The organism is uncultured Jatrophihabitans sp. (assembly GCF_964252635.1).
Lineage (GTDB): Bacteria > Actinomycetota > Actinomycetes > Mycobacteriales > Jatrophihabitantaceae > Jatrophihabitans.
In genome coordinates, this window is record NZ_CAXUNP010000016.1 from 32,864 (window position 1) to 89,519 (window position 56,656).

The 56,656-nt window shown below is 71.6% G+C and carries 51 protein-coding genes; 19 read left to right on the forward strand and 32 right to left on the reverse strand.

Features of this window, described 5'->3' with window-relative positions; all coding sequences use genetic code 11:
• Positions 1–1,759, reverse strand: a 1,759-nt coding sequence (locus ACFFCA_RS09595) for a protein kinase (protein ID WP_375484236.1), incomplete at its 3' end; no start/stop codon positions are given.
• A 111-nt stretch (positions 1,760–1,870) separates the two neighbouring features.
• On the opposite strand from ACFFCA_RS09595, the gene ACFFCA_RS09600 reads away from it, so the two are divergent.
• On the forward strand, positions 1,871–2,242 hold the full coding sequence (locus ACFFCA_RS09600; protein ID WP_375484135.1) for a hypothetical protein: 372 nt from the start codon (positions 1,871–1,873) through the stop codon (positions 2,240–2,242).
• 6 nt (positions 2,243–2,248) lie between these two features.
• On the opposite strand, the gene ACFFCA_RS09605 is transcribed toward ACFFCA_RS09600, so the two are convergent.
• The 3 genes from ACFFCA_RS09605 to ACFFCA_RS09615 are packed head-to-tail and all read right to left on the reverse strand — an operon-like array spanning position 2,249 to position 5,468.
• A complete protein-coding gene (locus ACFFCA_RS09605) occupies positions 2,249–3,688 on the reverse strand; it encodes an MFS transporter (protein WP_375484137.1) in 1,440 nt (479 codons plus the stop codon).
• Positions 3,689–3,738: 50 nt separating this feature from the next.
• Positions 3,739–5,022 (reverse strand): MFS transporter, encoded by a 1,284-nt coding sequence (locus ACFFCA_RS09610; RefSeq protein ID WP_375484139.1) that lies wholly within the window; start codon positions 5,020–5,022, stop codon positions 3,739–3,741.
• Positions 5,019–5,468, reverse strand: coding sequence for a MarR family winged helix-turn-helix transcriptional regulator (locus ACFFCA_RS09615; protein ID WP_375484141.1), 450 nt, complete (start codon positions 5,466–5,468; stop codon positions 5,019–5,021). Before ACFFCA_RS09615 ends, ACFFCA_RS09610 begins: the two co-directional genes overlap by 4 nt.
• A 229-nt stretch (positions 5,469–5,697) precedes the next feature.
• On the opposite strand from ACFFCA_RS09615, the gene ACFFCA_RS09620 reads away from it, so the two are divergent.
• Positions 5,698–7,749 (forward strand): thiamine pyrophosphate-dependent enzyme, encoded by a 2,052-nt coding sequence (locus ACFFCA_RS09620; protein ID WP_375484238.1) that lies wholly within the window; start codon positions 5,698–5,700, stop codon positions 7,747–7,749.
• Positions 7,750–7,812: 63 nt separating this feature from the next.
• Here ACFFCA_RS09620 and lat read toward each other — a convergent pair whose 3' ends face one another.
• The 5 genes from lat to ACFFCA_RS09645 are packed head-to-tail and all read right to left on the reverse strand — an operon-like array spanning position 7,813 to position 12,468.
• Entirely contained in the window at positions 7,813–9,141 is a 1,329-nt protein-coding gene (gene lat, locus ACFFCA_RS09625) for an L-lysine 6-transaminase (protein ID WP_375484143.1), read from the reverse strand.
• Between the two features lie 58 nt (positions 9,142–9,199).
• Entirely contained in the window at positions 9,200–9,706 is a 507-nt protein-coding gene (locus ACFFCA_RS09630; RefSeq protein ID WP_375484145.1) for an Lrp/AsnC family transcriptional regulator, read from the reverse strand.
• A 28-nt stretch (positions 9,707–9,734) separates the two neighbouring features.
• Positions 9,735–10,457 carry an SGNH/GDSL hydrolase family protein gene (locus ACFFCA_RS09635; RefSeq protein WP_375484147.1) on the reverse strand — a complete coding sequence of 241 codons (723 nt, stop codon included), beginning with the start codon at positions 10,455–10,457 and terminating at the stop codon, positions 9,735–9,737.
• Between the two features lie 26 nt (positions 10,458–10,483).
• A complete protein-coding gene (locus ACFFCA_RS09640; protein WP_375484149.1) occupies positions 10,484–11,620 on the reverse strand; it encodes an FHA domain-containing protein in 1,137 nt (378 codons plus the stop codon).
• Between the two features lie 35 nt (positions 11,621–11,655).
• Positions 11,656–12,468 (reverse strand): PP2C family protein-serine/threonine phosphatase, encoded by an 813-nt coding sequence (locus ACFFCA_RS09645; protein WP_375484151.1) that lies wholly within the window; start codon positions 12,466–12,468, stop codon positions 11,656–11,658.
• 141 nt (positions 12,469–12,609) lie between these two features.
• Between ACFFCA_RS09645 and ACFFCA_RS09650 the strand changes: the two genes are divergently transcribed.
• Entirely contained in the window at positions 12,610–13,863 is a 1,254-nt protein-coding gene (locus ACFFCA_RS09650; RefSeq protein ID WP_375484153.1) for a serine hydrolase domain-containing protein, read from the forward strand.
• A 122-nt stretch (positions 13,864–13,985) separates the two neighbouring features.
• Here ACFFCA_RS09650 and ACFFCA_RS09655 read toward each other — a convergent pair whose 3' ends face one another.
• From ACFFCA_RS09655 to ACFFCA_RS09690, 8 genes are all read right to left on the reverse strand, one after another.
• Positions 13,986–14,921, reverse strand: a complete 936-nt coding sequence (locus tag ACFFCA_RS09655; protein ID WP_375484155.1) for an alpha/beta fold hydrolase — start codon at positions 14,919–14,921, stop codon at positions 13,986–13,988.
• Positions 14,922–14,973: 52 nt separating this feature from the next.
• Complete coding sequence (galK, locus tag ACFFCA_RS09660; RefSeq protein WP_375484156.1) at positions 14,974–16,062, reverse strand: galactokinase; 1,089 nt, start codon at positions 16,060–16,062, stop codon at positions 14,974–14,976.
• Positions 16,059–17,186, reverse strand: coding sequence for a galactose-1-phosphate uridylyltransferase (gene galT, locus ACFFCA_RS09665; protein ID WP_375484158.1), 1,128 nt, complete (start codon positions 17,184–17,186; stop codon positions 16,059–16,061). Before galT ends, galK begins: the two co-directional genes overlap by 4 nt.
• Positions 17,183–18,208 (reverse strand): ABC transporter permease, encoded by a 1,026-nt coding sequence (locus ACFFCA_RS09670; protein WP_375484160.1) that lies wholly within the window; start codon positions 18,206–18,208, stop codon positions 17,183–17,185. The genes galT and ACFFCA_RS09670 overlap by 4 nt, the downstream gene beginning before the upstream one ends.
• Positions 18,205–19,182, reverse strand: a complete 978-nt coding sequence (locus ACFFCA_RS09675) for an ABC transporter permease (protein ID WP_375484162.1) — start codon at positions 19,180–19,182, stop codon at positions 18,205–18,207. Before ACFFCA_RS09675 ends, ACFFCA_RS09670 begins: the two co-directional genes overlap by 4 nt.
• Complete coding sequence (locus ACFFCA_RS09680) at positions 19,179–20,699, reverse strand: sugar ABC transporter ATP-binding protein (RefSeq protein ID WP_375484164.1); 1,521 nt, start codon at positions 20,697–20,699, stop codon at positions 19,179–19,181. The genes ACFFCA_RS09675 and ACFFCA_RS09680 overlap by 4 nt, the downstream gene beginning before the upstream one ends.
• A 71-nt stretch (positions 20,700–20,770) precedes the next feature.
• A complete protein-coding gene (locus ACFFCA_RS09685; protein ID WP_375484166.1) occupies positions 20,771–21,871 on the reverse strand; it encodes an ABC transporter substrate-binding protein in 1,101 nt (366 codons plus the stop codon).
• Between the two features lie 185 nt (positions 21,872–22,056).
• Positions 22,057–22,821, reverse strand: a complete 765-nt coding sequence (locus ACFFCA_RS09690) for a DeoR/GlpR family DNA-binding transcription regulator (protein WP_375484168.1) — start codon at positions 22,819–22,821, stop codon at positions 22,057–22,059.
• Positions 22,822–22,957: 136 nt separating this feature from the next.
• On the opposite strand from ACFFCA_RS09690, the gene ACFFCA_RS09695 reads away from it, so the two are divergent.
• The 4 genes from ACFFCA_RS09695 to ACFFCA_RS09710 all read left to right on the forward strand — a co-directional run bounded on the left by ACFFCA_RS09695 (position 22,958) and on the right by ACFFCA_RS09710 (position 25,482).
• Positions 22,958–23,407: a universal stress protein gene (locus ACFFCA_RS09695; protein ID WP_375484170.1), complete on the forward strand. Its 450-nt coding sequence runs from the start codon at positions 22,958–22,960 to the stop codon at positions 23,405–23,407.
• A 140-nt stretch (positions 23,408–23,547) separates the two neighbouring features.
• Complete coding sequence (locus ACFFCA_RS09700; protein ID WP_375484172.1) at positions 23,548–24,417, forward strand: serine/threonine-protein kinase; 870 nt, start codon at positions 23,548–23,550, stop codon at positions 24,415–24,417.
• 77 nt (positions 24,418–24,494) lie between these two features.
• Positions 24,495–25,037 (forward strand): cysteine dioxygenase family protein, encoded by a 543-nt coding sequence (locus tag ACFFCA_RS09705; RefSeq protein WP_375484174.1) that lies wholly within the window; start codon positions 24,495–24,497, stop codon positions 25,035–25,037.
• A gap of 22 nt (positions 25,038–25,059) precedes the next feature.
• Positions 25,060–25,482 (forward strand): rhodanese-like domain-containing protein, encoded by a 423-nt coding sequence (locus ACFFCA_RS09710; protein WP_375484176.1) that lies wholly within the window; start codon positions 25,060–25,062, stop codon positions 25,480–25,482.
• A 15-nt stretch (positions 25,483–25,497) separates the two neighbouring features.
• On the opposite strand, the gene ACFFCA_RS09715 is transcribed toward ACFFCA_RS09710, so the two are convergent.
• Together ACFFCA_RS09715 and ACFFCA_RS09720 are read right to left on the reverse strand one after the other, a co-directional pair.
• Positions 25,498–25,758, reverse strand: coding sequence for a hypothetical protein (locus tag ACFFCA_RS09715; protein WP_375484178.1), 261 nt, complete (start codon positions 25,756–25,758; stop codon positions 25,498–25,500).
• Positions 25,759–25,818: 60 nt separating this feature from the next.
• Positions 25,819–27,111, reverse strand: coding sequence for an acyl-CoA dehydrogenase family protein (locus tag ACFFCA_RS09720; protein ID WP_375484179.1), 1,293 nt, complete (start codon positions 27,109–27,111; stop codon positions 25,819–25,821).
• A gap of 76 nt (positions 27,112–27,187) precedes the next feature.
• Between ACFFCA_RS09720 and ACFFCA_RS09725 the strand changes: the two genes are divergently transcribed.
• Genes ACFFCA_RS09725 through ACFFCA_RS09735 form a run of 3 tightly spaced genes read left to right on the forward strand, consistent with a single transcriptional unit; the run spans position 27,188 to position 30,626 of the window.
• Entirely contained in the window at positions 27,188–28,942 is a 1,755-nt protein-coding gene (locus tag ACFFCA_RS09725) for a potassium channel family protein (RefSeq protein WP_375484181.1), read from the forward strand.
• Between the two features lie 29 nt (positions 28,943–28,971).
• Complete coding sequence (locus tag ACFFCA_RS09730) at positions 28,972–29,880, forward strand: NAD(P)H-binding protein (protein WP_375484183.1); 909 nt, start codon at positions 28,972–28,974, stop codon at positions 29,878–29,880.
• A gap of 14 nt (positions 29,881–29,894) precedes the next feature.
• Positions 29,895–30,626 (forward strand): CPBP family intramembrane glutamic endopeptidase, encoded by a 732-nt coding sequence (locus ACFFCA_RS09735; RefSeq protein ID WP_375484185.1) that lies wholly within the window; start codon positions 29,895–29,897, stop codon positions 30,624–30,626.
• 13 nt (positions 30,627–30,639) lie between these two features.
• Here ACFFCA_RS09735 and ACFFCA_RS09740 read toward each other — a convergent pair whose 3' ends face one another.
• Both ACFFCA_RS09740 and ACFFCA_RS09745 read right to left on the reverse strand, forming a co-directional pair.
• Positions 30,640–31,602, reverse strand: coding sequence for a YihY/virulence factor BrkB family protein (locus ACFFCA_RS09740; RefSeq protein ID WP_375484187.1), 963 nt, complete (start codon positions 31,600–31,602; stop codon positions 30,640–30,642).
• Positions 31,603–31,684: 82 nt separating this feature from the next.
• Positions 31,685–33,778: a RecQ family ATP-dependent DNA helicase gene (locus tag ACFFCA_RS09745; RefSeq protein WP_375484191.1), complete on the reverse strand. Its 2,094-nt coding sequence runs from the start codon at positions 33,776–33,778 to the stop codon at positions 31,685–31,687.
• Positions 33,779–34,010: 232 nt separating this feature from the next.
• Between ACFFCA_RS09745 and ACFFCA_RS09750 the strand changes: the two genes are divergently transcribed.
• Positions 34,011–34,214 (forward strand): cold-shock protein, encoded by a 204-nt coding sequence (locus ACFFCA_RS09750; protein WP_375484193.1) that lies wholly within the window; start codon positions 34,011–34,013, stop codon positions 34,212–34,214.
• Positions 34,215–34,528: 314 nt separating this feature from the next.
• On the opposite strand, the gene ACFFCA_RS09755 is transcribed toward ACFFCA_RS09750, so the two are convergent.
• The 3 genes from ACFFCA_RS09755 to ACFFCA_RS09765 are packed head-to-tail and all read right to left on the reverse strand — an operon-like array spanning position 34,529 to position 38,072.
• On the reverse strand, positions 34,529–34,870 hold the full coding sequence (locus ACFFCA_RS09755; protein ID WP_375484195.1) for a UBP-type zinc finger domain-containing protein: 342 nt from the start codon (positions 34,868–34,870) through the stop codon (positions 34,529–34,531).
• Positions 34,867–36,396, reverse strand: coding sequence for an ATP-binding protein (locus ACFFCA_RS09760; protein ID WP_375484197.1), 1,530 nt, complete (start codon positions 36,394–36,396; stop codon positions 34,867–34,869). The genes ACFFCA_RS09755 and ACFFCA_RS09760 overlap by 4 nt, the downstream gene beginning before the upstream one ends.
• A 5-nt stretch (positions 36,397–36,401) precedes the next feature.
• Positions 36,402–38,072, reverse strand: a complete 1,671-nt coding sequence (locus tag ACFFCA_RS09765) for an FAD-dependent oxidoreductase (RefSeq protein ID WP_375484199.1) — start codon at positions 38,070–38,072, stop codon at positions 36,402–36,404.
• A 75-nt stretch (positions 38,073–38,147) separates the two neighbouring features.
• Between ACFFCA_RS09765 and ACFFCA_RS09770 the strand changes: the two genes are divergently transcribed.
• On the forward strand, positions 38,148–39,599 hold the full coding sequence (locus ACFFCA_RS09770; RefSeq protein WP_375484201.1) for an MDR family MFS transporter: 1,452 nt from the start codon (positions 38,148–38,150) through the stop codon (positions 39,597–39,599).
• A 2-nt stretch (positions 39,600–39,601) separates the two neighbouring features.
• Here ACFFCA_RS09770 and ACFFCA_RS09775 read toward each other — a convergent pair whose 3' ends face one another.
• Positions 39,602–41,365 carry an ABC transporter ATP-binding protein gene (locus ACFFCA_RS09775; RefSeq protein ID WP_375484203.1) on the reverse strand — a complete coding sequence of 588 codons (1,764 nt, stop codon included), beginning with the start codon at positions 41,363–41,365 and terminating at the stop codon, positions 39,602–39,604.
• Between the two features lie 147 nt (positions 41,366–41,512).
• On the opposite strand from ACFFCA_RS09775, the gene ACFFCA_RS09780 reads away from it, so the two are divergent.
• Positions 41,513–41,956, forward strand: a complete 444-nt coding sequence (locus ACFFCA_RS09780; RefSeq protein ID WP_375484205.1) for a MarR family winged helix-turn-helix transcriptional regulator — start codon at positions 41,513–41,515, stop codon at positions 41,954–41,956.
• 89 nt (positions 41,957–42,045) lie between these two features.
• On the opposite strand, the gene ACFFCA_RS09785 is transcribed toward ACFFCA_RS09780, so the two are convergent.
• Positions 42,046–43,455 (reverse strand): uracil-xanthine permease family protein, encoded by a 1,410-nt coding sequence (locus ACFFCA_RS09785; protein ID WP_375484207.1) that lies wholly within the window; start codon positions 43,453–43,455, stop codon positions 42,046–42,048.
• Between the two features lie 65 nt (positions 43,456–43,520).
• Positions 43,521–43,952 (reverse strand): TIGR03618 family F420-dependent PPOX class oxidoreductase, encoded by a 432-nt coding sequence (locus tag ACFFCA_RS09790; RefSeq protein WP_375484209.1) that lies wholly within the window; start codon positions 43,950–43,952, stop codon positions 43,521–43,523.
• Between the two features lie 65 nt (positions 43,953–44,017).
• Here ACFFCA_RS09790 and ACFFCA_RS09795 point away from each other — a divergent pair, with 65 nt between their 5' ends.
• Genes ACFFCA_RS09795 through ACFFCA_RS09805 form a run of 3 tightly spaced genes read left to right on the forward strand, consistent with a single transcriptional unit; the run spans position 44,018 to position 46,975 of the window.
• A complete protein-coding gene (locus tag ACFFCA_RS09795; RefSeq protein WP_375484211.1) occupies positions 44,018–44,884 on the forward strand; it encodes an oxygenase MpaB family protein in 867 nt (288 codons plus the stop codon).
• A gap of 39 nt (positions 44,885–44,923) precedes the next feature.
• Positions 44,924–45,940 (forward strand): aldo/keto reductase family protein, encoded by a 1,017-nt coding sequence (locus tag ACFFCA_RS09800; RefSeq protein ID WP_375484213.1) that lies wholly within the window; start codon positions 44,924–44,926, stop codon positions 45,938–45,940.
• Positions 45,941–45,946: 6 nt separating this feature from the next.
• Positions 45,947–46,975 (forward strand): Atu2307/SP_0267 family LLM class monooxygenase, encoded by a 1,029-nt coding sequence (locus ACFFCA_RS09805; protein WP_375484215.1) that lies wholly within the window; start codon positions 45,947–45,949, stop codon positions 46,973–46,975.
• Positions 46,976–46,983: 8 nt separating this feature from the next.
• Here ACFFCA_RS09805 and eutC read toward each other — a convergent pair whose 3' ends face one another.
• From eutC to ACFFCA_RS09825, 4 genes are all read right to left on the reverse strand, one after another.
• Positions 46,984–47,733 (reverse strand): ethanolamine ammonia-lyase subunit EutC, encoded by a 750-nt coding sequence (gene eutC, locus ACFFCA_RS09810; protein WP_375484217.1) that lies wholly within the window; start codon positions 47,731–47,733, stop codon positions 46,984–46,986.
• A gap of 105 nt (positions 47,734–47,838) precedes the next feature.
• On the reverse strand, positions 47,839–49,239 hold the full coding sequence (locus ACFFCA_RS09815) for an ethanolamine ammonia-lyase subunit EutB (protein ID WP_375484218.1): 1,401 nt from the start codon (positions 49,237–49,239) through the stop codon (positions 47,839–47,841).
• A complete protein-coding gene (locus tag ACFFCA_RS09820; RefSeq protein WP_375484220.1) occupies positions 49,236–50,813 on the reverse strand; it encodes an amino acid permease in 1,578 nt (525 codons plus the stop codon). The genes ACFFCA_RS09815 and ACFFCA_RS09820 overlap by 4 nt, the downstream gene beginning before the upstream one ends.
• 112 nt (positions 50,814–50,925) lie before the next feature.
• Positions 50,926–52,377, reverse strand: a complete 1,452-nt coding sequence (locus ACFFCA_RS09825; protein ID WP_375484222.1) for a hypothetical protein — start codon at positions 52,375–52,377, stop codon at positions 50,926–50,928.
• A gap of 159 nt (positions 52,378–52,536) precedes the next feature.
• Between ACFFCA_RS09825 and ACFFCA_RS09830 the strand changes: the two genes are divergently transcribed.
• Together ACFFCA_RS09830 and ACFFCA_RS09835 are read left to right on the forward strand one after the other, a co-directional pair.
• Positions 52,537–53,631: a hypothetical protein gene (locus ACFFCA_RS09830; RefSeq protein WP_375484224.1), complete on the forward strand. Its 1,095-nt coding sequence runs from the start codon at positions 52,537–52,539 to the stop codon at positions 53,629–53,631.
• Positions 53,632–53,635: 4 nt separating this feature from the next.
• The gene (locus ACFFCA_RS09835) at positions 53,636–54,571 is read left to right on the forward strand and encodes an ADP-ribosylglycohydrolase family protein (RefSeq protein ID WP_375484226.1); all 936 of its coding nucleotides are present in this window, start codon (positions 53,636–53,638) and stop codon (positions 54,569–54,571) included.
• Positions 54,572–54,577: 6 nt separating this feature from the next.
• On the opposite strand, the gene ACFFCA_RS09840 is transcribed toward ACFFCA_RS09835, so the two are convergent.
• Positions 54,578–55,093, reverse strand: coding sequence for a MarR family winged helix-turn-helix transcriptional regulator (locus tag ACFFCA_RS09840; RefSeq protein ID WP_375484228.1), 516 nt, complete (start codon positions 55,091–55,093; stop codon positions 54,578–54,580).
• A 140-nt stretch (positions 55,094–55,233) separates the two neighbouring features.
• Here ACFFCA_RS09840 and ACFFCA_RS09845 point away from each other — a divergent pair, with 140 nt between their 5' ends.
• Positions 55,234–56,463: an MFS transporter gene (locus ACFFCA_RS09845; protein ID WP_375484230.1), complete on the forward strand. Its 1,230-nt coding sequence runs from the start codon at positions 55,234–55,236 to the stop codon at positions 56,461–56,463.
• Positions 56,464–56,656 lie beyond the last annotated feature (193 nt).

Here is a 56,656-nt window from a genome sequence, read left to right on the forward strand (position 1 = left end):
CGACGCGTTCGGCTTCGACGCGTTCGGCTTCGACGCGTTCGGCTTCGACGCGTTCCTGCTCGACACGCTCCGCCTCGACCCGCTCCGCCTCGACCCGCTCCGCCTCAAGACGCTCCGCCTCAAGACGCTCCGCCTCGACCCGCTCCGCCTCGACCCGCTCCGCCTCGACCCGCTCCGCCTCGACCCGCTCCGCCTCGACCCGTTCCGCCTCGACACGCTCCGCCTCGACACGCTCCGCCTCGACACGCTCCGCCTCGAGCCGGTCAGCTTGGGCGGCCGCGGGGGCAGCGAGCAACGCTTCGCGGTTGGCCAGCTTCACCTCCCGGGTGTCGGGGTTCGCCGGCCGCGGCACCTCGGCGTCGACCACGTCGGGCGGCGGTGGCGGCTCCCAGGCTGCGGCCGCCGCGACACCCGTCGACGTCGCCGGTTCCGCTGCGGCGACGGGCTCGACGAGGTCTGACGGGTCGCCGGAATCGGACGGCGGCTCGACGTGCGCCTGCACGAGGTGAACCTCGGACCATCCGTCGCTCTCGGTGGAGGCAGCGGCCTCGTCGACGGGCTCATCGACACCGGCCTCGTCGACGGGCTCGTCGACGACAGCGTCGTCGACGAACTCGTCGAACGGCGCGACCACGGGCCCGAGCTCGGCAGGGTCCGGAAGAACACGCTCGTTCGTCGGGCGGGGGTCCATCGCGGGCGCCGGCGGGTGCTCGACGGGGCGGCCCGACACGGTCGGCGTCGACCAGTCGTCTTCCGGCACGGCTTGGGCCGGCTCCGCGGGTGGGACGGGCGGAGCCGCGGACGCCGGTGCCGCGAAGTCGGGTGCGGCCTGCTGTCCGGCGTCGGGCAGGCGGGTGTAGGTGGGCAGGCCCGAGGTCCCCCCGCCGATGTCGCGGATCAGGAACTGGGTACGTGGCCACCCGTACTCGACCTCGACACCGGCGAGCCCCGCGGCGAACTCCGCCGCGGTCGGCGGTCGGCTGCCCTGGTCCTTCGACATCGCGTGCAGCAGCAGGTCCGACAACGACGGCGGCGCCTGGCTGTTCACCAGCGGCTGCACCGGGTCGCGCAGGATCCGGAGGATGACCGAGGCGGGCGACTCCCCCTCGTAGGCACGGAACGCGGCGCGACCGGCGATCAGCTGGTAGAGCGTGGACGCGAGCTCGTAGACGTCGGTGGCCGCGGACGTCGCGCCGCCCTCGAGCAGCTCCGGCGCCGCGTGCAACGTCGTGAAGTCGAACAGCCCGGCCGTCGTCTGGGTCGAGGACTGCAGCATCGCGACGCCGAAGTCGGCGAGCGCGGGTTCCCCGAACTCGGTGATCAGGATGTTCTGCGGCTTGACGTCGCGGTGCAGGATCTCGGCCCGGTGGGCGGTCTCCAGCGCGCCGGCGATCTTGATGCCGAGCGCCACGACCTCGGCGACCGGGAGCCCGGCGTCGGTGGGCATGCGGTCGGCGATGGAGCCGTGGCACAGCTCGAGTACGAGCACCGGTCGCTGATCGGCCGCCCGGAACGTGCGGTACAGCGTGACGATGTTGGGATGCGAGCTGACTGCTCCGAGCGCGACCGACTCGCGTTCGAAGGACTCCAGGGCCCGCGGCGAGGCGTCCCTGACGTTGAGCAGCTTGAGGGCCACCAGGCGGTTCGTGCCGATCTCACGGGCGCGGAAGACGGTGGCCAGGCTGCCCACGCCGATCTCGGCGATGTCGGTGAACCCGGGGAAGAACTCGTGCTGCGGGGCGGCCTTGGACCGACGCATCAGCGCCACGTGAACCTCCCGACTGAGCCGCTCCGGCGAGGGTATCAACGCAAGGTCGAACTCGACGGTTCCAGCGAGGCGCCGGCTCGCACGGCGTGAGACGCTGCCGGGGTGGACGTCCCCTATCCCCCGGCGCCCGCCCTCGCCGCGTTGCTGGCCGGCGCGGGTGTCACGCACTTCGCCGTGCCCGCGTTCTACGACGCGATGATCCCCGAGGTGCTGCCCGGGCCGCCGCGCGCCTGGACCTACGGCAGCGGGGTCGTCGAGCTCGCCGTGGGCGCGGCGGTGGTCCTGCCGCGGACGCGGCGTTCGGGCGCCCTCGCCGCGGCCGGCCTGTTCGCCGCGGTGCTGCCCGGCAACGTCAAGATGGCGCTCGACGCGCGGCGCAGCGACTCGACGGCCTACCGGGCCGGGACGATCCTGCGCCTGCCGTTGCAGGCTCCGCTGATCGCCTGGGCCCTGCACCTGCGCCACAGGGGCTGACGCGGATCAGTCCGCCGCGACGGGTTCGAGCCCCGGGTCGACGAGCTCGGCCGTGCGGCCGGCGCTGGCGTTCGCGCGGCGTCCGGTCGTCGCTGCACCCAGGACTAGCACGGCGAGTCCCATCGCCGCGATCAACCACCACGCGGGACGGGCGGCGGCCACGAAGCCGGTCGACAGCGACCCGCTCAGTCCGGCCGCGAGCACGGACCCGATGATCGCGACACCGAGTGCGGACCCGACCTGTCGACTCGTGGACGCCACCGCGGCGGCGGTGCCGGCCTGCTCACGCGGCATCCCCGAGACCGCCGTGTTGGTGATGGGCGCGTTCACCAGGCCGAAGCCGGCCGAGAACACGACGTAGCTGGCGATCAGCCGCAGGTAGGACTCGTCGGCGGACAGCGGCACCAGGGTCAGGGCACCCGCGCACAGCAGCACGCCGGCGAGCAGCAGCGGGACCCGCGGGCCCCGGGACCCGACGATGCGTCCGGACACCGGAGCCAGGACGAGCGTCATGACCGCGATCGGCAGCGTGCACAGCCCGGCGACGAGGGGCCGCAGGCCGCGCACCTCCTGCAGGTAGAGGGTGTTGAGGAACAGGAAGCCCGCGTACGCGCCGAACGAGCACACCGCGATCACCGTGGCGCCGCTGAACGGCACGCTGCGGAAGAAGCGCAGGTCCAGCAACGGGTCGGTGCGGCGCGGCTCGTACCGCAGCAGGGCGACCAGCGCCGCTGCCGCGACGACGGCGGCGGTCAGGGTCTCCGGCGAGGTCCATCCCGTCCGGGGCGATTCGATGATCGCGAACGTGAGCCCGGCCAGGACGGCGATGACCAGCAGTTGGCCGACGGGGTCGGGCCGACGGGCCCGCGGCGCCCGGGACTCGGGAACGAACAGGGCGGTCAGCACGAGGGCGGCGAGCCCGATGGGGATGTTGATCCAGAAGATGGCGCGCCAGTCGACGGCGTCGATGAGCGCACCGCCCACGACCGGCCCGACGCCGATGGACAGCCCGACCACCCCACCCCACACACCGATGGCCTGCGCGCGTTCCTTCGGGTCGGTGAAGACGTTCGTGATGATCGACATCGCGACCGGGTTGAGCATCGCGCCGCCCACGGCCTGCACGGCGCGGAACGCGATCAGCCAGCCGAGCGTCGGCGCCAGGCTGCACAGCAGCGACCCGAGGACGAAGACGGCGAGACCGATCTGGAACACGCGCCGCCGGCCGAGGCGATCGGCGGTCGACCCGGCCAGCATCAACAGGCTGGCCAGCACGACGGTGTAGGCGTCGATCGTCCACTGCAGGTCGGTCAACGACGCGTGCAGATCGGTGTGGATCGAGGACAGCGCGATGTTGACGATCGTGTTGTCCATGCCCACGATCAGCAGGCTCATGCAGCAGATGCCCAGGATGAGGAAGCGTCGGCGACGGGTCAGTTCGGGCACCGCACCCACGGTACTTAGCCTGGCTAACTACCGCAGGTGTCCTCGCTCACTCAGCTCTCGTTGCCGATGCCCGCCGACACCTCGGCCTCGTCCTCGCGCTCGACGCGGTCGAGCTCGTCGAGCTCGGGCTGGACCGACGCGCCGGCGTCGGCCCTGGCCAGCGCGCCGTGCACGGTCGACAGCAGCAGCCCGGCGGCGAGGACCGTGCCGGCCCCGAGCAGGAAGGGCACGGTGGCGTTGCCGTCGGAGGCCACCAGCTTCGAGGCGACGAAGGGCGCGAGCCCACCGCCGATGAAGCGCACGAAGCCGTAGGTCGCGGAGGCCACCGGCCGCTCGACCGGCGCGATGCTCATGACGGCGGTGGTCACCAGGGTGTTGTTGACGCCGATGAAGGTTCCCGCCACGATCACGGCCACGATGACGGTGGGCTTGGAGTCCCACCAGATGGCGATGACGGCGAGGTCGGCAGCCATGAGCACGAAGTTGCCGTACAGCGTCCGGGCCGTGCCGAAGCGGGCCTTGAGCCACGGCGCACCCCAGACCGCGAAGACGGCGACCAGGACACCCCAGGCGCAGAAGACGAGGCCGAGCTGCTGCGGCGAGATGGGCTGCATGAGGAACGGCGAGTACCCGAGAACGGTGAAGAAGCCCCAGTTGTAGAGCAGGCCGACGCCGCTGGTGGTGGCCAACGCCCGGTGCCGCAACGCCTTCAGCGGCTCGGTGATCGATTCCCTGCGTTGCGGCTTCGGCGTCTTCGGCAGCAGGAACACCGTGGCGACCAGCGCGATCGCCATCAGCACGGCGACCCCGAAGAACGGCCCGCGCCGGCTGATGGACCCGAGCTCGCCGCCGAGCAGCGGGCCCAGCGCGATGCCGACCCCCAGCGCGGTCTCGTAGAGGATGATCGCTCCGTTGAACCCACCGGTGGCGGAGCCGACGATGACGGCCAGCGAGGTCGCGATGAACAGCGCGTTGCCGAGCCCCCACCCGGCGCGGAAGTAGACGATGCCGTCGATCGAGTTGGCCGTTCCGGCGAGCGCTGCGAAGACCACGATGAGCATCAGGCCGGCGATCAGCGTCTTCTTGGCGCCGATGCGGCTCGACACCCAACCGGTCACGAGCATCATGACCGCGGTGACGACGAGGTAGCTGGTGAACAGCAGCTCGACCTGGCTGGGTGACGCGTGCAGCTTGGAGCTGAGCGCAGGCAGGATCGGGTCGACGAGGCCGATGCCCATGAAGGAGATGACGCACGCGAACGCCACCGCCCACACGGCCTTCGGCTGCTTGAACGGGCTGGAAGCGTGCTCCTCCGCGCCGTGGTGCACGGTCATGCGGATCCCTCCTGGCGGGGTTGCGGTCGGTGATCGATGAGGCGGTCCAGCGCGGGCAGCGCGGCCAGGATGAGCTCCTGGTCCGCGGCGGGCAGCTCGTCCAGCCGGTGGCGCAGCGCGTCGACACGCGCCTGCCGGCGCTTTGCGATGAGCGCCCGTCCGGCGGGGGTGATGCGCACCAGCGCGGCGCGGCCGTCGGTCGGGTCGGGCGTCCGCTCGGCGAGACCGGAGCCGGCCAGGCGGTTGACGAGCACGGTCACGCCGGGCTGCGTCATCCGCTCGAGCCGGGCCAGGTCGGACACTCGGATCGGGCCGTCGCGATCCAGCCGTCCGAGCGTGGCGACGGTCGAGCTGGACAGCTCGCCGGGCAACGCCTCGCGCAGCCAGCGCACCAACCCCTCCACCGTGAGCGCGAAGGCGCCGACGTCGAGCTGCCGCGTTCTCATAAACAAAGTATATAACTGCCGTATCTATTTGGCCAGACGCGTTCCGGACGGGGAGCGCCCCGGGCGGAGCACCGGCCCGCTCGGGCGGTACGGCAGGATCGCAGGCGTGTCCCCGGCTCCGGATTCCCCGCACGACGTCCTCGACCACGACACCCGCGAACAGCTCGCGGCCCTCGAGCCCGCGGGGCCGGAACCCGTCGACCCGGGCCTGCTCGACCTGTTCGACGCCATGGCCGCCAGCCGGCTGCTCGACATCCACGCCCGACGCATGCGCGCCACCGGCCGCGGCTACTACACGATCGGGTCGGCCGGCCACGAGTCCAACGCCTACGTCGCCGCCGCGCTGCGGCCGACCGATCCGGCCCTGCTGCATTACCGCTCGGGCGGGTTCTTCCTGGCCCGGTCCTTGCAGGCCGGCCGGTCGCTCGACGACGCGCTGCGGGCCGTGCTGCTGAGCATGCTGGCCAGCACGGACGATGCCGCGTCCGGCGGCCGGCACAAGGTGTGGGGCGACGCGTCGTTGGCCGTCATCCCGCAGACCTCGACCATCGCCTCGCACCTGCCCCGCGCCCTCGGCGTCGCCATGTCCGTGAGCCGCGCCAAGCGCCTCGGCGTCCCGGGCCGCTGGCCCACCGACGCCGTCACCGTCTGCTCCTTCGGCGACGCCAGCCTGAACCACTCCACGGCGGCCGGGGCCCTGAACGCCGCCGGCTACACCGCCGAGCAGGGGTTGCCGCTGCCGCTGCTGTTCGTCTGCGAGGACAACGGGATCGGCATCTCGGTGCCCACCCCCGCGGGGTGGGTCGCGCAGGCCGCACGGCGGCCGGGGATCACCTACCTCGCCGCCGAGGGCGACGACCCGGACGCGGCACGAGCCACTGCCCAGGAGGCCGCCGACCTCGCCCGTCGGCGGCGTCGCCCCGTCCTGCTGCACCTGCGCACCGTGCGCTACCTCAGCCACGCCGGCAGTGACGTCGAGACCGCGTACCGCGCGGCCGGCGAGCTGACGGCCGACCGGGCCCGTGACCCGCTGCTCGCGCTCGCCCGGCGCATCGGGGGGGCCGCCCCCGCCGAGCGCTACGCCCACATCGCCGGGCGCACGGCAGCCATCGCCGACCAGCTCGCCGACACCCCGACGCTGGCCGACGCCGCCTCGGTGATCGCGCCGCTCGCCCCGCGCCACCGGCGTGACATCGCCCGGGCCGCGACCACCCCCGCCGCGCCCGAGCGACGGGTCGAGGTCTTCGCCCACCGCCTCCCGGAGCAGGCCGGCCCGATGACGCTGGCGCAGAGCATCAACGCCGCACTCACCGACGCGCTCGCCGCCCGTCCGGAGACCCTGGTCTTCGGGGAGGACGTCGGCCGCAAGGGCGGCGTGTACGGGCTGACGCGCGGGCTCGCGGCGCGCTTCGGTGCCGCGCGCGTGTTCGACACCCTGCTCGACGAGCAGTCGATCCTGGGCTACGGCCTCGGGCTGGGCGTCAGCGGCATGCTGCCCATCCCCGAGATCCAGTACCTCGCCTACCTGCACAACGCCGAGGACCAGCTGCGGGGCGAGGCGGCGAGCCTGCGCTTCTTCTCCGACGGCGCGTTCCGCAACCCGATGGTCGTGCGGATCGCCGGGCTGGCCTATCAGAAGGGCTTCGGCGGGCACTTCCACAACGACAACGCCGTCGGCGTGCTCCGCGACATCCCCGGCCTGGTCGTCGCCGTGCCGTCACGACCCGAGGACGCCGCGCCCCTGCTGCGCACCTGCCTCGCGGCGGCGGCGGTGGACGGGCAGGTCAGCGTCTTCCTCGAACCCATCGCGCTGTACCACGAACGCGACCTGCACGAGCCGGGTGACCGCGGATGGCTGGGCGACTACTCGACCGACGAGCACGCGGGCATCGGTGAGGCGCGGGTGCACGGTGACGGGCGTGATCTCACCATCGTCACCTTCGGCAACGGCGTGCGGATGAGCCTGCGCGTCGCCCGCCGGCTCGAGGCCGACGGCATCGGCGTCCGCGTGCTCGACCTGCGCTGGATCTCGCCCCTGCCCGTCGACGACATCCTGCTCAACGCGGCCGCGACGCGGCGTGTGCTGGTCGTCGACGAGACGCGGCACGCCGGCGGGGTCGGCGAAGGCGTGCTGACGGCGCTCGTCGAGAAGCGGTTCCCCGGCCGGATGGCCCGGGTGGCCAGCCGCGACAGCTACGTGCCGTTGGGTGACGCCGCCGACCTGGTGCTGCTGGGCGAGGACGAGGTCGAGGCCGCCGCGCGCGAGCTCGTGACCCGCTGACGGGCCGAACCCGTTGCGCGGCGTGCGGAACGGCTCACACCGTCCCGCACGCCACTCCCCCGGTCAGTGACCCAGGCCGGACAGGACCCGTCCCAGGGCCGCCATGCCCGCGTCGACCTCGTCGATCGAGACCGTGAGGGCCGGGCGGACCCGGAGGCTGGTGGTGCCGCAGCCCAGCGCGAGCACGTGCTCGTCCTCGCGCAGGTGGGCGACGACCTGGTCGCGCAGCTCGGCGGTCGGCAGCGTGAACGCGCAGAGCAGGCCGCGGCCGCGGACATCGGTCATCACCGGGTGCGCCTCGGCGAGGGCGTCGAGCTCGTGCAGCAGGTGCGCGCCGAGGAAGGCCGCCCGGTCGATGAGCTTGTCGGCCTCGATGACCTCGAGGATGCGCCGGGCACGCACCATGTCGGTGAGGTTGCCGCCCCAGGTCGAGTTGATGCGCGAGGACACCGCGAACACGTTGTCCGGCACCTCGTCGACCCGGCCGCCGGCCATGACGCCGCAGACCTGGGCCTTCTTGCCGAACGCGACGACGTCAGGCTCGACGCCCATCTGCTGGAACGCCCACGCCGTGCCGGTCATGCCGACGCCGGTCTGCACCTCGTCGACGACGAACAGCGCGTCGAACTCGCGGCACAGGTCCTGCATGCGACGCAGGAACTGGGGCCGGAAGTGGTTGTCGCCGCCCTCGCCCTGGATGGGCTCGACGATGAAGCACGCGATGTCGTGCGGGTCGGCCTCAAACGCAGCACGCGCGGCGTCGACAGCTGCGTCCTCGGCGGCGGCCACGTCGTCGGTGCCGTTGATCGACGGCGACGGGATGCGCGGCCAGTCGAACTTCGGGAAGCGCGCGACCTTGTTGGGGTCGGTGTTGGTGAGGCTCATCGTGTAGCCGCTGCGGCCGTGGAACGCCTTCTCCAGGTGCAGGACCTTCGTGCCGAGCGCGGGGTCGATGCCGTGGGCCTCGTTCCAGCGCGACTTCCAGTCGAAGGCCACCTTCAAGGCGTTCTCGACGGCGAGCGCCCCGCCGTCGACGAAGAACAGGTGCGGCAGGCCGGGGTCGCCGAGCACCCGCGCGAACGCGTCGACGAAGCGCGCCATCGGCACGCTGTAGACGTCGGAGTTGCTGGGCTTGTTCATCGCGACGCGGGCCAGCTCGTCGCGGAACGCGTCGTCCTCGACGAGGGCCGGGTGGTTCATGCCCAGGGCCGAGGACGCGAAGAAGGTGAACAGGTCGAGGTAGCGCGTGCCGTCACGGGCGTCGACGAGGGTCGAGCCCGCAGAGGCGTCGAGGTCCAGGACGAGGTCGAAGCCGTCGGCGAGCATGTGCCGGGCGATGGTCTCGTGGACCTGCGCCGGCGAGACGGTCGCGGCGGTGTTCAGCGTGGTCATGGCGCGAGCTTAGCGAACTATTTCCGGCCACTTGCCACAACGGCGGGTGAATTTCCTGTCACGTCTCGGGAGGGACGGACCGATGCTCGAAAAAGGTCTGCAACACCACGGTGGTGCGGGTGGAGACGTTCGCCCGCTTGCGGATCTCTCGGATCAGCTGCTCGAGGGCGGTCGGGGTGGCGACCCGGACGAACAGCACGTACGCGTCGTCGCCAGCCACCGAGTGGCAGGCCTCGATCTCGGACAGCCCGGCCAGGGCTTCCGGCGCGTCGTCGGGCTGCGCCGGGTCCAGCGGCGTGATGGCGATCAGCGCCGCCAGCGGCAGCCCCAGCGCCTCGGGGTCGAGCAGCGCCGTGTAACCCCGGATGGCCCCGTCGGACTCCAGGCGACGTACCCGCGCCTGCACCGCGGACACGGACAGCCCGGTGAGCTCGGCGAGCGAGCGCAGGGTGCTGCGCCCGTCGTTGGACAGGGCGCGGGCCAGCCGGCGGTCGATCGAATCGGTGAGCACCCGCCGGACGGGAGGCGTGGGCGACACGTCGACCGGTCCGGGCGACTCCGGCACGGTGGTCCTCCTGATGGTCGGGCCGGTTTCAGGCCGCTCGGGCTGCGGACACCACGACATCACCGACGACGTCGGCGAGTGCGGCGTACCCCCGCTCGTTGGGATGGAAGTGGTCGGCGGCCAGCTTGCCACGCCAGGACGAGGTCCGCGGGTCACGCAGCTCCGCGACGACGAGCCCGCGTCCGGGCGCGATGCCCAGCAGCACCTCGTTGGCCCGGCGGGCCGCCGCGGACGGATTGGGCATCGTCGTCACGATCGCCCCTCGCGGCAGCGCCTCGAGCACCTCGCCCAGGCGCGCCGGCAACAGCCTCCGGTTGGCCGGGCGCAGCAGGTCGTTCGAGCCGATCATGAGGGTGACCAGCGCGATCGGCGGGTGCACGGGCCGCGCCGACACGCTGGCCAGGGCCGGGAGCTGCCGGTCCAGCACGTCGCGTGTCGTGGCCCCGCTGACGCCCAGGTTGAGAACCGCGTAGTCGAAGCCCTGCGCCGCCAGCCGGTCGCGGACCTGACCCACCCAGCCACGGTCATGGCTCGGCGCGCCGATGCCCTGCGTCAGCGAGTCGCCGAGAGCCACCCAGAGGGGCCGGTCGCCGGCCAGCGCGGCCAGGTTGTCGCGTCGCCACGCCTCGGCGAACGGTGCGACGTCCTGGTGCACGCGCGTGATGCCGGGCAGCACCCGCCCGGCGAGCGTCAGGAACGCCCCGCGCGAGCGCCCGCTCAGGTTGGAGTACTCGAAATCGGCGTCGCTCATTCCGCCGTTCGCTCCGCCAGCGTCGCTCATTCCGGCACCTCGAAACGGACGAACGCCTCGTCGGCCAGGTTGAGGATCGTGCCCGGCACCAGTACGAACGGCTCGTGCGCCCGCAGCCGCACACCCGGTTGCCCGGGCATCGTGACGACGGTGCCGTTGGTGGAGCCGAGGTCGGTGACCTGTACCAGCCAGCCGTCGACGGCCACCCGCACGTGGGTGCGCGAGAGGTCGTTCTCGGGGCTCGGCAGGGTCACGATGTGCGGGGCGTCCTGGTCGACAGAGAACGGAGCCCGACCGAGCAGGACGTCGCGGTCGACCGGCACCGACTCACCCGACGGCAGGACGAGCACGCCCAACACGGGGCGCGGCGCGACGAACGGCGGCTGGGCCGGGACGGGCGCGCCGCAGACCCGGCACGCGCCGACGACGTAGGGGGCGTTGAGATGGCCGTTGGCGCACAGGACGGCCTCCACCATCGCCGCACCGCTAACCGGTGCGCCCTGGGCCTGCGCGCCGAGATCGGGGGCCACGTAGGCCGGTGCGGGCATCGGCAACGCCGAGACCACGGTCGGCTCGGACGACGGCGGCGGGTCCTCGTTGCGGATCTGCCCCGTGTCCGCGCGCGGGTCGATGCGGTCGTGCCCGGCGGGCGGCCCGGCGGGCGGTGCGGCGGGCGGCCCGGCGGGCGCCGGAGCAGACACCGCAGCCGACGCGGACGCGGTCGCCGGCACGATGATCGCCGTCGCGAGCACGATGCCGCCCGCGATCGGCAGCAGCGGCCACGACGGGTCGATCGGTGCGGACGGGTCGGCGAGCGACAGCCGCAGGTCGGGAGCCGCATCGAGGCGCTGGTCGAGCCACCGGGGCACGCCGGCACCGGACAGGGTCGCCGCGACGCCGCCGGCGAACTCGGCCTGGCCCCGCCCACCGACGACCAGGCGCAGGCCGTCACCGTCGGCAGAGGCGAGGGCGAAGCTCGGCACCACCGGCCCCGAACCGAGCACGCCGAGCAGACCGTCGACCCCGCGGCCCTCGGCGACGGCGGCACGGCACGCGGCGAGCTGCGGGCCCGTCGGGTCGACGTCGACGAGAAGGGCCAGACCGTCGCCGACCAGGGCGACGGTGGGGCCAGGGACGTAGTCGGGTGCGCGCGAGAAGGACATCGAAGGCCAGCCCGCCTAGAGCGACGGAGCCGGGGTCACGTGGCGGGCAGGCTGCTCGCGCCGGCGGGCGCGTCCGCCTCGGCCGCCTCGCCGGCGGGGTCCGGTTCGTCCTCGAGCACCGGGCTGTCGTTGTGCACGTCGACGACGATGACGGTGACGTTGTCGCGCCCACCGCCGTCGAGGGCCTGCTGCAGCAACGCCTCCGCTGCGTCCTCGGCGTCGGTGCGCGCCCGGACGGTGGCACCGATGGCCTCGTCGGTGACCTCGCCGCTGAGGCCGTCGGAACAGATGACGAACCGCTCGACCGCGCTCGGCACGAAGACCCACATGTCCGGCAGCGGCGCGGGGTCGGTCCCGAGGCAGCGGGTGATGATGTTGCGGCGCGGGTAGTACGCCGCCGCCTCGGCCGTGATCTGTCCGGCGTCCTGGAGCTCCTGCACCTCGGAGTGGTCGACCGACACCTGGGCGAAGTCACCCTCGACGAGCCGGTAGGTACGCGAGTCGCCGACGTTGAACACGGCGCACTGCTGGACCCCGTCCAGGGTCACCGCGGCCACCCCGGTGATGGTCGTGCCCATGCCGGCGTTGTCGGGTTGCTCGCGCACCGCGTCCAGGATCAGCCGGTTGGTGTCGGCGATCGCCTCGATGATGTGGTCGGGGTGCAGCTCGGGGAGGTCGCCGAGCTCACGCATCCGGTCGGCGGCGATCTTGCTGGCCACCTCACCCGCCGCGTGCCCGCCGAGACCGTCGGCGACCGCGGCGAGCCGCTCGGTGACGACCATGTTGTCCTCGTTGGACTTGCGGACCCGCCCCGGGTGCGTCAGCGCCGAGGACGTCAGTGTGATCATCGGTCCCCACCCCTCGTCGTGTCCGGGACGCCAGCCGTCCGGGTCGTACCGACCGTAGCCAAGGGAGCGGTCTCCCCGCCATCACCGCGCCGGAATTCACCCTGTCGGACCGGTGCGTAGGGGACGCGGCATGCTGGGCCCATGACCGACGTCTCTCCCGCCGTGTCCGCCGTCCCGGTCGTCGAGACCGATCCGGGCGAGCTGGGCTTCGCCGCCGACCGGCTAGCCCGGCTGGACACACGCATCGGTCGTTACGTCGACGACGGGCTGCTCGCCGGGTGGTCGTTGCTGCTCACCCGGCGCGGTCGGATCGCGCACGTGACCGCGCGTGGCCGACGCGACGCGGAGGCGAACCTGCCCCTCGAGCTCGACACCATCTTCCGCATCTACTCGATGAGCAAGCCGGTCACCTCCCTGGCCGCGATGATGCTGTGGGAGCAGGGCGCCTTCGAGCTCACCGATCCGGTGTCGCGCTACCTGCCCGCGTTCGCCGAGACGCGGGTCTTCGCCGGCGGCTCGGACCTGGCGCCGGTCACCGTGCCGGCCGTCGAGCCCCTCCGGGTCTGGCACCTGCTCACGCACACGTCGGGGCTCACCTACGGCTTCCACCGCGCTCATCCGGTCGACGCGATGTACCGCGCCCGCGGCGGCGAGACGGGATCCGCCAACAATCTGGCCGGTGTCGTGGACGGGTTCGCGTCGATGCCGCTGCTGTTCCAACCCGGCACGGAGTGGAACTACTCGGTGTCGACGGACGTGCTGGGGCGCCTCGTCGAGGTGCTCACCGGGCAGTCGCTCGAGGACGCGCTGCGCTCGATGATCTTCGAGCCGCTCGGGATGACCGACACCCAGTTCGCGCTGCCCGACGCCAAGCGGGACCGCTTGGCCGCGCTCTACGTCGCCCGGCCGGGCGGTGGTCTCGCCCGGGCCGACGCCGAGGCCGAGCGCGTCGTGGCACCCACCTGGTTCTCCGGCGGGGGCGGCCTGACCTCGACGCTCGGCGACTACCACCGGTTCACCCAGCTGCTGCGCAATCACGGCCGGCTCGGCGACGTCCGGCTGATCGGTGACCGCACGCTGCGGATGATGACCCGCAACCACCTGCCCGGCGGCGCCGACCTCGACACCTACGGCCGGGCGCTGTTCGCCGAGTCGCCCTTCCGGGGCGTGGGCTTCGGCCTCGGTTTCTCGGTCGTGCTCGACCCGCAGGCCATGCACTCACCCAGCTCGCCCGGCGAGTACGGCTGGGGCGGGATGGCCAGCACCGCGTTCTGGGTCGACCCCGTCGAGGACATCACGGCCGTCTTCATGACCCAGCTGATGCCGTCGTCGGCCTACCCGCTGCGCTCGCAGCTGCGCCAGCTCGTCTACTCGGCGCTGGTGGACACCCCGTAGCCGACACAAGAGGGTCGCGGTTCGTGATCGACACGCGCTCAGCAGGTCTGCAGCCCGGCAGAACGCGTGATGATCTCCCGGGTGGTGACCGACGTGACCGGTCCCGACCGGTCCCGATCCGTTCAGGCGGTCGCGCGACGGTCGACCAGCGCGACGAGCTGTTCGGCGACCTCGGCCGGGCGTTCGTAGGGCAGCATGTGCCCGGCCCGCGGGTACACGACGAGCTCGGCGTTCGGCATGGCGTCGACGATCGCCCGCGAGTGCGCCACCGGCGTCAGCCCGTCCTTCGTACCGACCAGCACCACGGTCGGCGTGCGGTCGAGTGCGGCCAGGGTGTGCGTCCGGTCGTGGTGCAGCATCTCGTCGACGAGCGCCGCCGTCGTGACCGGATGCGCGCGGGAGGTCTGCGCGGCCGTGCGCATGCGGTTGCGCGGTGTGGCCGCACCCGGCCCGAAGAAGCCCTGCCGGATGAAACCGGCGATCAGCTGCGGGTGCCGCAGGTTGACCCTGGCGCGCGACATGCGCCGGATGCGGGTGACGAACGGGGTGATCAGCATCGCCGGCGCGGTGAGCCGCGCGGACAGGCCGAAGACGTCGTGACCGAGGTGCGCCGCGCTCGTGGCGACCATGGCCACGCCGACGACCTGGTCGGCCAGGACACCCGGGTGCCGTTCGGCGAGAGCCATGATGATCGGGCCGCCGAGCGAGTGGCCGGCCAGCACCACCCGCCGCCCCGCGAGGTAGCCGGTGAGCAGCTCGGCCACGTCGTCGGCGAGCTGGTCGATCGTGTTGGTGCCCCGCGGCCCGGCGTCCGACCAGCCGTGCCCGCGGGCGTCGAAGGCCACCACGCGCAGGTCCGGGCGCAGCTGATGCACCTTGGCGACCACGTCGGCCCAGCTCGTGTGGTCCTGCGTCCAACCGGCGACCAGGACGATGACGTCGGGCGATTCGGCGGGGCCGGTGTCCTCGATGCCGATGACCGTGCCGTCGGCGAGCGTGAACGGCACCAGGTCGTCGTTGCGGCCGGCCCGACCGGACAGCAGGGCGGAAGTCGTCATCGCAGCAAACTACCTGCGACGAGCGGTCACCGGTAATCGGACTCGGACCCGGCTAGGACTCCCGGTGCGCGCCGGCCGAGGGCACGACCGGGAACACCTTCGGCGGTTTGTGTCCCGCCTCGGCGAACGCCCGCTCCACCGCCGAGGTCACCGCGTCGACCGACCGGGTGTCGACCAGGGCGATGGCGCTGCCGCCGAACCCGCCCCCGGTCATCCGGGCGCCGTAGGCACCGGCGGCCACCGCCGACGCGGCCGCGACGTCGAGCTCGGCGCAGGACACCTCGTAGTCGTCGCGCAGGGACCGGTGCGACGCGTCGAGCAGCGGCCCGATGCCGCGCACGTCGTCGCCGCGCTCCAGCAGCGCGACCGTCTTGAGCACCCGCCGGTTCTCGGTGACCACGTGGCGGACCCGTGCCCGCAGCACGTCGTCGGGCAGACGCGGCAGCGCCGACTCCAGGTCGGTCACGTCGCGCAACGACGGGACGCCGAGCAGTTCGGCAGCCCTCGTGCACTCCGCACGTCGCTTGGCGTACTCGCCGTCGGCGAGCCGGTGCGTCACCCGGGTGTCGATCACCAGGAAGGTCAGGCCGTCGAGCACGAGCGGGACCTGACGCGACTCCATCGACCGCACGTCCAGGAACAGCGCGTGGTCGGCTGTGCACCGCACCACCGCGTTCTGGTCCAGGACGCCCACCGGAACACCCAGGTAGTCGCTCTCGGCGCTGTGCGCGATGTCGACGATCGACGCGTCGTCGAGCGGCACGCCGAACGTGTCGGCCACCGCACCCGAGACCGAGCACGACACCGCGGCCGACGACGACAACCCCGACCCGGGCGGCAGGTCCGCGTCCAGGTGCACCTCGAGCCCATCGATCCGGTGCCCGGCGCGACGCAGCGCCCACACCACACCCTCGGCGTAGGACGCCCATCCCGAACGCGTGCCGGGTTCGAGCTCGTCCGGCCGGGTCTCGACGCGTTCGTCGGGCCAGGCGCTGCTCGTGACCGCCAGCACGTCGTCGTCGCGCGCGTCGACGGTCGCCGTCACGCCCACCGGCAACGCGAACGGCAGCACGAACCCGTCGTTGTAGTCCGTGTGCTCCCCGATGAGGTTGACCCGCCCGGGGGCCCGCCACACCGTCATCTGCGCGCGTCGCGCAGGCGCTGGGCCATCTGCTCGGGGACGACGTCGTTGACGAAGACGTCCATCGCCGACTCCGAACCGGCCAGGTACTTGAGCTTGTCCGGCGCGCGCCGCGTCGAGAACAGTTCGAGGTGCAGGTAGGCGAGGTCACGGCCGCGGTGCACCGGGGCCTGGTGCCACCCGGAGACGTAGGGCATGGTCAGACCGTAGAGCCCGTCGACGCAGCGCAGCACGTCGAGATACATGGCTGCGAACGAGTCCCGTTCGTCATCGGTCAGCTCGGTCAGCTCGACGACCCGGCGGTTCGGGTAGAGGTGCACCTCGACCGGCCAGCGTGCCGCCTCGGGCACGAAGGCGGTCCAGTACCGGTCCTGGGCCACCACCCGGTCCCCGGCGTCCTGCTCGGCGTGGAGGATGTCGGCGAACAGGTTGGTGCCCGCCCGCTCGGCGTGGGCGCCGGCAGCAGCGAGCATGCGCGACGTGCGCGGCGTGACGAACGGGTAGGCGTAGATCTGGCCGTGCGGGTGGCTCAGTGTCACCCCGATCTCGCGGCCGCGGTTCTCGAACGGGAAGACCTGCTCGACGCCCGGCAGCGCCGACAGCGCCCGCGTGCGGTCGGCCCACACGTCGACGATGGTGCGCACCCGCTCCGGGGGCAGGGCGGCCAGCGAGGTGTCGTGGTCGGAGCTGAAGCTGACGACCTCGCACCGGCCCACGCCCGGCCGCCGCGCGTACAGCCTTCCGCCGGCGGCACCCGGTTCGTCGACACCGGACTGATGGGCCGGGGCCGTCATGGTCAGCGACGGGAACCGGTTCTCGAACACGACGACGTCGTAGTCGTGGGCCGGCACCTCGGTGAGGTTGTCCGGGGTGGTCGGGCACAGCGGGCACGCGTCGGTGGCCGGCAGGTGTGTACGACCCTGCCGGTGCGACGCGATGATGACCCACTGGTCGGTCGTCGGGTCGCGACGCAGCTCGCTGCGCACCTCGATGGGTTCCAGGTCCCGCTTGTCGCGATCGGTGCGGTCCGGCACGTCGGATTCGTCGTAGTAGATGAGTTCGCGACCGTCCGACAGCCTGACCGGTGTGACGCGGGGACCGGAGCGACGTCGGGTCGCGCTCATTCGATGCGCTCCGCTCTGGTGAGCAGGGTCTGCAGGATGACGACGACGGCGAGGAAGCCGCCGTTGACCGCATCGGAGGCGGACGAGCCGTACTTCGACAGGTGGACGCCGATGAGGTTCTGCATGATCGCGAGCAGCAGCACGCCCGCGGCGGTGCCGCTGACCGAACCCGCGCCACCCGACAGCAGGGTGCCGCCGATGATCACTGCCGCGATGGCCGTGAGCTCGTAGCCGACGCCGATGTTGGTGACGCCGGACTGCAGTCGCGAGGCGTTCAGCGCACCTGCGCTGCCCGCGAGCGTCGCCGACAGCACGTAGACCAGCACCTTGTTGCGCAGCACCGGCAGGCCCATCAGCACGGCCGCGTTCTCGTTCCCGCCGATGGCGAACAGCGACTGGCCGTAGCGGGTGCGCAGCAGCACCACGGCGCCGAGGACGAACAGCACGACGACGGTGATGATCGGTACCCAGGTGCCGTTACCGATGTTGATGAACCAGGAGTCCTTGGGCACGGTGTAGGTCTTGCTGCCCTGGTCGGTGATGGCCTGCAGCAACCCGCGGGCGCCGAGCATGCCCGCGAGCGTGACGATGAACGGCGCGAGCCGGGCCTTGGCGATGAGCAGACCCTGGACGAGCCCCCAGGCGGCAGACACGCCGACCGCGAGCAGGACGGCCACGATCCCGCCGCCGTGGTTGACGCCGTAGGCGGCGAGCACGCCGCCGAGGGCGAACACCGACCCGACGGACAGGTCGATCCCGCCGGAGATGATCACGAATGTCATGCCCAGGGCGAGCAGTGACACGTAGGCGTTGCCGACGAGGATGCTCTCCAGGTTGCCGGTGTCGAAGAAGCCGCTGGAGAAGATCGACGCGGCGAGGAAGACCACGACCAGGACGGCGACGCCGCCCTGCTCGCGCAGCAGCCGGGTGACCTGCTCGACGCGGTTGGCTTCGGTGACGGTGACTGCGTCGGCGTCCGGGGCGACCGGCGGGTCGGTCTTGCGCATGTCCACGGTGCTCATCTCCCGCTCCGTCCACGAGCGAGGTACACGGCGACGACGATGATGCCCGCCTGCACGAGCTGGGCGTAGGACTGGGCGATGTTGTGCTGCACCAGGGTCGCGGTGAGCAGCTGCATGAACAGTGCGCCGGCGACGGTGCCCAGCACCCGGATGCGGCCGCCGGTGAGCGGCGTGCCACCCACGACCACCGCGGTGATCGCCGACAACTCGTAGTTCAGGCCGTAGTTCGACGGGTCGGCCTCGGCCCCGTACCCGGTGATCAGGATGCCGGCGAGCGCCGCGAGCACCCCCGAGATGATGTAGACCGTGAGCAGGATGCGCTTGACCGGCAGCCCGGCGAGCTGACTGGCCCGCCGGTTGTCGCCGATGGCCACCAGCTGACGGCCGAACCGGGTGTAGCGGACCACGAACCCGACGATGGCCACGAGGATCAGCGCGATCCACGCCATCTTGGGGATGCCGCCGAGCAGGTCGAGCCCGAGCCCGTTGATCGTCGCGTCGGTGATGGGCTTGGCCGACGCGCCGTTGAGGATCACGGCGATACCGCGCAGGCCGATCATCAGCGCCAGCGTCGCGACGATGGGTTGCACGTTGACGACGGCGACCATCAGCCCGGCCACGAAACCCGACACCGCACCGGCGAGCAGGGCGGTGACGATGGCGAGCCCGACCCCGTACCCCAGGTAGAGGGGGATGAAGGCCGAAGCCAGCGCGATCACCGCGCCCACCGACAGGTCGATGCCCTCGGTGCCGATGACCAGCGCCATCCCGAGAGCCACGACCAGGACCGGCACGACCTGGTAGAGCTGCACCCGCAGGTTGCTGACCGACAGGAAGTGCGACGAGAGCGCCGTGTCGACGACGAGCAGGATGAGGATCGCGGCGTAGACCCCGTACCGCTGCAGCGCCACGACGACGCGGTCGCGGTCGAAGTCCAGGCCGGCGATCCCCGGGCGGACGCGCGCCTCGGTCATGGCTGCTTCCCGTCGGCGGTGTCGTCGGCGGCGTCGAGATCCGCCTCGGCGGCCAACGCGTTCATCAGTGCCCCTTCGTTGACGTCGCTGCCCGACAGGGTGTCCACGACCGCGCCGTCCTTGAGCACGATGACCCGGTCCGACCCCTCGAGCAGCTCGTCGAGTTCGGAGGAGATGAGCAGAACGCCCAGACCCTCCTCGGCCAGCTCGTCGATCACGGACTGGACCTCGGCCTTGGCGCCGACGTCGATGCCGCGGGTGGGCTCGTCGAGCAGCAGCACCTTCGGACGCAGGCACAGCCAGCGCGCGAGCATGACCTTCTGCTGGTTGCCGCCGGACAGCTCGGACACCTTCTGCTCCGGGCTCGACGCCTTGATGTTGAGCCGAGTGAAGAAGAAGTCGACGATCTCGTCCTGCTTCTTGCGGCTGACGAGACCGCCGCGCGAGATGCGCGGCAGGGCCGCGAGGACGATGTTCTCGCGCACCGACAGGTTCGGCACGATGCCCTCGCTCTTGCGGTCCTCGGGCAGCATGACGATGCCGGCCTTGATGGCGCCGGCCGTCGAGCGGGCGTGCACGGGCTTGCCCGCGACCTCGATGCTGCCTTCCTCGATCCGCAGGGAACCCGAGATGGCCTTGGCCGTCTCGCTGCGCCCGGAGCCCAGCAGCCCACCGAGACCGACGACCTCGCCGGGCCGGATCTCGACGTCGACGTGGTCGAGCTGGTGACGTCGCGTCAGGTCGTGGGCGCGCAGGACCGGCGGCGCGTCGGTGCCGCGCTCGGTCGAGAACGCGGTCGCACCCTCACGGCGCACCTCCGCGACGTCACGACCCAGCATCAGCGCGACCAGGCGCATGCGGTCGAGCTCGGCCATCGGCGCGACGTGCACCACCTCGCCGTCGCGCATGATGGTGGCGCGGTCGCAGATGGCGTAGAGCTCGTCGAGCCGGTGGCTGACGTACACGATCGCGATGCCGCGCTCCTTGAGCCGACCGATCACGCGGAAGAGCGTCTCGACCTCACGGGCCTCGAGCGACGACGTGGGCTCGTCCATGATCACCACCCGGGCGTCGATCTGGACCGCCCGCGCGATGGCCACCATCTGCTGCGCACCCAGGCCGAGCGACCGCAGCGGACGTGACACGTTCACGTCGATGCCGAACTCCCGCAGGACCGCACGGGCCTCGCGCCGCATCCGGGCCGAGTCGATGAGACCGGCCCGCCTCGGCTCCCGGTTGAGGAACAGGTTGCGCGCCACGCTCATCAACGGCACCAGGTTGATCTCCTGGTAGATCGTGGAGATGCCGGCGTCCTGCGCCTCGAGCGGGCTGCCGAAGGCGACGGAGGAACCGTCGAACAGCACCGACCCGGCGTCCGGCTGGTAGACGCCCGTCATGACCTTGATCAGGGTCGACTTGCCGGCCCCGTTCTCACCGACCAGAGCGTGTACCTCACCGGGCTGCAGCGAGAAGGACACGTCGCGCAACGCCCGCACACCACCGAAGGATTTGCGCACCCCGTCCACGTCGAGGATCGGGGTGGGCCCGCCGGCGGCCGGCGCGGGCGTCGCGCCGGCCGTCTGCGCGGTCAGTAGACGTCACCGTCCTTCAGGGCCTGCTTGGCGTTCGACGAGGTGAAGTGGTGGTCCTTGATGATCACCGTCGTCGGGGTGCCCTTGCTGGAGTAGAAGTTCTGCAGGGCGCCGAAGGCCAGCGGGCCGAACCGCGGGTTGGTCTCGACGTCGGCCACCATCGTGCCGTTGGCGACGTACTGCACGGCCTGCTGGATGCCGTCGATGCCGACGACCTTGATGTCCTTGCCCGGCACCTTGCCCGCGGCGCGGATGGCCTGGATGGCTCCGAGGGCCATCGTGTCGTTCTGGGCGTAGATGCCCTTGAGGTTCGGGTTGCTCTGCAGGATCTGGGCGGTGACCTTCTGGCCCGTCGCCTGGTCGAAGTTCGCCGTCTGCGACGCCACGATCTTGATGTTCGGGTACTTCGCCTTGATCTGGGCGTTGAAGCCGTTGGTCCGGTCGGTGGCGACGTTGTTGCCCGACGTGCCCTGCAGCTCGGCGACGTCGCCCTTGCCCTTGAGGGCGCCGGCGAGGTCGTCCGCGGCGATCTTGGCCTGGCCGCTGAAGTTCGAGCCGATGAAGCCGATGAAGTCGCTGCACGCGGTGCCGTTGACGGTGCGGTCGATGGTCAGGACGGGGATGTGCTTGGCCTTGGCCTGGTTGAGGGCGGGAGCCAGGCCGGTGGAGTTCTCCGGCGCGACGATGAGCACCTTCGCGCCCTGCGCGATCATGTTCTGGATGTCGGTGTTCTGCTGCGCCACGTTCGCGTTCGCGTTGCGCTGGATGAGCTTGATGCCCAACGACTTGGCCTGATCGGTGATCGACTTGGTCTCGGTGGCGCGGAACGGGTTGCTCGTGGACTCCGACTGGGAGAACCCGACCGTGGAGGTCTTCAGGTCCAGCTTCGGCGCGCCGTACTTCGAGTAGGTGCAGCCGGCGCCGGCCGCGGCCGCGGGGGCCGACTGGACCTGCTGCGCACCACCCGATCCGCCGGCACTGCCACTGCCGCCGCCGCCACCGTTGGACGCGCTCTTGGAGCAGGCGCCGACCAGGGCGACGGCGGCGAGCCCGGCGCCGATGACGATCGCGCTGCGCCGCGTCGAGTTGGACAACATCGTGGGTCACTCCTCAGAGATCGGTGGTGCCCGACGGCACCAGGGCGGCACCGGATGTCCGCCGTGTGGCGCGGACATGACCGGTGCATGACCAAGCGCCTGCCAGTGAACGGGAGCAGTCGCGTTCGGTCAATAGTTGACGGCAAACTGATCAGAAGTTGTCGCCACCTCGTGACCCGACCTGGTCAGGTCGAGGCGACGTGGACCTCGACGCCCTCGCTGCGCATCCGGTCGAGCGCGGCCGGGTCGGCGGCGGAGTCGGTGACCAGGTGCTGGATGCGGCCGATGGGCACGGTCTCGAACATGGTGTCCTGGCCCAGTTTGGTGTGGTCGGTGAGGACCACGACCTCCTGGGCGCAGTGCACGATCGCCTGGTCGACGCCCGCCGCGTGCATGTTCGGCGTCGACAGGCCGCGTTCGGCCGTGAGCCCGTTGCCGGACAGGAACGCCCGCTGGACGCGCACGCCGGCCAGTGACTTCTCGGCGGCGCTGCCGATCAGCGCGAACGTCGACTTGCGCAGCGAACCCCCGGTGAGCACGACCTCGGCCTTGGCGTCGGACAGCACCTGGGCGACCAACAGGGAGTTGGTGACGACCGTGAGGTCGGCGATGCGGGCCAGCCGTCGCGCGAACTCCCGGGTCGTGCTGCCCGCACCCACGACGATGGCGTCACCCTCGCTGACCAGGGTCGCCGCCAGCCGGCCGATGGCCTGCTTCTCGACCGAGGCGACCGTGCGCTTGTGCTGGTAGCTCTGCTCGTGGGACAGCCCGCCCGGCCACACCGCGCCGCCACGACGGCGGTCCAGGACCCCTTGCTCCTCGAGCGCGCGGATGTCGCGCCGCACGGTGACCTCGGAGGTGTCGACGGCCTCGGCGAGCTCGCGCAGCGACACCGCTCCGCTGGTGCGGACGAGGTCGACGATGGCCTGGCGTCGTTCAGCCGTGAACATGGACTGCCGCCTGTCTGCTGGCGATCCCGCGAACGGGCTTGATCGAAAAGGACTGTATAGCGGCTCGCAACGGTCAGCAATCAGTCGTTTGCGGTCAGGCTCACCACCGAACGGGCGACCATGGAGAATCACCGCCATGAGTGAGCCGGAGTTCGAGCTGGGCACCGACGGCCCCCGCAACATGCTGGTGGGCGTGGACGGATCCGACACGTCGATGCACGCCGCTGCGTACGCCGGCGGCATGGCCCGCCGCCAGAACATCCATCTGATCGTGCTGTACGTGCGCAACACCACGGCGATGTCCGCCCAGGTGGCAGCCACCGCAGGCGCGGTGGTCGAGACCCAGGACGAGATCGTCGAGAACCTGCGCCGCACCGTGACCGAAGGCGCCGAGCGCGCCGGCATCAGCGCCGAGTTCATCGTGCGTACCGGGAACCCGTACAAGGAGCTGATCGCCACCGCCCACGAGCTGCGCGTCGACGCCATCGTGGTCGGCGCCTCGACCCAGGCGGGGCACAAGCTCGTGGGCTCGCTGGCCGGCCGGCTGGTCAAGGACGCCGCGTGGCCGGTCACCGTCGTGCCCTAGGTCGATCCCAGGCTCGACGGCGGGATGCCGCCGTCGAGCCGTGCCGCAATTGCCCCCGATAGGTGAATCCCCCGGATCCGGCGGACTTCCGTGACTGTGAGGTCACGGTGAAGTACGCTGTGGTCAGCAGGGAGGGCAGCATGGCGTTGGTCGACAGGCGTGCGGTCACCGAGGACGACCTCGGTGACCACTTCGACGACGTCCGCGTGCTGCACGCAGGCGCCCGCTTCACCGTCTACGAGGCCCACGAACTCGCCACCCGGCGCAACGTCGCCGTCAAGGTGCCGGTGCGCTCCGGCCAGCGCTGGCTGCACGACATCATCCGCCATCAGGCCACCGTGCTCGCGCCCATCTCGACACACCCGCACATCGTCTCGCTCTACCAGTGCCTCGAGCTCGCCGACGGCCGGCCCGCCCTGGTGTTCGAGCGCTGCCGCGGGACGCTGGCCGACGCGCTGCCGGGCGGCCGACGGCTGCCGGCGGCGGAGGTCGCCGCGATCGGCATCAAGCTGGCCGGCGCCCTCGAGACCACGCACAGCGCCGACGTCGTGCACTGCAACGTGCACCCGGGCAACGTGCTGCTCAGCGAATGGGGCGAGCCGGTGCTCACCGGTTACGACGAGGCCGTGCGCATCGGCGCCGGCCAGTCCGGGCGACCAGCGCTGCAGGCCACGACGTCGCACACCGCGCCCGAACTCCTGCAGGGTGAGCCGGCCCAGGTGCAGACCGACGTGTACGGGCTGGCCGCCACGCTCTACGAGCTCGTCGCGGGTCGCAGCGCCTTCCGCGCCTACGCCGGCGAGTCACCGGCCGCGGTCATCCTGCGCGTGCTCGGCGGCACCGTGAAACCCATCGTCGACCCGGACATCCCGCTCGCGCTGTCCGACCTGCTGACCTGGGCCATGTCCGGGCAACCGGTCGACCGCCCGCCGACCCCCGCGTGGCTGGCCGAGGAGCTCGGCCGGATCGAGATCGCCGAGGGCTGGCCGCGCACGCGGATGATCGACTAGCCCTGCCGCGCCCGCTGTGACGGTTTTACCTACCGCGCCGATAGACAAAGTGGGCGCCGGTCGGGCAGACTCGCCGTGTGAACGACACGACGGCGCGGGCCGGGTTACCGGCCCCGGAGCAGGGGTTGTACTTCTCCCGGGAGCAGCTCATCGGCTTCTCCCGCTTCTTCGCCGACGAGGTCTGTTCCGGCAAGTTCCCGTTCGTCGACTTCGACCCCGAACAGCGCTGGCACCGTCGTATCTACCGGGATCGCCGGGTCGATGTGTGGCTCATCAGCTGGCTGCCGTCGCAGGGCACCCAGCTGCACGATCACGGCGGCTCGTCCGGCGCGTTCACCGTGCTCTCGGGCGTCCTGACCGAGGCCGTGGTCACCGGCGGGTCGGTGCTGCACGACCACGAGCGCGGCACCGGCTCGACGGTGGGCTTCGGGGCCCACTACGTCCACGACGTCCGCAACCTGGGTGATGCGCCGGCGGTCAGCGTGCACGCCTACTCGGCGCCGCTGACGTCGATGACGTACTACGACCTCGCGGACGGTGCCCTGTCGACGATCACCACGCTCGCCACCGACGACCCCGAGCCCGACGTCGAGCCGTTGCCCGTTCGTCACGCGTCCTGACCGACGTGCCAACCTGGAGAACATGACGGCACGCTTCGGTTCGGTCGACGATCTGCTCGCCGACGCACGTTCCCGACTCGATCGGGTGAGCACGGACGACATCGCGAGCCTGCGCGAGGACGGCGTGCTGCTCGTGGACATCCGTCCCGGCTGGCAACGCGCCGTCACCGGCGAGATCGACGGCGCACTGGTGGTCGAGCGCAACCACCTGGAATGGCGGCTGCACCCGGAGTCCGACGCCCGTCTGCCGCAGGCGACGCCGGGGCAGCGCTGGGTCGTGGTCTGCTCGGAGGGCTACACGTCCTCGCTCGCGGCGGACGCCCTGAACTCGATCGGCGTGCCGGCCACGGACCTCATCGGCGGGATCGAGGCCTGGATCGATGCCGGACTGGACGTGGTCCCGGGCGTGACGCCGCCGAACGCCCTGGTGCACCGGACGCGATAGCGCCCGCGCCCGACCTCAGGACGACGCGTTGGCCACCCGGTAGCCGAGCCAGCCCACGTAGCCGAGCAGAGCAGCGACGCCCAGCTTGCGCGTCGGCGGCGCCATCATGGCCAACCCGACCGCCGTCTCGGTGGCGCCGTTGCGCAGCACCCAGGTGGCGGTGTCGTCCGGGAACGCGGCCTCGGTGATGCTCGCGAACGCCTCGGGTGCGACGAAGTGCGCCGCTCCCGTGGCCGCAACGACGAAGCCGACTCTTCCGGTGCTCAGCAGTCCCATGCGGGCAGCCTGCCCGCTTGCTGCCGCCGCGTCACGGTCGCGTCACTCCATCGGGCTGCGTCACTCCATCGGGCTGCGCGGCAGCAGCGAGTCGGCGATGATCTTCTGCTGGATCTGGCTCGTGCCCTCGAAGATGGTGGTCAGCCGGGCGTCGCGCCAGTAACGCTCGACCTGCCGTTCGGTGGTGTAGCCGTTGCCGCCGTGCAGCTGCATCGCATCCGAGGTGACCTCGACGGCCATCTCGGTCGCGACCAGCTTGACCATGGCCGACTCACGCTCGCACGGCTCGCCGCGGTCGAGCAGGTCGGCGACCTGCCGGTAGAAGGCCCGGGCCTGCTCGACCCTGGCGGCCATCGAGGCAAGCATGAAACGCAGCGCCTGGAAGTCGCCGATGGGATGGCCGAACTGCTCGCGCTCCTGCAGGTAGATCGTGCTGTCCTCGACGGCGGCGCGGGCCAGGCCCACGGCACGGGCCGCGGTGTGCACCCGGGCGATGTTGAGCCACTTCTGGGTGTCGCGGAACGCGCGGGTACCTCCGCGGTCGACGGTGGTGTCAGCGTCAGCGTCAGCGTCGGCGTCGGCGTCGGCGTCGGCGTCGGCGTCGGCACCCTCGTCCCGGCCGGTGCCGGCCAGGTTGGCGGCCGGCACCCGCAGCCCGTCGAAGTGCAGCTCCCAGGTCAGGAAGCCGTGGTAGCCGATCTTGTCGATGACGGTCCCGGTGAGACCGGGCGGGAACTCGTCGCGCGGTTTCTCCACGACGAGCGTCGCGAGCCCGGCGGACCGCTTCTGCCCCGGCTCGGGGTCGTCGGTGCGGCACAGCAGCTGGATGAAGTCCGCGGCCTTGGCGTTGCCGATCCAGCGCTTCTCGCCGGTGACGACGTAGCTGTCGCCGTCGCGCTCGGCGCGGGTGCTGACTGCGGCGAGGTCGGAGCCCGCGTCGGGCTCCGAGAACCCGGCGGCGCCGATCCACTCCCCCGCGGCGCTGCGCCGGAGCAGGCTCTCGCGCCGCTGGCCGTCGCCGACATCGGTGCCGAGACCCTGCGCGCGGGCGATGATGCTCGCGACGCTCATCCAGGCCCGGGCCAGCTCCTCGGAGATCATCGCGTACTCGAAGACGCCGCAGCCCAGGCCGCCGTAGGCCTCGTCGACCATGATGCCGAAGTAGCCCTGCTTGCCCATGGCCTCGATCAGGCTGCGCGGCATCTGCTTCTTCTGCGGGTCGTACTCGTCGGCGACCGGCTTGACCTGCTCGAGGGCGAAGCGGCGGGCGTCGGCCTGCAGCTCGAGGCGTCGGGGCGTGGCCCACGGCTCGGTGAGCACCGGGGGCGGTGCGGGTTGCGGGTCGTCGGTCACGAGTGGGCACCCTTCGCCGGCACGGCCGATAGCCTGTGGCCCCTCAGCATGGACTACCCGTCGAAACAGGTGGCGTATGGACTGGACCGGTCACGTCATCGTCTGCGGGCTCGACGGCGTCGGGCTGCGCGTCGTCGAGCAGCTGTGCCGCTCCGGCGAGCAGGTCGTGGTCGTCGAGGACGAGCCCGATCCGCGCCGGCTGGCCATCGTCACCGAGCTCGGCGCCGCCCACCTGCCCCTCGATCCCAGCCGCGCCAGTGCCCTCGAGGCGGCACGACTGACGAGCGCGACCGCGCTGGTCTGCGCCGCCGGGTCCGATCTCGACAACCTGGAGATCGCGCTGCTCGCCCGGCGCCTGCACCCCGAGCTGCGCGTGGTGGTCGAGCTGGGCAACCCGTCACTGGGACGGGCGCTGGCGCGGGTCACCGGCGCGCACAGCGTCCTGGACCCGGCCGCCCTGTCCGCGCCGACACTGGCCGAAGCCTGCCTCGACCTGCATGCGCGCCCGGTGCCGATCGGCGAGCAGGACACCTTCGAGCTCCGTGAGCTGACCGCCGCGCAGGCGGGAACCCTGCGCGAGCTGTTCGGCGACCTCGCGCCCGTCGCGGTCGTCCCGGCGGGCGACGGCCAGATGCAGGTGTGTCCCGGCCGGGACCTCGAGGTGGCCGCCGGCGACCGGGTCTTCGTGATCGGTACCCCCGCGGAGCTCGTCGAGCGCGGCATGCTGGCCATGACCACGCCGACCCGACGACGCACGCCGCTGCGCCCGATCGGGACCCTGCGCCGGTACGTCCACGGCTTCGTGCTCGAGTCCGAGCGTTCGATGCGTTTGACGCTCGGCATCCTGCTCGGGGTGGCGGTGCTGTCGATCGTGCTGCTGCGGGTCGGGTACCGCTCGGACGGCGGCGGGCACATGAGCGTGCTCGACGCGGCCTACTTCACCACCGAGACCCTGACGACCGTCGGCTTCGGCGACTTCTTCTTCGCCCACCAGCACGACTGGTTGCGGGTGTGGGCGATCGTGCTCATGGTGCTCGGCGCGACCTTGGTGACCGTCCTCTACGCCATGCTGACCAACCTGCTGGTGAGCCGGCGCATCAGGCAGTCGCTCGGCCGCCAGCTCGCCACCCGGATGCACGACCACGTGGTGCTCATCGGCCTCGGGTCGGTGGGCCTCGGGGTGCTCGAGCACCTGGTGGCGGCCGGGCAACCCGTCGTCGTGCTGGAGCGCGACGAGGACAACCGTTTCCTGGCCCGAGCTCGCGAGCTGCGCGTCCCGGTGGTGTTCGGCGACTCGACGGTGCCGACCAACCTCGACGCCGCCGGTGTCACCCGGGCCCGGGCCGTCGCCGTGCTCACCAGCAGCGACCTGGCCAACATCGAGACGGCGCTCGTGGTCGACGACCTGCTCGACGACCGGCGCCTGGACGTACCCGTGGTGCTGCGCGTCTTCGACCGCGACCTCGCGCACACCGTCGAGGCCGGTTTCGGCTTCCCCTACGTGCGCTCGACGGCTGCCCTGGCCGCACCCTGGTTCGTCGGCGCCGCGCTGGGGCTCACCATCCTGTCGACGTTCTACGTGGACCAGGAGCCCTTGCTCATCGGCCGGCTCACCGTCGCCGAGGCGGGTGGGCTGCGTGGCAGCACGATGGCCGAGCTGTCGGCGCGCATCCGGGTCATCGCCATCAGGCGCCGGGCCACCGGATCGTTCGAGTACCCGCCGCGGCGGGACACCCGGTTCGCCGGCGGCGATCAGGCCTACCTGGTCGGGCCGTACGACGAGCTGCTGCAGGTGCTCCGGCGCGACTCCGTGGCCGATTCCACGGCATAGTGCGCCGCCGCGGCGGGAACGCTGCACCCATGCCCTACACGGTCCTCGTCACCGGTGCCACCGGATTCGTCGGCTCGCACCTCGCCCGGCAGCTGGTCGAGGACGGACACGACGTCCGGGCCATGACCCGCCACCCGGACGGTTACGACGGCCCGGGCAAGGCCGTCGGCGCCGACGTCGCGGACGTGGACAGCCTGCGGACGGCCCTCGAGGGCGTCGACGTCGCCTACTACCTGGTGCATGCGCTCGAGTCGAAGGACTTCGAGCGCATGGACGCCGCGGCCGCGCACAACTTCGCCCGGGCCGCGGCCGAGAACGGGGTGCGCCAGATCGTCTACCTCGGCGGTCTCGGCGACGACGACGGCCGGCTGTCCGCGCACCTGCGCTCCCGCCGCGAGGTCGAGAAGCTGCTGGGCGAGACCGGGGTGCCCGTCACCGTGCTGCGCGCCGCGGTGGTCATCGGGCACGGCGGCATCTCCTGGGAGATCACCCGCCAGCTCGTCGATCACCTGCCCGTGATGATCACCCCGAAGTGGACCAAGACCCGTACCCAGCCGATCGCGCTGCCCGACGTCATCCGCTACCTCGTGGGCGTGCTCGACAACCCCGACGCCATGGGCCGGGTGTTCGAGATCGGCGGTCCCGACGTGCTGCGCTACGTCGACATGCTCAAGCGCGCGGCCAAGGTGCAGCGCAAGTCGTTCCCGTCGGTCAACGTGCCGCTGCTGACCCCGCACCTGTCCTCGGGCTGGCTGGCGCTGGTCACCGACGTCAACTACGCCACCGCGCGCAACCTGGTCGCCTCGATGACCAACGAGGTCGTCGTGCACGACGACGCCATCCGCCACGTGGTGCCCGGCGACCCCATCGGCTACGACGACGCGGTGCGACTCGCGCTGGAGGATCGGGCCAGGGAGCAGTCGGGCTCGACACGATGAGTCACGCTGGACAGGTGACGAATACGGACAGGGTCGGCGGGGTGCCCGGTCTCGTCCAGCGCCTGCTCGCCCCGTCGCTGCTCGACCAGGTACCGCGCGACCACCAGCAGAGCGACGCCGCGTTCAAACGTCGGCGCATCGTGGCCGCCGTCACCCTGGTCATCGGGACCACGCTGCTCGGCCTGGCCCTGGCCACCGCCCCAGGCAACTCGGCGTTCTACCTGCTGACCGCGGGCGTCGCCGTCGTCTGGCTCATCGGCGGGTTCGCGTCGGGGCCGCTGCACCTGGGGTTCGTCCCCTTCCGCGGGTCCCTGCGGCGACCGCTCGTGACCCCGTTCGTCACCGGGCTGGCGGCCGGCGCGGTGTTCGTGATCGGCGGGCTCGTGGTGGCCCAGATCGAACCGATCCGCAAGATCATCGACAACGTCCTGCAGCACGCCTCGCAGGGCAACATCGCGCTGATCTTCTTCGTCACCCTGCTGAACGGGGCGGCCGAGGAGGTCTTCTTCCGCGGGGCGCTGTTCGCGGCCATCGGTCGCAAGTACGCCGTGCCCATCTCGACGGTGATCTACGCGCTGGTCACCATCGCGACCGGCAACTTCGTGCTGGTCTTCGCCGCCGTCCTCATGGGCACGCTCTTCGGCCTGCAGCGGCGGGCGTCGGGCGGCATCCTCGCCTCGATGATCACGCACCTGGTTTGGTCGGTGATCATGCTGTCGGCCCTGCCGCCCATCACCACCAAGTAGGGCACGCCGCGCGTCACTCCGGTGGGTCGAACCGGACGGTGATCTCCTCGTAGCCCTTGAACCGCTGCGCCCGGGCCTGCTGGGCGTAGCTCTCGACGTCGGCGGCGGTCAGGTCGACGTCGTCGGTGAAAGGGGTCAGCAGCGCCCGCGGGTACAGGCGCAGCGACCGGACGGTGTTGTACTCGACGGCGAACACCATCACCAGCGAGCCCAGGTAGAGCCACGCCATCAGCCCGAGGAACAGCGCGAACACGCCGTTGACGTCCGACGTGCCACGTACGGCATGGCTGACGTACAGCGCCCCGACGTACTGCAACGCCTGCCAGACGACGGCGGCGCCGGTGGCGCCGGGCACGGTCTGGCGCAGCGTGAGCCGGCGCGCGGTGGCGACATGGAACCCGATCGAGAAGAACACCGCGTTGAGGGCCAGGGTGCCGAGCCCGATGAGCACCTGGGTCGTGATGCCGAACGCGTCGACCTGGCTGCCCAGCGTGGCCAGGCCGGTGGTGACGAGGACGGCCACCCCGCCGATGGTGAGCAGCAGCAGGCTGCGCCCCCGGCTGCGGAACGGGTTGGGGCGGTCGTTGCGCGGTACCCGCCAGATCGTGTTCATGGCGTTCTGCGCGGCCTGCGCCACGTTCAGACCGAAGAACAGGGTGCCGACGATGCCGACCGTCAGGCCGAGGCTGCTGCCCGAGACGCCGTTGGGGTTGGCGAGCTGGTCGCCGACGATCGGGTACTGGCCCAGCGCGGAGTCGAACACCTTGTGCTGGAGGTCGGGGTCGCCCTCGAGGGTGAAGTTCAGGATCGTCGTGGACAGCAGCAGCAGCGGCACCAGCGACAGCAGGCCGTAGTAGGCGACCAGCGCGGCGAGATAGGTGCCCTGGTCGTCGAAGAACTTGTAGACGACCGCCAGGGGCAGCCCGGCGCGAGGGTGGGCCCGCTGGAAGCGGTCGGCCCGCTCCACGAGCGACATGGGCTGACTCCTCGGCGGGCGGACGTCGGACGCCGGGGCGTCGGGTGTCGCCCAGATTACCCAGCCGGGGCTGCCGTCGCGGTCAGAACGCCTTCTGCAGGACGAGCGGGTAGACCGGACCGGACCCTGCCTCGCGCAGCAGCGTCGCGGCCACGGTGAGCGTGAACCCGCTGCGGGTGGTGTCGTCCAGCAGCAGCACCGGCCCCGTGGGTACCGCACCGTCGACCGACAGCCGTCGCAGGGCGCCGCTCGCCGACTCGACCGACGTGCCGGCGTCCGCCTGCACACCCGGCCCCTCGGCGCGCAGCGGCGAGGCCACGTCCATCCGCCCCAGCGTGGCCAACCGCGCCGCGGCGTCGGCGAGCAGCACCGGGTGCGAACGTGACGGCACCCAGGTGACCCAGGTGGGCCGTCCGGCCGGCCACCCCCACCGCGACAGCGTGCCGACCAGGCCGTCGAAGACCTCGTCGGGCAGCGCCGCGTCGACGGCCAGAGCGCGCGCCACCTCGACCGACCAGGCGGGGTCGTCGGCGACGGAGAGGGCCCGGCCGACCTCGGCGCGGGTCGGCTCGGCGATCCGGCCACGCCGCGGTGCGCCGGACGGCCACATCTTGCGCGGCTCGAGCACGGTGGACTGTGCGCGCAGATGGGTGACCGCCGCGCGCACCGTGTCGGGCGATGGTTCGAGGCCCGGGGCGGGCAGCTCGCCCGTGCACACTGCGCAGCGCCCGCACGGCGAGCCGGTCGTGTCGTCGAGCTCGTGCCGCAGGTGCTGCATGAGGCAGGTGTCGGAACGCTCGTAGGCCAGCATCGAGCGCTGCTCCCGACGGCGGGCTGCGGCGATGCCCTCGTACCGTTCCGCGTCGTAGTGCCACGGCCTACCGGTGGCGACCCAGCCGCCATCGACCCGCTCGACCGCGCCCTCGACGTCGAGCACCTTGAGCAGCGTCTCGAGCCGGCCGCGCCGCAGCCCGGAGTCGGCCTCGATGCGGGGCAGGGTGAGCGGCCCGTCGGACAGCACGTCCAGCACCCGGCGCACGCGGTCCTCGGAGGGGAAGGCCGTGGAGTCGAAGTAGGCCCAGATCCGCTCGTCGGCCGCGGTGGGCAGCAGCACGGCTTTCGCCGTGTCGAGGGCGCGGCCGGCGCGCCCGACCTGCTGGTAGTAGGAGATCGGCGAGGGCGGGGCACCCAGGTTTACGACGAAGCCGAGCGTGGGGTGGTCGAGACCCATGCCCAGGCTGGACGTGGCGACGACCGCCCGCAGCTCGTGGGCCAGCAGGCGCCGTTCCAGCTCGGCGCGCTCGTCCGGTGGGGTGGCCGAGCTGTAGGCCGCCACGTCGTGGCCGCGGCTGCGCAGGAAGTCGGCCAGCTGCGTCGTGCCGGCCACCGTGAGGGTGTAGACGAGCCCCGCACCCGGGAGGCTGGACCCGCCCGGACGGCTGTCGTCGAGGGCGTCGGCGATCCACGCGTAGGCGGTCGGGACGTCGGGGGTGGGCACCACGGACAGCGCCAGGCTCTCGCGGTCCAGCGAGCCGCGCAGGGTCAGCGTGTCGGTGCCGAGCTGGGCCGCCACGTCGGCCGTGACCCGGTCGTTGGCCGTGGCGGTGGTGGCCAGCACCGGGGTGCCACCGGGCAGCGCGGCCAGCACGTCCTTGATCCGCCGGTAGTCGGCCCGGAAGTCCGAGCCCCAGTCCGACACGCAGTGCGCCTCGTCGACCACGAGCAGGCCGATGCGCGGCGACAGGTGCGGCAGCACCCGGGAGCGGAAGCCGAAGGAGTTCAGCCGCTCCGGCGAGACGAGCAGGACGTCGACGTCGTCGGCCGCCAGCCGGGCCTCGATGCTCGGCCAGTCGTCGACGTTGGCGCTGTTGAGCGTGACGGCATGCAGCCCGGAACGCTCGGCCGCAGCGACCTGGTCGCGCATGAGGGCCAGCAACGGCGAGATGACCAGCGTCGGGCCGAACCCCTGCGCCCGCCGCAGGCCGGCAGCGATCCAGTAGACCGCCGACTTGCCCCACCCGGTCCGCTGGATGACGACGACCTTGCGCCGCCCGGCCACCAGCGCCTCGACAGCGGCCCACTGGTCGTCGCGCAGCACCGCGGACGGGCCGGCGAGACGGGTGAGATGGTGTTGCGCGGCGTCGCGCAGGTCGGTGGTGGCCGTCATGTGCGCCATCGTGACGCATCCCGCCGACAGAATCGTGGCCGCGGTGGCTGACCTGGGGCCGTGATCGCTGTTATGCTGAGCGCGGTCTATAGCATTCCCTGGCGTGTACGCGTGCGGGAAAGTGCAGCGCGCATCGTGTCTTCCTCGGGTTGGCAAGTTGAGCAGGACCGAGGCCCCGCACAGGGTGGGGCCTCCACCGCATCACCCGATCAGGGTGTTGACCCAACGGAAGGCACGAAGAATGACCCAAGGCACTGTGAAGTGGTTCAACAGCGAGAAGGGCTTCGGCTTCATCGCTCCCGACGACGGCGGCGCCGACGTGTTCGTCCACTTCTCCGGTATCGCCGGCGACGGCTACAAGAGCCTCGACGACAACCAGCGCGTCGACTTCGACGTCACGCAGGGCCAGAAGGGCCCGCAGGCGCAGAACGTGCGCGCCATCTGAGCTCGGACTGACCGCGAACGCCCCGCACCGATTCGGTGCGGGGCGTTTGTGCGTGTTTGGGCAAGGACCAAAGTCTCGGATTTCTTACAGCGATTTGACACGTCCGGGGCACCCTGTGTTGTCTGTTCGCGTGCAGGACTACTTCGGCTGGACGGACGTGCTGGACACGTCGTCCGTGCTCGACGCTCCGGCGCACGCGGTGGCCGTCCTCGACGACGGTGTCCGCCTCGACGACGGTGTCCGCCTCGATGACGGTGTCCGCCTCGATGACGGTGTCCGCCTCGCGGACGGTGTCCGCCTCGCGGACGAGCTGTTCACCGGATGTGATTTCGCCAGTCGTCCGGCACCCGCTCGGCCGGCCCCGGAACCGTCTGCCCGTCCGGGTGGGCCTGCGGATCGGCGAGTCTCGGCCCGTTCGTGAACTGCTGGCTGCGCACGTCGTAGAACCAGTCCTCGCCCGGCTCGAAGCTGGTCAGCACCGGGTGCCCGGTCGCCTCGGCGTGCGCGGTGCCGTGCCCGGACGGCGAGGAATCGCAGCAGCCGATGTGCCCGCACGCGGCACAGCGCCGCAGATGGAACCACCAGCCGCCGGCGGCCTCGCACTCGACGCACCCGGACCCGCTCGGCGGGACGGTCGGGTCGACGGTCTCGGTCATGTCGTGCTCCCCTCGCCGGTCGCCGCGTCCGCCGGCCCGCTCAGGGGCACCCGCACGACGAAGCTCGTCTCGTCCGGCCCGGTGTGGACCGACAGGTCGCCGTGGTGGCGGTCGACGACGATGCGCCAGGAGATGTCGAGACCCAGGCCCGTCCCCTCCCCCACGGCCTTCGTGGTGAAGAACGGTTCGAAGATGCGTGCCTTGACGTCCTCGGGGATCTGCGGGCCGGTGTTGGCGATCTCGACCTGCAGGTCGTCCTCGACCCGGCTCGTGCGCAGCGTCAACGTGCCTGCGCCGTCCATCGCCTGCAACGCGTTGTCGATGATGTTCGTCCACACCTGGTTGAGCTCGGCCGCGAAGACCGGCACGTCGGGTACGGAACGGTCGTACTCCTTCACCACCCGGACGTCGGAACCTATCTTGCGGCTGAGCATGACCAGCGTGCTGTCGAGCAGCTCGTGCACGTCGACGACCTGGTAGGGCCCGCGGTCCATCTGCGAGTACTGCTTGGCGGCCCCGACGAGCGTGGTGATGCGGCCCGTCGCGTCCTCGATCTCGTTCATCAGCAGTTCGGTCTCGAGCGCGTAGTTCAACCACCGCACCGCGCTGCCGAGGGTGGCCGCGTCGGTCTTGCCGGCCACGCGGTCGAGCCACTCGATGTCGAGACCCGCGGCGACGAACACCGGCGCGAGCTCGTACCCGCCGTCGATGTCGTGGTCCTCGAACCAGTCCGACATCTCGTCCTCGCGGTCGGAGACCTCGAGCGGGTTCAGGTCCTTCGTGTTCGCCTTCGCGACCCGCTCGACGGCGATGTCCTGCAGGTGCACCAGCATCTGCAGACCCTCGCGGTCCATCCGCCCCTCGGCGATCATGCCGAGCTTGTGGCGCATGCCGGACACCCGCTCACGCAGGGAGGACGTCGCCCGCACCGCGGCCGCGGCCGGGTTGTTCAGCTCGTGCGTCAGACCCGCCGACAGCGAGCCCAGCGCCAGCAGACGCTCGCGCTGGTTGATGACCTGCTGGGTGTTGCGGCTGCCGAAGAACAACCCCTCGAGCAGGTGGACGGGCATCGGGAACCAGTCGCGCATGAGGTCGGCGAAGTCGTGGGCGCCGAGCACGTACAGGCGGACGGACGACAGCGCGCGCAACGAGGCGGGGTAGTCCTGCGACACCCGGTCGCCGAGGTAGGCCGACCATGCTCCGGCGTAGACGCCGGGCTCGTCGGTGCGGGTGATCTCGACGTTGTCCCCGCCGACCTGGCGCGACATGGCGACGGAGCCCTCGACCAGGACGAAGAAGCAGCGGCCCGGTTCGCCCTCGCGGTAGATCCAGCCGGGCTCGTAGCGCTCGACCTTGCCGTGCTGGCACAGCCAGTCGAGCTGGTCGTCGCTCAGCTTCTCGAACAGGAACAGGCTGCGCAGCTCCTCGACGGTGCAGGACAGCGTCTCGACGGCTCGCGAGTAGTGCTCGTCGTCCGTGGCCCCGTCGGTGCGGGTGTCCGGGTGCGTGTTGTCGGTCTGGGTCATCGACCTCACCGTCCTTCCAGATAGCGGTGCACGAGCATCACGGCCATCGCGCCCTCACCGACCGCGGACGCCACCCGCTTGGCCGACTCGGACCGGACGTCACCGGCGGCGAAGATGCCCGGGACGCTCGTCTCCAGGTGGAACGGATGGCGGTCCAGATCCCATCCCGGCGGGGTCTCCCCCGGCGCGGCGAGGTCGGGTCCGGACATCACGAAGCCGTGGTCGTCGCGCAGCACCGTGCCGTCGAGCCAGTCGGTACGCGGCGCGGCGCCGATGAACACGAACAGCCAGCTCGCGTCGACGGTGTCGATCTCCCCGGTCTCGGCGTTGCGCAGGTGCAGGCGCTCCAGATGGCCGTCGCCCTCGGCCCCGACGACCTCGGTGCAGGTCCGGACGGTGATGTTCGGGACGGACTCGACCTGCTGGACCAGGTAGTAGGACATCGAGTTCTCCAACGAGCGGCCGCGGACCAGCAGCGTGACGCTCTTCGCGCCGCGGGCGAGGTAGACGGCGGCCTGACCGGCCGAGTTGGCGCCCCCGACGATGTAGACGTCCTGGTCGATGCAGCTGGGGGCCTCGGTCAGCGCCGACCCGTAGAAGACGCCGCGGCCGGTGAACTCGTCGACGCCCTCGGCGGCCAGCTGCCGGTAGGCGACGCCGGTGGCCAGGATGACCGTGTGCGCGCCGACCGAGCTGCCGTCGTCGAAGCGGACGGTGCGGCCGGCGCCGTTGACCTCCAGGGAGACGGCCTCGCGGGTGGTGATCAGCTCGGCGCCGAACTTGACGGCCTGGCGCCGGGCGCGGTCGGTCAGCTGGCCGCCGGACACGCCGTCCGGGAAGCCGAGGTAGTTCTCGATGCGCGAGCTCTGCCCGGCCTGGCCGCCCGTGGCCGTGCGCTCGACGAGCACGGTCCGCAGCCCCTCGGAGGCCCCGTACACCGCCGAACCGAGCCCGGCCGGCCCGCCGCCGATGACGACCAGGTCGTAGAACTCCTCCGCCGGGGCGGTGCTGAGCCCCACGTGACCGGCCAGCTCGGCGTTGCTGGGGGCCACCAACGTCTCGCCCTCGGCGGTGATGATCACCGGCAGGGTCCGCGGGTCGGCGCCGGCCGCGTCGAGCAGGCGTGCGCCCTCGGGCGAGTCGGCGAGGTACCACCGGTAGGGCACCTGGTTGCGGGCGAGGAACTCGCGGGTGTCCGACGACGCCGCCGACCAACGGTGCCCGATGACCTTCGCCTCGGCGACGATGCGGTGGTCGGTCGTCGACCAGGACTCGAGCTGGGCGTCGATGACCGGGTAGAGCTTCTCGTCCGGCGGGTCCCACGGCTTGAGCAGGTAGTAGTCCAGGTCCACGACGTTGATGGCCTCGATCGCGGCGCCGGTGTCGGCGTAGGCCGTCAGCAACACCCGGCGGGCGGTCGGGTAGATGTCCATGGCCTGCTCGAGGAACTCGAGACCGGTCATCTGCGGCATCCGGTAGTCGGCGAGCAGCACGGCCACGACGTCGCCGCGCAGCTTGAGCTCGCGCATGGCCTCGAGGGCTTGCGGCCCGGACTCGGCCCGGACGATCCGGTGCGCGTCGCCGTAGCGGCGCCGCAGGTCGCGCGCGATCGAGCGCGACACCGCCGGGTCGTCGTCGACGGTCAGGATCGCGGTGCGGGGACGTGGTGCGCTCACCCTGTCGAGATTAGTGGCGAGCGCCACCCCGTGGCAGCGGCGAACGCAGTCGGGCCGCAGCCGTAGGTTGGTCGGGTGCGCCTGCCCGTCATCAGCCAGAAGGTGGCCGTCGGCGTCGTCTTCGTCCTTGCCATGTTCATGAACATCATGGACGTCACGATCGTCAACGTGGCGCTCCCGGACATCGGCCGCGAGCTGCACGCCGGGCCGACGCAGGTCAGCGCCATCGCGATCGGGTACCTCGTCAGCCTCGCCGTCGTCATCCCGGCCTCCGGCTGGGTGGGCGACCGGTTCGGCACGAAGAAGGTCCTGCTCGCCGCGATCGTGGTGTTCACCCTCGCCTCCGCCCTGTGCGGCGTCGCGCAGAGCCTGGCCCAGCTCGTCGGGTTCCGGGTGCTGCAGGGCATCGGCGGCGGGATGCTCACGCCGGTCGGCATGGCCATGCTGTTCCGCGTCTTCCCACCCGCCGAGCGGGTGCGCGCCTCGAGCATCCTGGTCATCCCCACCGCCCTGGCACCGGCGCTCGGCCCGGTCCTCGGCGGGCTGCTGGTCACCGACCTGTCGTGGCGCTGGGTGTTCTTCGTCAACCTGCCGATCGGCGCGGTGGCCCTCGCGTTCGGCGTGCTCTTCCTGCGCGAGCAGCCGGTCGAACGCAGCGGCCGCTTCGACGTCATCGGCTTCGTGCTGTCGGGCCTCGGCTTCGCGGGCCTGATGTACGGCATCAGCGAGGGCCCGCAGCGCGGCTGGGCGGACCCGCTCGTGCTCGGCACCATCGGCGCCGGCATCGTCCTGATCGTCGCCCTGATCCGCAACCAGCTGCGCACGCCCGAGCCGCTGTTGCGACTGAACCTGTTCGGCGACCGCCTGTTCCGGTCGTCGAACGTGCTGATCTTCCTGGCCACCGCCGCGTTCCTCGGCGTGCTGTACATGGCGGCGCTGTTCTTCCAGGACGGCCTCGGGCTCTCGGCCCTCAACTCCGGCCTGTCCACGTTCCCCGAGGCCATCGGCGTCATGGCCGGCGCGCAGATCGCCACCCGCCTGCTGTACCCGCGGTTCGGCCCGCGCCGGCTGATGATCGGCGGGCTGCTCGGCGTGGCCACCTCGATCGGGCTCATGAGCCTGGTCGCGTCCCGCGCCGACCTGTGGTGGATGCGGCTGCTCATGTTCGGCCTGGGCCTGTCGATGTCACACGTCTTCGTCCCCACCCAGGCCGCGGCCTTCGCGCGCATCTCGGCCGCGGACACCGGCCGCGCCTCGACACTGTTCAACGCGATCCGGCAGCTGGGCGGCGCGGTCGGCGTCGCGGTGCTGTCCAGCTCGCTGGCCGCAGTGGGCACGTCGACCTACCGGGCGACGGTCTCGCCGCACCTGACGGCGTACCACGTGAGCTTCCTCGTCGCGGCCGGCCTCGCCCTGCTGGCGGCGCTCGCGGCGATCACCGTGCACGACGAGGACGCGGAGTCGACCCGGGTGCGCCCCTCCGCCCGTCGCAAGCCTGCGCGCGTGGGAGCGGAGCAGCCCGCCTGACGCTACGAGGCCAGCGCGGCGTACCGGCCGTCCTCGGCCACCAACGTCTCGTGGGTCCCGGACTCGACGACCCGGCCCTGGTCGATGACCGCGATCTGGTCCGCGTGGCGCACCGTCGACAGCCGGTGGGCGATGGTGATCGTCGTGCGGCCGGCGGCGAGCTCGTCGAACGCCTGCTGCATGTGGCGTTCGGTCTCGGTGTCGAGCGCACTGGTGGCCTCGTCCAGCACCAGCACGCGCGGGTTGCGCAGCAGCGTGCGGGCGATGGCGATGCGCTGCTTCTCACCGCCGGAGAACCGGTGCCCGCGTGAGCCGACCATCGTGTCGTAGCCCTGCGGCAGCGACGAGATGAGCTCGTGGATCTGGGCGGCCCGCGCGGCGTCCTCGATGTCGGCGTCGGTGGCGCTCGGCCGGGCGTGGCGCAGGTTCTCGCGCACGCTGGCGTGCATCAGGTAGGTCTCCTGGCTGACCACGCCGACGATCTCGGCCAGATCGTCCAGCCGGAGGTCGCGCAGGTCGATGCCGTCGATGGTGAGCCGTCCGCCGGTGGGGTCGTAGAGCCGGGCCACGAGCGAGGCCAGCGTGCTCTTGCCCGAGCCGGTCTCGCCGACCAGCGCCAGGGTGGTGCCCGCCGGGACGTCGAGGTTGACGCCGGCCACGGCCGCGGTCTCGCTGCCCGGGTAGGCGAACGTCACGTCCTCGAAGCGGACCTCGCCGCGTACCTGACGCGGGTCGATGTCGACGGGGTGCTCGGGCTCGGTGATCTCCACCTCGAGGTCGAGGTACTCGAAGATCCGGGCGAACAGCGCGAGGGAGGAGTTGATGGTGACGCCGACGTTGAGCAGCCCCATCAGTGGGCGGAACAACGTGTTCTGCAGGGACGTGAAGGCGATCAGGGTGCCGATGGTCATCGCGCCGCGGGTGGCCGGCAGCCCGGCGCTGAGGTAGATGACGGCCGGGATCGCGGCGAAGATCAGGCTCATCGACGCCATGCGCCAGCGACCGGCGAGGCTCGAACGCAGCTCCAGGTCGACGAGCCGAAGCGAGGACTCGGTGAAGCGCCGGACGAGGTTGCGGCCGGACCCGGTGGTTTTGGTCAGCAGCACGCCGCCGATCGACAGGCCCTCGTCGATCGTGACGTTGAGGTCGGCCAGCTCGGCCTGCCGCGCCTGGGTGATCTCGCGGCGCATCTGCGCGACCTTGCGGGTGAGGTAGATCGCCGGCGGCATGACCACGAGCGAGATCAGCGACAGCTTCCAGCTGAGCGCGACCATCGCGACGGCGGTGGCCACGACGGTGGTGAGGTTCGAGGCGATCGAGGTGGCGGTGTCGGTGACGACCGACTGCATGCCGCCGATGTCGTTGGTGATGCGGGACTGCACCTCGCCGGTGCGGGTGCGGGTGAAGAACGCGACGGACTGCCGCTGCAGGTGACTGAAGACGTCGGTGCGCAGCCGGTGCATGACCTGCTGGCCGACCCTGGTGCTGATCCAGGTCTGGATCACGCCGAAGGCCGCGGTGACGGCGGCGACGCCGACCATGCCGCCGACCAACCAGGCCAGGAGGGGGACGTTCTGCGTGGGCAGGGCGGTGTCGATGACCGCGCGCAGCAGGAACGGCGACGCCAGGCCGACGACGGCCGACGCGGCGATGATCGCCACGACGACGGCCAGGGGCCAGCGGTACGGGGTGAACAGACGGCCGATGCGGCGCAGCGAGACGCTGCTCGCCAGCGCCTTGTCGGCGGCCTTCTGGTCTTTCGTCATGGGGCCGCGCGGTGGGCGGCCGCTGGAGGTGAGTGGGGCTGTCAAGGGGCATTCCTTCTTTCGGGTGTGTAGTCGGGAGCTCGTCCCGATTTACTGAGGTTACCTCATGATGAGGCTACAACACCATTCGTTGCTAGTCTGTTCCCCGTGACGGCGGAGAACGAGGAGACGCTGGCCGAGGCGTTCTGGGCGGTCGCCCGGCAGCTGCGGCGCGGCTCGCGTGATGCCCTCGCCCCCTGGGGGATCAGCCCCTCGCACGGTCGTGCCCTCATGGTGATCGCCCGGCTCGGCCCGATCCGGCTGAGCGCGCTGTCGGACCACCTGCGTATCGCCGCGCGCTCCACCACCGAGGTCGCCGACGCCCTCGAGGAACGCGGCCTGGTGCGGCGGCTGCCGGACCCGACCGACCGGCGCGCCACCCTCGTCGAGCTCACCGACGCCGGACGCGAACTCGTGCACGCGATGCACGCGTCACGCAGCGCCGAGGCCGAGGCGGTGTTCGGTGCGCTCGGCGAGAAGGACCGAGCCGCGCTCGCCCGCATCCTGGCCGCGCTGCGCGCTGCGCCGGCCACCCGTCCAGGCGAGGGGTAGCCGGAGCCCGCCCGCCACGCGGGGCCTCTCCGGCACGGTGGTCGGATCCCGGCCCGGGAACCCGCCACCGCGTCCGAGAGGCCGAACGGTCAGAGGGACTTCGTGGGCGCCTCGACGCGGTCCGGGGCTCGCGCCGGGTCACGCAGGTGGGCCGGCGCCAGCAGGTGACAGATGTGGTAGCCGATCAGCACGATCAGCGTGCCCGCGGCGATACCGGTGATCGAGAACGTGTCGGTGAACTTGATGGCCAGGTTGCCGATGCCAGCGATAAGCCCGGCACCGAGCGGCACCAGGTTCACCGGGTTGCCGAGGTCGACGCGGTTCTCGATCCAGATCTTGGCACCGAGCAGGCCGATCATCCCGTAGAGCACGAGGGTGATGCCGCCGAGCACCCCGCCCGGCGTCGCGGCCACGACCGCGCCGAACTTCGGGCAGAAGCCGAACAGGATCGCGACCACCGCGGCGATGTAGTACGCCAGCGTCGAGTAGATGCGCGTCGACGCCATCACCCCGATGTTCTCGGCGTAGGTCGTCGTCGGTGAACCGCCCACGAAGCTGGCGACCGCGGTGCCGACGCCGTCGCCGACGAACGCCCGTCCGAGGTAGGGGTCGAGGTCCTGTCCGGTCATCTCCGAGACGGCCTTGACGTGCCCGGAGTTCTCGGCGATCAACGCGATCACCGACGGGATGACGAGCAGGATGAAGCTCGCGTGGAACGCCGGCAGGTGCGGCCCGGCCAGGTGCCCGAACGTCGGGCTCGTCATCGATTTCGGCAGGCCGATCCAGGACGCGTGGTCCACGCCGGACCAGTCGATGCGATGCACCATGTGGCAGTTCTTGCCGGCGGAGTCGCAGCTGGGCACCTTGTTGATCCGGTCGGCGACCCAGGAGGCGGCGTAGCCGAAGACCAGCGCGAGGAAGATCGCGATGCGGGCGACGAACCCGCGAGCGAGCACGGACACGAAGATCACGAACCCGGCCGTCATCAGCCCGATCCACTGCTCCGACGGGAAGTAGGTCGTCGTCGCCACGGTGGCCAGGTTGAACCCGATCAGCATCACCACCGCGCCGGTGACGACGGGCGGCAGGACCAGCCGCACGATGTGCGCGCCGCCGACGTGCACGATGACGCCGACCGCGACCAGGATGAGCCCGGCGATGAGGATGGCCCCGGTGACCTCGGCCGAGTCGCCGCCCTGCGCCCGGATCGCCGCCACGGCGGCCACGAACGACGCGGACGTGCCGACGTAGCTGGGGATGCGGTTCTTGACGATCAGCAGGAACAGGATGGTCGCGATGCCGGACATCAGGACCGCGAGGTTCGGGCTCAACCCCATGATCGCCGGGAACACGAAGGTGGCCCCGAACATGGCGACGACGTGCTGCGCGCCCAGCCCGACCATGCGCGTGCTCGACAGGCGCTCGTCCGGACGCACGACCTCGCCCGGCGGCGGGGTACGGCCGTCGTGCACGAGCTTCCAGCTGAACATCGTGGTCATACGGGCCTCCACGTCGGTGAGCGTGTCCGGCATCCTGGCAGCCCGGTGTGACGAGGCGGTAACGATCAGTTGCTGTACACCCGGGTGGTCTCGACGAGCACGGCGGTGCGTCCCTGCTCCACCATCGTGCGGTCGTAGGCCTCCCAGTCGTCGTGCGTACCGCCGGCTGCGGAGAAGATCTCGCGCAACAGCAGGCGCAGCGTCTCGGGATCCGGGTCGCCGTCCGCCGGGCCGAGCAACGACGCCCGTCCCTCGACGGTCGCCCACCTCCAGCCCGAGCGGAAGGTGACGGCCAGCTGCGGACGTGCGCGCAGGTTGGCCAGCTTGACCCGCCCGTAGGTCACGAACGCGAGCACGTCGGCACCGGAGGCGGGATCGGTCACGATGCCCGCGTTCACGAGCGAGCTCTGGATGGTGGCGTCGGCACGCAGGGTGGACACGACCGCGAGGCCCTGCTCGTCCCTTCCGAGGGCAGCCGCATCGCTCAGCGTGGTCATGCCCGCCAGCCTGCCACGGGCCGCCGACCTGCGAGTTGCTCGGCGACACGGGGCACCATGGAGGCATGCTCACCGACCTGCGCGACCGTCTCGGCAAGATCGTGTTCGAGCGGGTGGCCGGGGCCGACGGGCCGAAACATCGCGACCGTATCCACAACACCCCGGGCGAGCGGTGGTTCGCCGACGACCGCCCGATCCGCACCGTCCACGCCGACTCGTCGATGTTCGTCGGTGGCCTTCGGGCCCTGCTGCTGCAGTCCCTGCACCCGCTGGCCATGGCCGGTGTCGCCGGGCATTCGGGTTACCGCGGCGACCCGTGGGGCCGGCTGCAGCGCACCAGCTACTTCCTGGCCGTCACGACCTTCGGGCTGGCCGAGGACGCGGACGAGGCCGTCGCGCGGGTGCGGTCCGTGCACGCGCGGGTCCGTGGCAAGGCGCCGGACGGCCGCCCCTACTCCGCCGCGGACCCACACCTGCTGCGCTGGGTGCACGTGGCCGAGGTCGACAGCTTCCTCGACACCTACCAGCGCTACGGCACGGCGCCGCTGGACCAAGCCGGGCGCGACGGCTACGTCGCGGACGAGGCGTTCATCGCCCGCAAGCTCGGGATCGTCGACCCGCCCACCACCGAGGCCGAGCTGCGCGAGCAGCTCGCCGCCTTCCGTCCCGAGCTGGAGGGCAGTGCCGAGGCGCGGGCGACGGCTCGTTACCTGCTGCTGCGACCGCCGCTGCCGCTGATCGCCCGGCCCCCGTACGCGGTGCTGGGTGCCGCCTCGGTCGCGTCCCTGCCGCGGTGGGCCCGCCGCCCGCTCGCCCTGCCCCCGCAGCTGCCGATCACCGAGGCCACCGCGGTGCGCGCCGCGGGCAAGGCCGTCGTCGGCATGCTCCGCTGGGTCACGACGCCGCCGGCCGCCGAGGCCCCGGCGGCCTGAGCGTCGGCGACGTTTTCCCCGGTTCGTAGAGTCGCAGGTATGGACTTTCGCTACCTCGGCAACTCCGGCCTGCAGATCTCCGAGATCACCTACGGCAACTGGCTCACCCACGGCTCGCAGGTCGAGAACGACGTGGCCACGCAATGCGTGCGCGCCGCCCTCGACAACGGCATCACCAGCTTCGACACCGCCGACGTCTACGCGAACGGTCGCGCGGAGACCGTGCTCGGTGAGGCCCTGAAGGGCGAGCGCCGCGAATCGCTCGAGATCTTCACCAAGGTCTACTGGCCGGTCGGGCCGGACCCGAAGGGCAAGAACGACACGGGCCTGTCCCGCAAGCACATCCTGGAGGGCATCGACGGTTCGCTGCGCCGCCTGCAGATGGACCACGTCGACCTCTACCAGGCCCACCGCTACGACAACTTCACCCCGCTCGAAGAGACGATGCAGGCGTTCGCCGACGTCGTCCGCGCCGGCAAGGCGCTCTACATCGGTGTGAGCGAGTGGACGTCGGAGCAGATCCGTGCCGGCCACGCGCTGGCCGTGGAGCTCGGCGTCTCACTGGTGAGCAGCCAGCCGCAGTACTCGATGCTGTGGCGCGTGATCGAGAACGACGTCGTCCCGACCTGCGAGGAGCTCGGCCTGGGGCAGATCGTGTGGTCGCCGATCGCGCAGGGCGTGCTGTCGGGCAAGTACAAGCCGGGCCAGGACGCACCGGCCGGTTCGCGCGCCACCGACACCAAGGGCGGCGCCGACATGATCAAGCGCTGGATGAACGACGACGTCCTGACGCGGGTGCAGGACCTCGCGCCGATCGCGGGCGACCTCGGCCTGAACACCGCGCAGCTGGCCGTGGCCTGGGTGCTGCAGAACAGCAACGTGTCGGCCGCACTCGTCGGCGCCTCACGTCCCGAGCAGGTCGTCGACAACGTCAAGGCCGCCGGCGTCACCATCCCGGACGACGCGATGGCGGCGATCGACGCCGCGCTGGGTGACACCGTCACCAGCGACCCGGCGATCGTCGCCCGCTCCACCCCGCAGCGACGCGCGGTCTGAGGGCCCGTGCACGTCGGCGTCGACAGCTTCGTCTCGGCCGTCACCGACCCGTCGACCGAGCGGGTCGTCGGCCCGGCCGAGCGGGTCGAGCACCTGCTCGAGGAGATCGCCCTGGCCGATACGTCGGGGCTGTACTCCTTCGGCATCGGTGAGCACCACCGCGAGGAGTACTACGACTCGGCGCCTCCGGTGCTGCTCGCCGCCGCGGCCGCCCGCACGTCGCGGATCCGGCTGGGCAGCGCGGTCGCCGTGCTCAGCGCGGCCGACCCGGTACGCGTCTTCCAGCAGTTCGCAACGCTCGACCTCGTCTCGAAGGGACGGATCGACCTCGTCGTCGGGCGCGGCTCGTTCACCGAGGCGTTCCCCCTGTTCGGGCTGGACCTGGCCGACTACGACTCGCTGTTCGCCGAGAAGCTCGACCTGCTGCTGCGCATCCGGGACTCCACCCACGTCACCTGGTCGGGTCGGCACCGCCCGCCGCTCACCGGCCAGGGCGTGTACCCGCGTCCGGTGCAGGACCCGCTGCCGATCTGGGTCGGCGTCGGCGGCACCCCCGAGTCGTTCGTGCGCGCCGGTCTGCTCGGCCTGCCGCTCATGGTCGCCATCATCGGCGGCGAGCCGCGCCGGTTCGCGCCGCTCGTCGACCTGTACCGCCGCGCCGGTGCCGAGGCCGGGCATCCGCCCGAGGCCCTGCAGGTGGGTCTGCACGTGTTCGGCTACGTCGGCGAGAGCGTGCAGTCGGCGGCGGACATCATCTACCCGGGCTGGCACCAGATGTTCACGGCCGTGTCCCGCGAGCGCGGTTTCCCGACGCCGACCCGTGCGCAGTTCGACGCGACGAGCGGTCCGGACGGCGCGTTCTTCCTCGGGGACCCGGACACGATCGCGGCCAAGTTGCGCCGCGTCGCCGGCCAGCTCGGCGGGGTGGATCGACTGTCGCTGCAGATGACCAACCCGCGGCTCGCGCACGCCGACCTGCTGCGCGGGATCGAGCTGCTCGGCACCGAGGTCGCGCCTCAGGTCGCCGACGTCTGAGCCGTCCGTCAGGGGACGTCCAGTACCCGGGCGTCCGCCTGGCCGACGGCGCCCGAGCGGTCCTTGACGCGCACGCCGGACTCGCCCAGCGCGAACGACGCACTCAGCAGTCCGGCGACGACCCGGGCCGCGTCGGCGTACCGCAGCCCGTCCGGCTGATGGATGTTCGAGACGCAGTTGCGCTCGGCGTCGTGCCGCCCCGGGCGCGGTGCGTACGTGAGGTACACGCCCAGGCTGTCGTTCACCGACAGTCCCGGGCGCTCGCCGATCAGCACCAGGACGGCGCGCACCCCCAGGGCCGCACCGATGTGGTCACCCAGCGCGACCCGAGCCTGGGTCGCGATCACGGGAACGGCGACGCTGATCGAGATGACGCCGAGCAGCGCCTCGAGAAACGGCACCGCGTGCGCCTCGACGGCACGCGCCGACAGCCCGTCGGCCAGCACGACAGCCAGGTCGTCGCCGTGCGCCGGCAGGTCGAGCGCCTGGGCCGGCTCGCGACCGAGATCGGGACGCCGCAGGTACTCGGTGCGGTCGCCGGCCCGGCTGGTGACGACGACCGGGTCGCCCAGCCACAACGCGGTGAGCCGGCCGGTCAGGGCCGTGACGTCGAGCTCGTCGTGGACGGCGTCGCGCGCTGCGGCATGCGCGGCCCGGAACTCGAGCTCCGCCTTGGTCGGCAGTCCGTTGCCGACCCTCCCGAGGCCGATGCGTGACCGGGTGCTCGACCGCAGCGCGTCCCAGAACTGTTCGGTCATGAGCGAACTCCGCGCGGAGCGGAGCGGAGGCCGGTCATGCGCGAGCTCCGCGAGCACATGGCCATCGAGCATGGCCTCTGGCGGCCGCAGCGAAGCGGAGGCCGGTCATGTGGTGATGGCCAGCAGCGGTGAGCCCTGGACAGACAGCAATGTGCCTGCGTCGTCCATCATCCCGAGGTGCTGCAGCCAGGCCTCGAACTCGGGAGCCGGACGCAGGCCGAGGGTGGCGCGCACGTACAGCGCGTCGTGGTAGCTCGTACTCTGGTAGCCCAGCATGATGTCGTCCGCGCCGGGTACCGCGATGACGTACGTGCACCCCGCGGCGCCGAGCAGAGTCAGCAGGGTGTCGGTGTCGTCCTGGTCGGCCTCGGCGTGGTTGGTGTAGCAGACGTCGACCCCCATCGGGACGCCGAGCACCTTGCCGCAGAAGTGGTCCTCCAACCCCGCGCGGATGATCTGCTTGCCGTCGTAGAGGTACTCCGGCCCGATGAACCCGACCACCGTGTTCACGATCAGCGGCTGCAGGTGGCGGGCGAGACCGTAGGCCCGCGCCTCGAGGGTCTGCTGGTCCACCGGCCGCCCGCCGGTGCCCAGGTGCGCGCCCGCCGACAGCGCCGAGCCCTGGCCCGTCTCGAAGTACATGACGTTGTCGCCGACGGTGCCGCGGTGCAGGTCGAGCGCGGCGGCACGGCCCTGCTCGAGCAGGGCGATGTCGACGCCGAACGAGGTGTTGGTGCCCTGGGTGCCGCCGATGGACTGGAAGACCAGGTCGACGGGTGCCCCCTGCTCGATGAGTTCGAGCGTCGTCGTGAGGTGCGCCAGCACGGACGTCTGGGTCGGGATGTCGTACCGGGACCGGATGTCGTCGAGCAGGTGCAGCAGGTCGCGGGTGACGCCGGGCGAATCGGTGGCGGGGTTGATGCCCAGCACCGCGTCGCCACACCCGAGCAGCAGCCCGTCGAGCGTCGCCGCGGCAACCCCGCGCGGGTCGTCGGTGGGGTGGTTGGGCTGCAGGCGGGTGGCGAGCCGACCGGGCAGGCCCAGGGTGTCGCGGAAGGCCGTGACCACCGAGCAGGACCGGGCGACGGCGATGAGGTCCTGGTTGCGCATCAGTTTGCTGACCGCGGCCACCATCTCGGGCATCAGTCCCGGGGCCAGCGCCGACAGCGTCGCGGACGCCGTCGGCGTGGCCGCCACCTCGAGCAGGTGGTCGCGCAGCCCGCCGACGGTCAGGTGCGACACCGCACCGAAGGCGTCCCGGTCGAGGGTGTCGACGATGAGCCGGGTGACCTCGTCACTGTCGTAGGGAACGACCAGGTCCTCGAGGAAGGTCGACAGCGGCACGTCGGCCAGCGCCCATTGCGCCGCGGCGCGCTCGCCCGCGGACTCGGCCGCGCCTCCGGCCAGTTCGTCGCCCGAACGAGCCGGCGAGGCCTTCGCCAGCAGGTCGGTGAGTCCGTCGAAGGCGTAGGACCGGCCGCCGAGCTGCTGACGGTAGGTGGTCATACCTTCGCAGTGTCCACCACGGGTGGTGTCTCCAGCGTGCTCTTCGGCCCGGTGAACCACTTCTTCACCGACACCTGCCAGGCGATCTCCAGGACGATCAGCAGCCCGAACACCACCAGCGGCGTGTAGTTCACGAACTTCCACGCGAACCCGTCGTACCACGGCGCACCGCCGGTGGAGGTCGGGAACATGGCCACGACCGAGGTCACCACGATCTCGATCACGGCGAGCGGCGCCATCCAGCGGTACTTCCGCCCCAGCGTCCAGCGGCCGACCGTGAACGCCGTCCCAGCCTTCCACCGGTAGAAGATGGGGATCGCGAACGCGAGGTAGAGCCCGACGACGCCGATCGAGACGACGGCGAAGAAGGCCACGGGCACCGGGGCACCGTTGATGTCGACCTTCACCAGCGCCGGCAGCGTCAGGACGATCGCGATGACGGCCGAGGTGATGACGCCGACGACCGGCACCCGATTCGCGTTGAGCTTCGAGAGGTAGCGTGCGCCGGGCACGGCACGGTCACGGCTGAAGGCGAACATCATCCGTGACGTCGACGTCATACAGGCGACCGTGCAGAAGAACTGACCGGCGGTGGAGATGATGAGCACGACTGCGGCCCACCGGCTCGACATCGCCTGCTCGAAGATCGCGATGGACGAGCCGCCGGCCTTGGTCACCCCACCTTCGTCCTGCACCGCGAACAGGAACGCCAGCAGCAGCACCCACCCGCCGAGCGCGGAATAGAGGATCGACTGCCAGATGCCCTTCGCGGCCGAGTTGGCGGCGGACCTGGTCTCCTCCGACAGGTGGGCCGACGCGTCGTAGCCGGTGATCGTGTACTGCGTCAGGATCGCCGAGAGCGGCAGCACCAGCAGGATGAACCCGGCCCCGCTCGTGTGCCCACCGAAGAAACCGGTGTTGTTGACGGTGTGGGTGAAGACCGAGCTGACGCTGGCGTGCTTGGACGGCACCGCGAACAGGATGACGATCACGGCCACCGCGCCGGCGACGTGCCACCACACCGAGATGTTGTTGAGCACGGCGAGCAGGTGCGAGGAGAAGATGTTGATCACTGCGGCGAGCACCAGGATGACGACGAACTCGACGAACACCCGGTTGAGCGAGTAGTCCTTCGCCCAGGAGTCGCTGTACAGGCCCACGACCGTGTCGAAGAACGTCGCGCAGCCGTAGGCCACCGACGCGTCGATGGCCAGCAGACCGATGAGGTTCAGCCAGCCGGTGTAGTACCCGGCCTTGGGGCCCCCGAGCTTCGACGCCCACCAGTAGATGCCGCCCGAGGTCGGCATGGCCGACACGAGCTCGGACATGCACAGGCCGATGACGAGGATCAACGCCGCCACGATCGGCCAGCCCCAGGCGATCGCGGCCGGACCACCGCCGTTCCAGCCGAGCCCGAAGCTGGTGAAGCAGCCGGCCAGGATCGAGATGATCGAGAACGAGATCGCGAAGTTGGAGAACCCCGACCAGGACCGGCTCAGCTCCTGCTTGTAGCCGAGCGCGGCGAGTTCGGCCTCGTCGTCGTCGACGGGCGGTGGTGCGGCAGTGGTCGACACGGGGCGCGCTCCGAGGGTGAGGTCGGCTGGAGACCTCACTATCGAGGAACGTCTTTACGCGGGCAATGGCCGCTCGGTTGCAGTCGTGTTTCGGGCGGTGGCGCCCCGCCCGTCAGCCGAGGTGGCGCCCGGCCACGCGGCGGCGGCGGCCGACCCAGACGAGCAGGCCGCCCAGGACGACGGCCCATACCGCGATCCCGAGCTGGACGTCGAGGGCGCGGCTGCCGGTGTTCGCCAACGGTGCCGCCGACGACGAGGTGGTCGACGCCGCGACGGCGGTGATGTGCGTCTGCACGACCGAGGAGCAGTCGTCCGCCGCCGTCGTGGTCGACGCGGCCTGCGGCGCCCGGACGACCGGGGTCACGCTGGCCGAGCCGCCCTCGTCGTCGCCGCCTCCGCTGAAGTCGCAGCTGTCGTCGGTGTCGGAGAACGCACCGAACGTCAGGCTGTCCTCGCCCGCGGAGCGCGCCTTCAACTTGATCGTCACCCGCGACGTCGCACCGGCGGCCAGTGTGCCGACCGGCCAGAACTTCACCGACGGCAGCGACTTCTTCTTCGACGACGCTGCGGACCGCGACACGGCGTGCCGTTGCAACAGGGTCGTCACCTTCGACACGTGCCGCCCGAACACCACGGACGATCCGCCACCCACGTCACCGCCGGTCGGGTCACCCGTCAGGTCCGAACCGTTGGTGATCTCGAAGTGGGTGTCCGTGATGTCGTTGTTGTTGGCCGCGAGCGCGATGGCCGCGGTGTCCGGCGCGGCACCGGAGCCGGCGTTGTGGACGGAGCCGACCATCGTGGCGGTACGGCCGACGACGGCGCTGAGCGTGGCCGGGGTCAGGCTGACGACGAGATGGCTGGGCGCGAGCACGGTGATGGACGCTTCGACGGAGGTGTCCTCGGCCGGGAGCTGCGCATCGGGGTGCAGGGTGACACCGAAGCGCAGCGTGGTGCCGGTGCGCGCGTCGTCGGCGACCTCGAGGTCGATGCCGATGAGGATGTTGTCGCCGGCGGCGAGGTCACCCACCTTGCAGGTGATGCCCGCGGACGCGGCCATGCAGTCCAGGTCGGTGAAGTCCGCGTCGTCGCCACTCGTGTACCAGTCGTCGATGCGGTAGACCGGGTCGTCCTCGTCGGACTCGAGCTGGAGACCCGCGGGCAGGGTGATGGTGACCGTGGCGCCGCTGACCGGGGTGACGCCCTGGTTGACGACCTGCGCGTCGAACTCCACGTCGTCGCCCGGGGTCAGGGATGCCGGGCGGTCCTCGCCCGAGCCCTTGGGCAGGCAGACGACCGGGTACTTCTTGTCGGTGTCGGTCGTGCACGGCGGCGCGGTCGGCGCCGGCCCCGGAGGAGCCACGGCGTTCGGCTTGCGGGTCACCGTGCCGCTCCTCGACGCCGTCGTGGGCGACGAGTGGGACCTGCTCGACGAGCTGTGCGGCGTGGTCGGCGCCGGGGCGGCGGCGGCCGCACCCGCCTGCGTGCAGAACACCCCGGCCGTGGCGACGGCGACAGTGAGCACGACGAGGCGCGCGCGAGTGAGGACGGGGAAGGTGCCCACGGCGGTGTCCGATCGTCAGGCCGCGGCAGGCTGATCACGGCGCGGTCGGCTGATCATAGGGTTCGACTGTGAATCGTCAACAGCGGCCCGGCCCCGGCGGGTCGGGCCGTCCCGGCCGTAGGAGATGCTGAGCCGTCCCGTGGAGAAGGAGCCTGCCGCATGCCCGACGTCGACGCTCTCGCCGAGGCCCTGCTCGACGCCCAGGTCGCCTACGTCGTCGGCGAATTGTCCGGGGACCGGCTGACGGCCGCCATCGCCGCCGACGTGGCGGACGTCCTCGACGTCGCCGCGTCGATGACCCTCGAGGCCGTCGTCGACCCCGGCACGGTGAAGGCTGCCGCGCGGCGGTTCGTGGACGTCGTCGGGGGCAGCGCCGTGCTCGACGACCTGCGCCCGGACCTGGCGGACGCGATCTACGCCTCGAGCGCCGGGGACGACCGCCTGCTGGGTGACGTCGTCGGTCGCGACGACGTCGCAGCCCTGCTCGCGAAGCTGCTGAGCATGCACCAGCTGCACGAGCGCGCGCTCGACCGGCTCGGGGAGAGCCCGGTGATGGCGTCGATCGCGTCCTCCTACGTCACCAAGATCGTCGGCGACTTCGTCCAACAGAACCGCGAGCGGGCCGAGAAGGTGCCCGGCGTCTCGTCGTTGTTCTCCCTCGGCATGGGGGCGGCCAGCCGGGTACGCGGGGCCGCCGACGGCCTGCTCGGCGACGCGCAGCAGCGCAGCGCACAGTTCGCCATGCGCCAGACCAGCAGCGCGATGCGGGACGTGCTGCGCGACGCGCCGATCCACGAGGGCGCCATGCAGATGTGGGACCTGCACGCCGAGGAGCCGATCAGCGAGCTCCGCCGGTACGCGACCGCCGCAGACGTGCGCGAACTGCTGGACATCCTGGCCCGCATCGCCACCACGGCCCGCAATCACGACGTCGTCGGCGACCTGCTCGACGAGGGCGTCGACGTCTTCTTCGCCCGTTACGGCGCCACCGACCTCGCGACCCTGCTGGCCGAACTCGGCCTCACCCGCGACGTGCTGGTCGCGGAGGTGACCGCGTTCGCCCCGCCGGTGCTCGAGGCGGCGCGGGCCGACGGCCGGCTCGCCGCATTCGTCCGCGCCCGCCTCGAACCGTTCTTCGCCGCGCCCGAGACGCGCGCGCTGCTGGCGGGCGCTGCGTCGGGCACCTCGTCGGGCGCCGCGTCGGGCGCCGCGTCGACATCGTCGCCGAAGGCCCGGCCGCAGCCCACGGCGTAGCCGCGTGGAGCTGACCCCGGAGCAGACGGACCGCGCCGCCGGCGTGCTGCTCGCGACCGCGGCCGGTGACGCGCTGGGCGCGCCGTACGAGTTCGGGCCGCCGCGGGGCCCCGACCTCCCGGTGACCATGCACGACGGCGGCTCACCGCCCCGGCGCGCCGGCGAATGGACCGATGACACGGCCATGGCGGTGGCGATCGCCGAGGTGGCGGCGACCGGCGCCGACCTGCGCGACACCGTCGCCCAGGACCGCATCGTGGCGCGTTGGGTGGAGTGGCTGGCGGGTGCGAGGGACGCCGGTGCGCAGACGCGGGCGGTGCTGGCCGAGGCGCACACCGCGGACGAGGCGCGAGCGGCAGCACACGCGCTGCACGAGCGGAGCGGCCGCACCGCCGGCAACGGCTCGTTGATGCGCACGGCGCCCGTGGCCCTGGCCTACCTCGACGACCCGGACGCGCTGGTGGAGGCGGCCGTCGCGGTCAGCGAGCTGACGCACTGGGATCCCGAGGCGGGTGAGGCCTGCGTCCTGTGGTGCCTGGCGATCCGCCGCGCGGTGCTGACCGGGGAGCTCGACGTGCGCGCCGGGCTCGCCGCGCTGCCCGAGGGGCGCGCGGCGGTGTGGCGGGCGCGCCTCGACACCGCGCAGGCCTCGACCCCCGCCGACTTCGAACACAACAGCTGGGTGGTGGAGGCCCTGCAGGGCGCATGGTCGGCCGTCAGCGCCCATCCCGACGACCTGCCGCGGGCTCTCGAGGCGGCGGTGCGCGGCGGACGCGACACCGACACCGTGGCCGCGATCGCCGGCGGCCTGGCCGGGGCCCGGCACGGAGCGGCAGCGGTGCCGCCGGCCTGGCGCGCCCTGCTGCACGGCTGGCCCGGGCTGCGGGCGGACGCGTTGGTCGACCTCGCGTCGCGCGCGGCGACCAGGACTACACGGTGACTGCGGTCAGTGCCGCCGGCGGGGCTCGAGCTCCTGCGCGGCGAGCACCTTCTCCAGCAGGCCCGCCAGGGTCTTGCGCTCGGTCTCGGTGAGGGTGGCGAACACGTCGGTCTCCCCGACCTCGGCGTCGAGCACCGCGGTGCGGAACAGGTCCCACCCGTCCCGGGTCAGCGTGATGAGCATGCGTGTGCGGTTGTCCGGGTCGGGGACCCGCTCGACCAGGCCGCGTTCGACCATGCGGTCGAGACGGTGCGTCATGGTGGACGCGGAGACGCCTGCGGCGTCGGCCAGCTTGGACGGGTGCGAGCTGCCGCGGCGGCCCTCCATCGCCAACGACTGCAGCACCGGCCATTCGGTGCGCGAGATCTCGATGGCCTCGAGCCGGTCGTTGTAGAACACGTCGAGGCGGCGGGTGAGCCGCGACATCGCGGTGACGATCCGCTGCACCGTCTCCGCCGCGCCGGCCTCCGTGTAGACCTGGACGGCCCGCTCGTACTCGCCCCAGGGCGTGCGCCGCGTCATGCGCGCACCCTACGTGTCGCCGCCGGTGAGGGCCGTCACCCTCGGGAGCGCCACGGAATATCCGGTGCGGGCCGATCGCTAACATCTTCGATATCGAAGTTCTAAGTCGCAGTATTGCTTATCGAAGTGGATTGTCTGTCATGCGTTCGTCCGGCCGTCGTCTGGCCATTCTCCTTTTCGGTGCGTCCCTCGGAGCCATCGGCTGGGGTGCCGTCCTCCCGTTCCTCTACGCCGACATCGCGACCGCCCGCGGCATGGGTGCCTCGGTGGCCGCCGTCACCTTCTCGGCCTTCGCGCTCGGCGCGTTGCTGGCCGCCCCGATCGCGGGTCGGCTCGCCGACCTCGCCCGCCCCGTCGTCGTCGCCACCGCCGCACGTCTCGGCATGGTGCTGGCCATCGTCGCCCTGATGTATGCAGGCGACGCCGCCGCGATCTGGGCCGCGGCGCTCGCCTACGGCGCGGCGCTGGCCGTCGTCCAGCCGTCGACGTCGGTCATGGTGCTCGAGCTGACGCCGACCGCCAAGCGTCGCGACGCGTTCGCCTGGCAGTTCATCGGCCAGAACCTCGGGCTGGCCATCGGCGGCCTGGTGGGCGGTTACCTCGTCGACCTCACGAGCGCCACCGGGTCGCGCCCGGCGTACGCGTTCGCCGCCCTCTGCAGCATCGCCAGTGCCGTGCTCGTCGGTGTCGTCGGGCGGCAGGCCGAACGCGAGCAGGTCCGGGTCGACTCGCCGGTCGAGAACGTGGGCTACCGCGTCGTGCTCCGCGCACCCGGCGTCCGTTGGATGCTGGCCGTCACCGTCCTGCTGACGCTGGCCTGCTACGCGCAGTTCGACTCGGGCCTGCCGGCGTACGCGCTGAGCGTGCTCGACGTCCCGGCCACCACCTTGGGCACCGCAGTGGCGGTGAACGCCGTGCTCGTGGCAGCCCTGACCGCGCCGGTGGTCAAGGCGACCCGCTCGGTGCCGCCGGCGGTGCTGCTCGGTGTCTGCGCGACGGTGTGGATCGGCGTGTGGCTGGTGCTGGCCGCACCGATGCTGCACGCGCTCCCCGCACCGGCGTTCGTCATCGCGGGCTACGCGCTGTTCAGCGTGGGCGAGACCATGCTGGCCCCGGTGCTCACGCCACTCGCGGCGTCGCTGGCGCCCGCGGGCGCGACCGGCCGGACCCTCGCGGCGATGAGCGGTGGGCAGACCCTGGCCACCGCGGTCGGGCCGGCGCTGTCGGGCGTCGTGCTGGCCCTCGGGCTGCCGGGTGGGTTCATCGCCATGCAGATCGCGTGCTGCCTGCTCGCCGTCCTCGGTGCGCGTCGGCTGGGCCGGACACTGGCCGCGGCACCGCGCCGCGACGAGCTCGCCCTCGTGGCCTGACCGCGCCACCCCGGCACGTCGCCCCCCACCCCGAGTTGTCCGCGCGCAGACGTGCTCCACCCCGGCTGGGGGCGGACGACTCGCAGCGTGGGGCGGTCTGTTACGGGAAGGCGGGGACCTGCTCGGCGAGACGCTCCCGCTCGGCCTTCAGCTCCGCCGGCTCCTGCCAGGCGCCGGGCTTCGGCCGCGGCCC

Excerpts from the sequence above, each read along its gene's own strand:
- ACFFCA_RS09610 (WP_375484139.1), bottom strand. The coding sequence starts at position 5,022 with ATGACCGTGCACCACGGCGCGGAGGAGCACGCTTCCAGCCCGTTCAAG.
- ACFFCA_RS09615 (WP_375484141.1), bottom strand. The coding sequence starts at position 5,468 with ATGAGAACGCGGCAGCTCGACGTCGGCGCCTTCGCGCTCACGGTGGAG.
- ACFFCA_RS09620 (WP_375484238.1), top strand. The coding sequence starts at position 5,698 with ATGGCCGCCAGCCGGCTGCTCGACATCCACGCCCGACGCATGCGCGCC.
- lat (WP_375484143.1), bottom strand. The coding sequence starts at position 9,141 with ATGACCACGCTGAACACCGCCGCGACCGTCTCGCCGGCGCAGGTCCAC.
- ACFFCA_RS09635 (WP_375484147.1), bottom strand. The coding sequence starts at position 10,457 with ATGAGCGACGCCGATTTCGAGTACTCCAACCTGAGCGGGCGCTCGCGC.
- ACFFCA_RS09640 (WP_375484149.1), bottom strand. The coding sequence starts at position 11,620 with ATGTCCTTCTCGCGCGCACCCGACTACGTCCCTGGCCCCACCGTCGCC.
- ACFFCA_RS09645 (WP_375484151.1), bottom strand. The coding sequence starts at position 12,468 with ATGATCACACTGACGTCCTCGGCGCTGACGCACCCGGGGCGGGTCCGC.
- ACFFCA_RS09650 (WP_375484153.1), top strand. The coding sequence starts at position 12,610 with ATGACCGACGTCTCTCCCGCCGTGTCCGCCGTCCCGGTCGTCGAGACC.
- ACFFCA_RS09655 (WP_375484155.1), bottom strand. The coding sequence starts at position 14,921 with ATGACGACTTCCGCCCTGCTGTCCGGTCGGGCCGGCCGCAACGACGAC.
- galK (WP_375484156.1), bottom strand. The coding sequence starts at position 16,062 with ATGACGGTGTGGCGGGCCCCCGGGCGGGTCAACCTCATCGGGGAGCAC.
- galT (WP_375484158.1), bottom strand. The coding sequence starts at position 17,186 with ATGAGCGCGACCCGACGTCGCTCCGGTCCCCGCGTCACACCGGTCAGG.
- ACFFCA_RS09670 (WP_375484160.1), bottom strand. The coding sequence starts at position 18,208 with ATGAGCACCGTGGACATGCGCAAGACCGACCCGCCGGTCGCCCCGGAC.
- ACFFCA_RS09675 (WP_375484162.1), bottom strand. The coding sequence starts at position 19,182 with ATGACCGAGGCGCGCGTCCGCCCGGGGATCGCCGGCCTGGACTTCGAC.
- ACFFCA_RS09685 (WP_375484166.1), bottom strand. The coding sequence starts at position 21,871 with ATGTTGTCCAACTCGACGCGGCGCAGCGCGATCGTCATCGGCGCCGGG.
- ACFFCA_RS09690 (WP_375484168.1), bottom strand. The coding sequence starts at position 22,821 with ATGTTCACGGCTGAACGACGCCAGGCCATCGTCGACCTCGTCCGCACC.
- ACFFCA_RS09695 (WP_375484170.1), top strand. The coding sequence starts at position 22,958 with ATGAGTGAGCCGGAGTTCGAGCTGGGCACCGACGGCCCCCGCAACATG.
- ACFFCA_RS09700 (WP_375484172.1), top strand. The coding sequence starts at position 23,548 with ATGGCGTTGGTCGACAGGCGTGCGGTCACCGAGGACGACCTCGGTGAC.
- ACFFCA_RS09710 (WP_375484176.1), top strand. The coding sequence starts at position 25,060 with ATGACGGCACGCTTCGGTTCGGTCGACGATCTGCTCGCCGACGCACGT.
- ACFFCA_RS09715 (WP_375484178.1), bottom strand. The coding sequence starts at position 25,758 with ATGGGACTGCTGAGCACCGGAAGAGTCGGCTTCGTCGTTGCGGCCACG.
- ACFFCA_RS09725 (WP_375484181.1), top strand. The coding sequence starts at position 27,188 with ATGGACTGGACCGGTCACGTCATCGTCTGCGGGCTCGACGGCGTCGGG.
- ACFFCA_RS09730 (WP_375484183.1), top strand. The coding sequence starts at position 28,972 with ATGCCCTACACGGTCCTCGTCACCGGTGCCACCGGATTCGTCGGCTCG.
- ACFFCA_RS09740 (WP_375484187.1), bottom strand. The coding sequence starts at position 31,602 with ATGTCGCTCGTGGAGCGGGCCGACCGCTTCCAGCGGGCCCACCCTCGC.
- ACFFCA_RS09745 (WP_375484191.1), bottom strand. The coding sequence starts at position 33,778 with ATGGCGCACATGACGGCCACCACCGACCTGCGCGACGCCGCGCAACAC.
- ACFFCA_RS09750 (WP_375484193.1), top strand. The coding sequence starts at position 34,011 with ATGACCCAAGGCACTGTGAAGTGGTTCAACAGCGAGAAGGGCTTCGGC.
- ACFFCA_RS09755 (WP_375484195.1), bottom strand. The coding sequence starts at position 34,870 with ATGACCGAGACCGTCGACCCGACCGTCCCGCCGAGCGGGTCCGGGTGC.
- ACFFCA_RS09760 (WP_375484197.1), bottom strand. The coding sequence starts at position 36,396 with ATGACCCAGACCGACAACACGCACCCGGACACCCGCACCGACGGGGCC.
- ACFFCA_RS09775 (WP_375484203.1), bottom strand. The coding sequence starts at position 41,365 with ATGACGAAAGACCAGAAGGCCGCCGACAAGGCGCTGGCGAGCAGCGTC.
- ACFFCA_RS09785 (WP_375484207.1), bottom strand. The coding sequence starts at position 43,455 with ATGACCACGATGTTCAGCTGGAAGCTCGTGCACGACGGCCGTACCCCG.
- ACFFCA_RS09790 (WP_375484209.1), bottom strand. The coding sequence starts at position 43,952 with ATGACCACGCTGAGCGATGCGGCTGCCCTCGGAAGGGACGAGCAGGGC.
- ACFFCA_RS09795 (WP_375484211.1), top strand. The coding sequence starts at position 44,018 with ATGCTCACCGACCTGCGCGACCGTCTCGGCAAGATCGTGTTCGAGCGG.
- ACFFCA_RS09800 (WP_375484213.1), top strand. The coding sequence starts at position 44,924 with ATGGACTTTCGCTACCTCGGCAACTCCGGCCTGCAGATCTCCGAGATC.
- eutC (WP_375484217.1), bottom strand. The coding sequence starts at position 47,733 with ATGACCGAACAGTTCTGGGACGCGCTGCGGTCGAGCACCCGGTCACGC.
- ACFFCA_RS09815 (WP_375484218.1), bottom strand. The coding sequence starts at position 49,239 with ATGACCACCTACCGTCAGCAGCTCGGCGGCCGGTCCTACGCCTTCGAC.
- ACFFCA_RS09830 (WP_375484224.1), top strand. The coding sequence starts at position 52,537 with ATGCCCGACGTCGACGCTCTCGCCGAGGCCCTGCTCGACGCCCAGGTC.
- ACFFCA_RS09840 (WP_375484228.1), bottom strand. The coding sequence starts at position 55,093 with ATGACGCGGCGCACGCCCTGGGGCGAGTACGAGCGGGCCGTCCAGGTC.
- ACFFCA_RS09845 (WP_375484230.1), top strand. The coding sequence starts at position 55,234 with ATGCGTTCGTCCGGCCGTCGTCTGGCCATTCTCCTTTTCGGTGCGTCC.